This window comes from Stenotrophomonas sp. SY1, assembly GCF_021202945.1.
Taxonomy (GTDB): Bacteria; Pseudomonadota; Gammaproteobacteria; order Xanthomonadales; family Xanthomonadaceae; genus Stenotrophomonas.
Genome location: NZ_JAJOYR010000001.1, coordinates 57,672 through 114,280 on the forward strand (window position 1 = coordinate 57,672; position 56,609 = coordinate 114,280).

Consider the following 56,609-nt stretch of genomic DNA (forward strand, 5'->3'; position numbering starts at 1 on the left):
AGCTGCGCGAGGACTGGGACAAGCTCATCCGCAAGCTCAGCGAATAAGCCGTCCACAGCGTGAGCAGCAGGTACAGGCACACGTTGGGCAGATTCAGCATCGAGGTTCCGGAGGGGAAGTAGTGGGAAGTGGCCAGCATCATGCCCCCACGCCGCACAGGCGTCATCGCACAAAACGGTGCATGATTCGGGGGCAGACGTTGGAGAATCTGTGGATAAAAATGCCTTTGAAAAACAGGGCAAAATTATCCACAGGCTTCCCCACCCGTTCCGGGCCAGTAGTACAGAGGGTTTCGAGTCAATTAAACCCTTTTAGAACAAACACTTGGGTGTGTTTTAAACCAAATCTGGCTCTACCAGCACCACCAAGCTTTTGATTTAACCCACATCTTTTAAAAGCATAGGGGCACGAAACCAAATGCGTTTCACACTGCAGCGCGAAGCCTTTCTCAAGCCGTTGGCCCAGGTCGTCAACGTGGTTGAACGCCGCCAGACTCTGCCGGTTCTGGCCAATTTCCTGGTTCAGGTTCAGGGTGGTCAGCTTTCGCTGACCGGTACCGACCTGGAAGTGGAAATGGTCTCCCGCATCGCGGTCGAAGATGCCCAGGACGGCGAAACCACGATTCCGGCGCGTAAGTTGTTCGAAATCATCCGCGCCCTGCCCGACGGCAGCCGGATCACGGTTTCCCAGACCAGCGAAAAGATCACGGTGCAGGCCGGCCGCAGCCGCTTCACCCTGGCCACCTTGCCGGCAAACGATTTTCCTTCGGTCGACGAGGTCGAAGCGACCGAGCGTGTCGCGGTGCCGGAATCGGCATTGAAGGAATTGATCGAGCGCACCGCGTTCGCAATGGCACAGCAGGACGTGCGTTATTACCTCAACGGCCTGCTGTTCGACCTGCGTGACGCCACCCTGCGCTGCGTTGCCACCGACGGGCACCGCCTGGCGCTGTGCGAAACCACGCTGGAAAACGGCAGTGGCGCCAAGCGCCAGATCATCGTGCCGCGCAAGGGCGTGACCGAATTGCAGCGTCTGCTGGAAGGCGGCGAGCGCGAAGTCGAACTGGAAGTTGGCCGCAGCCACGTGCGCGTGAAGCGCGACGATGTCACCTTCACCTCGAAGCTGATTGACGGCCGTTTCCCGGATTACGAAGCCGTGGTGCCGATTGGCGCCGACCGCGAAGTGAAGGTTGAACGCGAAACCCTGCGCGCCGCCCTGCAGCGTGCAGCGATTCTGTCCAACGAGAAGTACCGCGGCGTTCGCGTCGAAGTGACTCCGGGCCAGCTGAAGATCAGCGCGCACAACCCGGAGCAGGAAGAGGCCCAGGAAGAGATCGAAGCCGAGACCGTGGTCAGTGATCTGGCTATCGGCTTCAACGTGAACTACCTGCTGGACGCGCTTTCCGCGCTGCGCGATGAGCACGTGGTGATCCAGTTGCGCGATTCCAACTCGTCGGCGCTGGTGCGCGAAGCCAGCAGCGAGAAGTCGCGTCACGTGGTGATGCCGCTGCGTCTCTGACCGGCGTTCCACGTGAAACACGAAAAGCCCGGCGAAAGCCGGGTTTTTTGTTTTCGGATTTCCATTGCGCGCAATGTTCCACGTGGAACTGGGCCTGGGAGGGACGTTCTCCGGCAATTCCCTGATCCTGAATCAGCAGGCAGTCCAGCTGATCCACAGACAAACCGCTTTCTTGCGATACCGCACTGCGACACCCGCCGGTCCCGATGAAGCCAGGACTCCAGGGTCCCTATTCTCCTGGCCAACCGCAGGTGATCGAGAAATTGTGTGATCTCCGCTTGCCGGTGCTTCGTTTGATGCCGGCGTTGTCTAAACCGAATCCGACTTGCCGCGTCAGGTGTAAAGAGAACCTGATTGAAATACGGGAGTCTGCTGGCTTGATTGCGTTGCAACGCGGTCGGGCAGATGGCGCAAACGGGTTGCCGGAAGGTTCCTGGCCAGGTCCGCAGAGATCTTCGTACGCGATGGGATGCAGATGGGATTCCAGAGATCCCGGGATTTCGTGAAATCTGAAACATCGCCCTGGATCTAACCAACCAGAATTCAAAGATTTCGAACCGGTCTGAAGCCCGATCTGGTTGCCCGCTTTTTGCCAGCTCTATGCTTTAAATCTGAGATTAAATCAAAAGCTTGGTGGTGATGGTAGGAGCAGATTTTATGTAGAACTACCCTAAGTTGTTGTTATAAAAGTAGTTATTGCCATCGAAACCCCCTGTAGAAGTGCCCTTCTAGCCTGTGGATATCTGTGCATAAGCCTGGAAGGGCGACAAGGTGCCCTTTTTATCCACAGATTGCCAAAGTTATACACAGGGCTTGCCCCCAGAGCTATCCCGGCCTGAAGAAAGGTCGTTATTTCGTGAAGTCTGCAAAGGGGATGGCGCCGTGGCCGCTCAGATTTCAAGAAATCAGGTGTTGTTCCACGTGGCCAAGTTGCTATCGGCCCTGGAAGCTGGTGATGTCCGGGATGCTTTAAGCTGCGCGTCCGCCTGCTGCGGATGTCGTAGCGGCTTTCATGCTTTCTTCGAGCTTCAATGCATATCGTCCGAGTCGCCCTGAACCACGTCCGTCGGTTTGATTCGGTGGAGTTCTCTCCGCTTCCGGGCATCAATCTGATCACCGGCGCCAACGGCGCTGGAAAAACCAGCCTGCTCGAGGCATTGCACCTGATGGCGTACGGCCGCAGCTTCCGAGGCCGGGTGCGTGACGGCCTGGTGCAGAAAGGCGCCGAGAACCTGGATGTTTTTGTGGAATGGCAGGAACAGCCGGGCGGGGACGGTAGCGGCGTCAATCGCAAGGCGGGCATGCGGCATAGCGGCCATGCCTGGAAAGGCCGGCTGGACGGTGAAGATGTTCCACAACTGGGCACACTCTGCGCGGCCTTGGCAGTGGTGACCTTCGAACCGGGCAGCCACGCCTTGGTGAGCGGGGGCAGTGAGCCCCGCCGGCGGTTCATCGACTGGGGACTGTTCCACGTGGAACCTGATTTCCTGCCGCTGTGGCGCCGCTACACGCGGGCTTTGAAGCAGCGCAACGCGCTGTTGAAGGCCGGAGCACCCGGTAAACAGCTTGATGCCTGGGACTGGGAGCTTGCCGAGGCGGGAACCCCGCTGACTTCGCGCCGGCAGCAGTACCTGGAGCGCCTGCAGGAACGTGCCGTGGCCATTGCTGCTGAGCTGGCGCCGGGCCTGGAACTGCAGACGCTTGAACTACAGCCGGGGTGGCGCCGGCACGAGATGCCGTTGGCCGATGCACTGTTGCTGGCCCGGGACCGGGATCGCACGGCCGGCTATACCTCGGTGGGACCGCACCGGGCGGACTGGAGCGTGGGTTTCGCCCAGATTCCTGGACGTGACGCTCTTTCGCGCGGACAGGCCAAACTCACCGCACTGGCCTGCCTGCTCGCACAGGCGGACGATTACGCGGCGCAACGCGGCGAATGGCCCGTGATCGCACTGGATGATCTTGGTTCGGAGCTGGACCGCAATCACCAGCAACGGGTGCTGCAGCACCTAGGCGCTACGCCGGCGCAGGTGTTCATTACTGCAACGGAGATTCCGGCAGCGTTGCAGGAACAACTGCGTCCGGCAGCCATGTTCCACGTGGAACACGGCGCAGTTCTTGTTGTGAACTGAAGCTTCAGGGCGGAAATCTGCCCGGCGGGTATAATCGGTACGCAATCCCCTATCTCTCATGCACCTGCCCTTCGGGACGGGTGCGTGACCTGCGGAGCCCACGGCAAGCGCAATGAGCGAACAACAGAACACCCCAGCCAGCAATGGCAACTACGACGCCAACAGCATCACCGCCTTGGAAGGCCTGGAAGCTGTCCGTAAGCGTCCCGGCATGTACATCGGTGACGTCCATGACGGCACCGGTCTGCACCACATGGTGTTCGAGGTTGTCGACAACTCCATTGACGAAGCCTTGGCCGGCCATGCCGACAGCGTCGTGGTCACCATCCACGCCGACAACTCGGTCTCGGTTTCGGACAACGGTCGTGGTATCCCGACCGGCAAGCACGAGCAGATGAGCAAGAAGCTCGACCGCGAGGTTTCCGCGGCCGAAGTGGTGATGACCGTCCTGCATGCCGGCGGCAAGTTCGACGACAACAGCTACAAGGTTTCCGGCGGCCTGCACGGCGTCGGCGTCAGCGTGGTCAACGCCTTGTCGGAAAAGCTGCTGCTGGACATCTACCAGGGCGGTTTCCATTACCAGCAGGAATACAGCCACGGCGCGGCAGTCACCCCGCTAAAGAAGCTGGAGGCCAGCACCAAGCGCGGCACCACCCTGCGCTTCTGGCCTTCGACGTCGGCGTTTCACGACAACGTGGAGTTCCACTACGAAATCCTGGCGCGCCGCCTGCGCGAACTTTCGTTTCTCAATTCCGGCGTCAAGATCGTCCTGATCGATGAGCGCGGCGAAGGCCGTCGTGATGATTTCCATTACGAAGGCGGCATCAAGAGCTTCGTGGAGCATCTGGCGCAGGTGAAGACGCCGCTGCATCCGAACGTGATCTCGGTGACCGGCGAGCACAACGGCATCGTTGTGGAAGTGGCGCTGCAGTGGACCGATTCCTATCAGGAAACGATGTACTGCTTCACCAACAACATCCCGCAGAAGGATGGCGGTACCCACCTGGCCGGCTTCCGTGGTGCGCTGACGCGTGTACTGAACAACTACATTGAGCAGAACGGCATCGCCAAGCAGGCCAAGATCAACCTGACCGGCGATGACATGCGCGAAGGCATGATCGCGGTGCTGTCGGTCAAGGTGCCGGATCCGAGCTTCTCCAGCCAGACCAAGGAAAAGCTGGTCAGCTCGGATGTGCGCCCGGCCGTGGAAAACGCCTTCGGCGCGAAGCTGGAAGAATTCCTGCAGGAAAACCCGAGCGAAGCCAAGGCCATCGCCGGCAAGATCGTCGATGCTGCGCGTGCCCGTGAAGCCGCCCGCAAGGCGCGCGATCTGACCCGCCGCAAGGGCGCGCTGGATATCGCCGGCCTGCCGGGCAAGCTGGCCGACTGCCAGGAAAAGGACCCGGCGCTGTCGGAATTGTTCATCGTCGAGGGTGACTCGGCAGGTGGCTCGGCCAAGCAGGGCCGCAACCGCAAGAACCAGGCGGTGCTGCCGCTGCGCGGCAAGATCCTCAACGTGGAACGTGCGCGCTTCGACCGCATGCTGGCCTCGGACCAGGTCGGCACGCTGATCACCGCGCTGGGTACCGGCATTGGCCGTGACGAATACAACCCGGACAAGCTGCGTTACCACAAGATCATCATCATGACCGACGCCGACGTCGACGGCGCGCACATCCGTACGCTGCTGTTGACGTTCTTCTACCGTCAGATGCCGGAGCTGATCGAGCGCGGTTACGTCTACATCGGCCTGCCGCCGCTGTACAAGATCAAGCAGGGCAAGACCGAGTTGTACCTGAAGGACGACCCGGCACTGGATGCCTACCTGGCCAACAACGCGGTGGAAAATGCCGCGCTGATTCCGGCCACCGGCGAGCCGCCGATCGAAGGCGTGGCGCTGGAAAAGCTGCTGCTCACCTACGCCAACGCGCAGGACGCAATCGATCGCAACGCGCATCGCTACGACCGCAGCCTGCTCGAGGCACTGGTCGATTTCACCCCGATGGACCTGCAGCACCTGCGCACCGCCGCTGCCGGCGAAGGCCTGGAAGCACTGGCCAGCAAGTTGAACCAGGGCAGCCTCGGCACCCCGCGTTTCACCTTGACCCTGCAGGAGCCGAACGAAAATCGTCCGGCCGCCGTGCTGGTCACGCGCCGCCACATGGGTGAGGAACACATCCAGGTGCTGCCGCTGGCTTCGTTCGAATCGGGTGAACTGCGTGCGCTGCACCAAGCCTCGCAGCTGCTGCACGGCCTGATCCGCGAAGGCGCCACGATCAACCGCGGCAACCGCAGCACCGAGATCACCGGCTTCGCCCAGGCCCAGGCCTGGTTGATGGAAGAAGCCAAGAAGGGCCGCCAGATCCAGCGCTTCAAGGGCCTGGGTGAAATGAACCCGGAACAGCTGTGGGATACCACCGTGAACCCGGATACGCGCCGTCTGTTGCAGGTGCGCATCGAAGATGCGGTGGAAGCGGACCAGATCTTCAGCACCCTGATGGGCGATGTGGTTGAACCGCGTCGTGACTTCATCGAGGACAACGCCTTGAAGGTCATGAATCTGGATATCTGACACAATCCAGACGCAACAGCGGGCGCCAGCATCTCGCGGCGCCCGTTTTTTTTGCCCGTCCGCTGCTCATCACAGGTCTGCGATGTCCGTTCCCCCAACGCTTCCGACTTCTCCCACGTCTGCCGCATCCCCCAACGCCGGCTCGCCGGTCGCCGGTTTCGGCCTGGATCTGCTGATCGGCGTGGCGACCCTGCTCGGCCTGAGCCTGTTCTGCAGCGTGGTCTGGGGGTTGTGGCGCGGCGTCGAAGTCGGGATGGAAGCTGCCCGCTCCGGCGCTGGCGCGCCGCAAGCCCAGGAAATGGTCGGCCTGCTCGGCCAACCCGGCGCGCTGGCACAGATGCTGATCGCCCTGTTCGCCACCGGCGGTGCAGCGCTGCTGCTGTATTTCTGGCGTCGTCGCGCCAGCCCGGCCGAACGCCAGCTCTCCCGCCAGGCCGCATTGCGGCCCTCGACCTGGGCATGGACGGTGATCGTTGCTGGTGCGGTGTTCGCCGGCAGCAGCCTGATCGGCGTGGTGGCCAAGCAGTTCGGCATCGAACCGGTGCCCACCAACCTGCCGTTGATGGAACAGGCCTTGGCCAACTACCCGGTTTTCCTGGTGGTGTTTGCGGTGTTTCTGGCGCCGGCATACGAGGAAGTCCTGTTCCGTCGCGTGTTGTTCGGGCGCTTGTGGGCCGCCGGCCGGCCTTGGCTGGGCCTGGTGCTGAGCAGTGCCGCATTCGCGCTGGTGCATGAAATCCCGGGCACCAGCCCCAACGGCCTGCCGGAAATGATCCAGCTGTGGCTGGTGTACGGCGGCATGGGTGCGGCGTTTGCCTGGTTGTACCGCCGCACCGGCACGCTCTGGGCCGCGGTGGGTGCGCACGCAATCAACAACGCCATCGCGCTGGCTGCGCTGGTGTTGTTCGGCGCGCAATAAGCGACCGCGGTTGACGAAAAATTAAGCAAGTTGCTCGCACACTGCGAGTCATGAATGTGGGGGATCGATCATGAAGGCTGCTGTCTTTGCCCTTGCCACGCTGCTCATGCTCAGTGCGTGTGCGACGACGACCTCGCCTACTGGCCGTCGCCAGGTAGTGGGCGGTGTTTCCCCGCAGCAGCTGGATCAGCTCGGTGCCCAGGCCTTCACCGAAACCAAGGCCAAGCAGACCCTCAATCGCGATGGCAGGCAGAACGGCTACGTGCAATGCGTGGTCAATGCGCTGGTTGCGCAGCTGCCGCCACAGTACCGGGGCGTACGTTGGGAAACGGCGGTTTTCGTCGACAAGGAACCCAATGCCTTTGCCCTGCCCGGCGGCAAGGTCGGCGTGAACACCGGCATCTTCACCGTGGCGCGCAACCAGGATCAGCTGGCGGCGGTCATCGGCCACGAAATCGGCCACGTCATCTCGCGCCACCACGAAGAGCGCATCACCCGCCAGATGGGCGCGCAGACCGGCTTGGGCATTCTTGGCGCGCTGGCAGGCGCGGCGTATGGCGACGGCGCGGCCAATACCGTCAGCCAGCTCGGCGGGATGGGCGCGCAGACCATGTTCCTGCTGCCCGGCTCACGGACCCAGGAAAGCGAGGCGGATGTGGTCGGCCAGCGGCTGATGGCACAGGCCGGGTTTGATCCGGCCCAGGCCGTGAACCTGTGGCAGAACATGATGGCCGCCAGTGGCGGGCGTTCCCCGCAGTGGCTGTCGACCCACCCGGATCCGGCCAACCGCATACGTGAATTGCAGCGGGATGCCCCCGCTCTGGAGCCGATCTACCGCCAAGCGCGGCAGTCGGGCATCGTCCCCAAATGCGGATGACAGGGCATTTTGTTGCAGTACACCAACAGAAGTGATTTCTCCGTCAAATATTTTCTGATACGTTTGCCTGCTCGGTTCATTACCGATTGTCCGAATTTTTGCCGCCACGGCGGTTTCATCGAGGTGAAACATGATCTTCCGCAGCCATAAACAAGCCGTGCTTTCCGTCCTGATCGCAACCGCGCTTGGTGGTGTTGTGGTGGCTGATGCCGTGGCCCAGTCGCGTTCGTCTGACCGCAGCGAGCGCCGTGGCAACAAGGAAAGCGCCAAGGCGGAAGTACTGTTCCCGGAAGCCACCCGTCAGGAGCCCAGCGTCAAGGCATCCTCGAAGATGGGCGGCAAGCTGCAGAAGCTGTTCGCCGCATACAACAAGGACGAGTACGCGGAAACCCGCACGCTGGCTGATGAAATCATCGCTGCCGAGGGGGCCAACGAATACGACAAGGCTGTTGCCAATCAGCTGGCTTCGCAGGCCGCGTACAACCTGGATGACATTCCGGCTGCCAAGAACTACCTGCAGCAGGCCATCAACCTCAATGCACTGGACAACAACGGCCACTACCAGGCACTGCTGATGCTGGCCCAGCTGCAGCTGCAGGACGACCAGTACGCCGAAGGCCTGGCCAACCTGGACAAGTATTTCGCAGAGTCCAAGTCCAACAAGCCCGAGGAACTGGTGATCAAGGGCCAGGCCCTGTACCAGACCGAAAAGTACGCCGAAGCGATCCCGGTGCTGAAGGCCGCCATCGCCGCCTCGCCCGAGCCGAAGGACACGTGGAACCAGCTGTTGATGGCGTCCTACGCTGAAGCTGGCCAGACCGGCGAAGCGGTCAAGGAAGCCGAAGCACTGGCGGCCAAGAACCCGGCCGACAAGAAGGCCCAGCTCAACCTGGCCAGCATGTACATGCAGGCCGACCAGATGGACAAGGCTGCCGCAGTGATGGACAAGCTGCGCGCGGCTGGACAGCTCACCGAAGAGCGCGAGTACAAGCAGCTGTACTCGATCTATGCCAACACCGAGAACAAGGAACGGGACGTCATTGCGGTGATCAACGAGGGCCTTGAAAAGGGCATCCTCAAGCCGGACCACCAGGCTTATCTGGCACTGGCGCAGTCGTACTACTACACCGAGCAGGTGCCGCAGGCGATTGATGCGTGGCAGAAGGCTGCCCCGCTCTCCAAGGATGGTGAGACGTACCTGAATCTGGCACGTGTCCTGCATGCCGAAGGTCGTATTCCCGAAGCCAAGCAGGCCGCGCGTGACGCGAAGGCCAAGGGCATCAGGAACCCGGCCGATGCTGACAAAATCATCAACCTGAAGTAAGCAGGAATAACGCCTGAACAGCTGTATTTGTGATGCGCAGCTGGTCAGGATTGGTATAAGCTTGGAGGTTCCTGCGGTGTCATGCACCGCTGAATCAGGGGCGTCAAAACAACGCCGCCCCGGCCCCACTAACGAGTTCTTGGCGCATGACGGAACAACTGGTCTTCCACCACAGGTATGACAGCGAAAAAGAAACGGGCCTGAGCTGGCCTCGAATCGCTGGCATTGCCTTTGTAATCGCACTTCATCTGGCTGCTTTGATGATGCTTCTGATCCCGGCTGTGGCTCCCAAGGCCGCTGCGGAGAAGGAACGCAACGTCATGGTGACGCTGGTCGACGCACCGCCGCCGCCACCGCCGCCGCCGCCGCCGCCGCCGCCGCAGGATATCCCGCCGCCGCCGGTCAAGAACCTGTCGCCGCCGAAGCCCTCGCCGCTGCCGCCGCCGCCGGAAGCTCCGGTGGTCGACGTGCCGGAACCGCGTCCGAACGACGTGGTGACGCCGCCGTCGCCGCCGTCGCCGCCTGCCCCGCCGGTTGATATCCAGGCCAGCGTGGACATCTCGTCCAAGAACATGAACCCGCCGCGTTACCCGCCGGCCGCTTTCCGCGCCGGTATCCAGGGCGAGGTCATCCTGATCATTGATGTCGACGCCAACGGCAATGTCACCAATGTGTCCGTCGAGAAGTCCAGCCGTAACCGCGACCTCGACCGAGCTGCAATGGAAGCGGCACGCAAGTGGAAGTTCAACCCCGCCTCGAGCGGTGGGACGAAGGCAGCTGGTCGCGTTCGCGTCCCGGTCAACTTTGCGCTGAGCTGATTCGCGTGGCGGCCGGTTCTGGCCGCCCACGGAGCTGCTCGACTTTAGCTACACCCTTTAACACCACACACAACAAAGGTAAGCGTCATGCTGCAGGAAATTTTCATCGCCGCTGCTGCCGGGGGCAACGCAAACAACGCTCTCTCGCAGATGGGCTTCGAGCACCTGATCCACGAAATGACCTCCAAGCCGGGTGACTTCGCCGTTTCCTGGGTCGTGCTGCTGACTCTGGTGGCGATGTCGGCCATGTCCTGGTACTGGACCGTCATCAACATCTTCCGCTCCACCCGTCTGAAGGCCGCAGCTGATCGCGTGCCGGGTCAGTTCTGGGATGCCCCGAACGCCCAGGACGCCATCCGCGCCATGGAAGAGCAGCCGGCTTCGGAGCCGTTCTCCAAGATCGCACTGGACGCTGCCCAGGCTGCCGCCCACCACCAGCAGGCTGGTGCCGGCGAAACCCTGAGCCGTTCGGAGTTCGTTGACCGCGCTCTGCGTCAGGCCGTGACCCGCGAATCCAACAAGCTGCAGGGCGGCATGATCCTGCTGGCCACCGTCGGTGCAACCGCTCCGTTCGTGGGTCTGCTGGGTACCGTGTGGGGCATCTACGGCGCGCTGATCAAGATCGGTGCAACCGGTTCGGCCTCCATCGACGCCGTTGCCGGCCCGGTGGGTGAAGCACTGATCATGACCGCCATCGGTCTGTTCGTGGCTATCCCGGCCGTGTTCGCCTTCAACTTCTTCAGCAAGATCAACAGCGCCACGATCAGCAAGTTCGATACGTTCGCTCACGATCTGCACGACTTCTTCGCCACTGGCTCGCGCGTTCGCTGAGCCAGTAAGCCGAGCAGTCATCGCAACGATATAGACGGAGCCCGTTATGGCTTTCAGTAGTGGCAACAGCAACGGCCCCATGGCCGACATCAACGTGACGCCCCTCGTGGACGTTATGTTGGTGTTGCTGATCATCTTCATCATCACGGCTCCCCTGATGTCCCACAAGGTCAAGGTGGAGCTGCCCGAGGCCAACTTGATCCAGGATCCGGAAGCTGCGCAGGATCGGAAGAACCCGATCACGGTGGCAGTCAAGGAAGACGGCAAGCTCTACTGGAACGACGAGGAAGTCTCCAAGGAGACTTTGGAATCGCGTTTCGCCACTGCTGCCCAGCAGACGCCGCAGCCGCCGCTGAATCTTCGTGGTGACAAGACCACGAAGATGAGCGTGATCAATGAAGTGACCAAGATCGCGCAGGGCCAGGGCATGCTGGATGTCGGTTTCGTTGCCACCAAAGAAAAGGGGCAATAAGACATGGCTTTCAGTAGTGGTGGTAACAAGGGCCCAATGGCCGACATCAACGTCACGCCCCTCGTGGACGTGATGCTGGTGCTGCTGATCATCTTCATCGTGACCGCGCCGATCATGACGTATCCGATCGCCGTGGATCTGCCGCAGCGGGTTATCAATCCGCCGCCGCAGCTGCGTGAGCCGCCGCCGCCGATCGATCTGCGTGTGGATGCGAGCAACCAGGTTTACTGGAACAACAGTCCGGTGAATGTGGCTGACCTGCAGCAGAAGATGGAAGAAGAAGTACAGAAGGATCCGACCAACCAGCCGGAACTTCGCATCGAAGCCAGCCCGGATTCGGAGTACGACGTCATGGCCAAGATCCTGGCCCAGGCGAAGAATGCTCAGATGAAGAAGATCGGTTTCGTGCAGTGACGTAATACCCAAGTCATGACGCGACTGGAAAACGCCCTCGGAAACGGGGGCGTTTTTTTGTGTCTGGAATATGCGTTCGCCGATGCCTTGGTGGGGATTTTCCGGCTGCGAAGTTGACGTACGTGTTGGTGTCGAGTCGTCGTGATCCACAACATCAGGCGATGTTGCGCTGTGGTTTCATCAGCGCGATGTCTTCAGCGTGGGATTACGGGTACCTGGGCGGATTCAAGTTGCTGATAGTCGCTGGAACTGTGCCGATTGAAGGGCGGCAGTCATCGATTGTGGCGCCAGGGCAATTGGCCGGATGTCGGCGGTAGTTGGTTGTGCCGGCTTTGCAGCTGAAGCCGCTCCCACGGAGGCTGGGTGTTGCTGAGTTGTGGATAAGCCTGCAATTGCAGGAATGTCGGCGGCGTTGGGCTTGCCGGCTTCGCGGTGGAAGCGCTTCCTGCAGAGGGACGCCATTTTCAGTGAAATTGTGGATATGTCTGTAGTTGCAGGCATGTTCGCGGGCTTTGGCCCCTGCCGGTTTCGCGGCTGAAGCCGCTCCTACGAAGGCTGCTTGTTGTGGCGTTGTGGATATGTCTGCCATTGCGGGCATGCTGGGCCGGCATGGGACTCTCTGGCTTCGTAGCTGAAACCGTTCCTTCAGAATGGCGACTTTTTTGCTGCCGGATCAAGAAAAAGCCCGCAATTGCGGACACGTTCGCTGACGTTCAAATTCTAGCTTCGAGGCTGAAGCCACCCCTAAAAAAGCGCCGATTGCAGTGGGGTGTGGATATGTCTGCAATTGCAGGCATGTTCCGCGGGCGTCGAGCTTGTGGGCTTCGCGGCTGAAGTCGCTCCTGCACGTGCGCTGCCTGTTGTGGCTTGTGGATATGTCCGCACCTGTTGGCCATGCCGGGGAGCGGCAGGTGCTGGTTTTGCGGTGATGCCGATCCTGTGACGGCTGCCCTGCCCCAAGGCCCCGCAGGTGTCTACAGCAGGGCGATGCGCTTGTGGGATGGAGTCAGCGTCCGGCTCAGGTGGCTGGGCTGCTGCCCTGGGCGATCAGCTTGAGATAGTTGTCGATGGTGATTTCGAGCCCGTCGTAGAGGGCCTCGCCAATCAGCGCGTGGCCGATCGAGACTTCCAGTACGTCCGGTACGTGCGCGAGGAAGTGGTACAGGTTGGCCTGCGACAGATCGTGGCCGGCATTTACGCCCAGACCGGCGGCCTGGGCGCGGCGGGCGGCGACGACGAAAGGCCCCACGGCCTGCTCGGTATCGCCGTTGGCGAAGGCTTCTGCATAGGGGCCGGTGTACAACTCGATGCGATCCGCACCCAGCGCCGCTGCCTGTTCGATGTCCGGATTGCCGGCATCGACAAACAGGCTGACGCGGCAACCGTATTCCTTCAATGTCGCGATCAGCGGACGCAGGCGCTCGCCGTCGCGGCTGAAATCGAAGCCGTGGTCGGAGGTCAGCTGGCCATCACTGTCAGGGACCAGGGTGACCTGCGCCGGGCGGGTCTGCTCGCACAGCGGCAGCAGACCGGGATAGCCCTCGCGTGGCGGTGCGAACGGATTGCCTTCGATGTTGAATTCCACGCCGTGCTGGCGGGTGAGTTCAGACAGTGCAAACACGTCGTCGGCGCGGATATGCCGCTGGTCCGGCCGCGGATGCACGGTGATGCCGTGGGCACCGGCGCGCAGGCAGGTCATGGCGGCGCGAACCACATCCGGATCAGTGCCGCCACGGGAGTTACGCAGCACCGCAATCTTGTTGACGTTGACGCTCAGGCAGGTCATGGCTGCGAGCTGTCGCGCGGTTGTGCGGGCACTTCGGTTTCAGACGCGGGCGCGGCGCTGGATGCTAGCGGGGCATTGGCCTGTCCACGCAGTTGTTCGCGCAGTGCCTGCAACTCGGCCGGGTGCAGCGCGCGCGGTGTGTCGGCAACCACCGAGCCCATGCGGGCGACGTAAAGACCTTTCACCCACAGCAGCGCAAACACCAATGAGGCCACCAGGGCGAGCACCAGCAACCACATCTGGGTGGTTGAAATGGCCAGGATGAAGGCACCAATCGCGAGTAGCAGGAACAGCCAATACATGACGATCTCCCCGTAGAGGCGTGCAGTGTAACGGTGGCAGGCGCCGCTGTTCCACGTGTTGTCCACAGGTTTGCGACGGCCGGCAAAAGTGGCGTCGGCAGTGGTCGACGGCGACGTCGTCGGTGTTGTGAGAGCGCTCATGTGGAGCGCTTGACCGGGATCGAAGGCACTGAAGCATCGGCAACCGTCAGTGTGGTTTTGTCGGGTGCGGCAGCTCGCCGCGTGCCGGCGACATGCCGCCGCAAGGCCGGCGAGTTCGATGGCAGGCTGTGGTGGATGGCGTATGTCCGGTGCGTGCTGCACCACGTGATGCCGAGCTGCTGCCGGGCTTGGGGAACGAAACCAAACGCGAGGCGGCCGAGCCGCGTGGAGTTGCTGATGCGGCTTCCGTGTTCTCACCGGAACAGCCCCAGCGGAGCATGGCTCCGCTCTACACGGAGTACGTCAGAGCAGCGGCGATGCCAGCCGTGCGAAGGCTTCGGGCAGGCGCTCGCGCCACAGCGAGCGCTGCCGGTCGGGCTGTACTTCGGTGGCGCTGTTGAATTCTTCCTGCAACAGCGCGGCCAGTTCGCCGGTCAGCGCGCGGTCGTTGTACATCATCGACAACTCGAAATTGAGCCGGAAACTGCGGTGATCGAAGTTGGCGGTGCCGACGATGCAGGTTTCGTCATCGGCGATGAAGGCCTTGCTGTGCAGCATGCGCGGCCCGTATTCGAAGATGCGTACGCCAGCTTCCAGCAGCTCGTCGTAGTAGGAACGCGCGGCGAGGGTGACGAACTTGGAATCGCTGAGCCTGGGCACCATCAGCCGCGTGTCCAGCCCGCCCAACGCGGCGGAGGTAAGTGCCATGCGCGCGGCTTCGCCGGGCACGAAGTACGGCGTGACCAGCCACACCCGACGCCTGGCTTCCTGGATGGCGGCCACGTGCAGGCGGTGGATCGGCTCCCAGGCCGAATCCGGACCAGATACCAGCACCTGTGCGCGGATGCTGCCCTGCGCGCGGGTCGGCACGTTGGCGGGGAACAGGTCGGCGCGCTGGAAGTGGTGCGCGCCCTGCCCCGTGGCGTAGATCCAGTCCTCCAGGAACACCAGCTGCAGGTTGTGGACGACATGGCCGCGAATACGCATGTGCAGATCGCGGTAGGCATTGGGATTGCGGCTGTCGTCTTCCTCGTCGGTGACGTTGATGCCACCGGTGAACGCGACCTCGCCATCGACCACCACCAGCTTGCGGTGGGTACGCAGGTTCAACCATGGCCGTTTGAATGGCTTGAGCAGCTGTCGTGGGTGGAACCACGCCACTTCGGCGCCAGCGTCGAGCAGTGGCTGCAGGAACCGGCGGCGGATGCGCGATGAGCCCACCGCGTCCAGCAGCAGGCGCACCTTCACGCCGTTGCGGGCGCGCTCGACCAGCGCATCGCGCATGGCGGTACCGGCGTGGTCGGGTTCGAAGATGTAGTACTCCAGGTTGACGTGGCGGCGCGCCTGGCCGATGGCCTGGATGATGGCCGCGTAGGTGGCGGCGCCATCCACCAGCCAATCCACGTCGGTGGCGCTGCTCAGTGCCAGCCCGGTGGTGGCCTGCCCTACCCGCGCCAGTTCCGAGCAGTCCTCATCCGGCCGGCATACCGCCTCGTAGGTGCTCATGCCCTGTCGTGATTGGCCACGGCGCAGGCGCTGGCGCACGATCTTCTGCGGTCCCAGCAGGTAGAACACGATCAGCCCCACGTAAGGCAACGCCGCCAGCGACAGGATCCAGCTCAGTGTCGCCACCGGTTCGCGCTTCTGCAGGACGATGTAACAGGCCAGCAGCAGCAGGTAGACCACATAGGTGATCGCCAGTATCTGGCCCAGATGGGGGATGTTGGTGGCAGTTGTCCACAGGACGTTCAGGGTTTCGCGCATGCGCCGATTCTAGCCATGCGCGGTGACAACATGGGCTGGGGATAGGGTTGTGGGTAACTTTTCCGCACTGGCGCCAAGCCGTGTGGGTGCCGTGCTGCCTGGACTTCCGGCTGGATCGTCAGCGATGCCCTCCACAGTCAGCCCCGCAGCGCGCCGTTGCTGCACCACAGCGGTGCGCGCTGCCTGGCGAAACCGGCCGGGATCCTGTCCGGTTCTGCCCCACCGCAGTGCGCCTGAACGGAAATGAGGCGTTCATATGGCTGTGGATAACCCGGTTGATTCCGGCGGTCCTTCCACTTTGATGCATTGCATCAATTACTACATAAACGTAATATACCGGGATGGATAAAAACCTCCCGGCCGCGAGTGGCTACGCCAGCATCGACCAGAAGCTGGCGATCAGCAGCCGGCGCCATCCCGGCTTCCCCCGCGACCAGGCCATGCTGGCGCGCCTGATCAAACTGGTGCACAAGCTGTTCTGCGACCACGGCAACCAGCTGCTGCGTGATTACGGCATCTCCCACCCCGAATACAACGTGCTGATGATGCTGGACGGTTCCGACCAGGGCCTCAGCCCGTCGGAAATCAGCGAAGCCGCCAGCGAGAAGTCGTCCAACGTGACGCGCCTGATCGACCAGTTGCTGGCCAAGGGGCTGGTCAGCCGCGAACCCAGTGATGAGGACCGGCGCAAGCTGGTGGTGCGCCTGAGCACCGAAGGCGAGCAGCTGATCGAACAGGTGATGCCGGCAGTGATCGTGCAGTTGCAGCGCTTCTTCAACGGCGTGGAACCGGAAGAACTGCGCCACACCGAGCAGGTGCTCACCCGCATCCTGGTGGGGCTGGAACAACAGCCATGAGTGCAGCGCCGGCAGCACCCGCAGCGGGTGCCCCGCAGGTTTCCCGTGGGCTGTTGCAGAGCTTCCGCCAGGCAATGGCGGGGGAAGCCTCGACCTGGGCCTACATCGGCAAGGTGCTGGTGGCGCTGTATCTGTCCGGCTGGATCGCGATGCGCCTGGGCATGAGCTCGCCGGGCACGGCGATGATCACGGTACTGGTGGTGATGAACCGCAATACCGGGCTGGTGCTGGCCAAGGCGTTCTACCGTGGCCTGGGCACGGTGGTGGGCTGCGCGATGGCGGTGCTGATCGTGTCGCTGTTCCCGCAGAGCCCGGTGCTGCTGGTGACGGCGATGGCGTTGTGGGCAGGCTTCTGCGCCGGCGGCTCGGTGTGGAGCCGTGGCATGGCCTCGTATGGCTTTGTGCTGTCCGGCTACACGGTGGCGATGATCGTGTTTCCGGTGATCAATCATCCACAGGACATCCTCAACAGCGCATTGGAGCGCACTGGCGAAGTGCTGCTGGGCATGGCGGTCACCAGCGTGGTGTTCGATGTGTTGTGGCCCAACCGCATGCGCGCGGGGCTGCGGGCCACCGACGACGGCAACCTCAAGGACTTCCTGGACTTTGTGGCCGGCGCGATCAGTGGCCGGTTGCAGGGTTTCGAGGTCATCGAACAGACGCAGACGCGCGTGGTGCAGGGGGCGATCAGCTTCGAGGACATGCGCGCCACCGCCTACTTCGACGACCCCATCCTGCGCAGCCGCAATGGCCAGCTGAAGTTGATCAACCAGCATTTCATGGCCGCGGCATCGCGTTTCCAGGCGCTGCACCACCACATCGATCGCTTGCAAAAGCGCAACCAGCACGAAGTGGTGCAGGCCATCCGCGTGGTGCTCAAGCCGCTGTCCACTGTGCTGGACGACATCACGTTGCGCGGCGACATGCCCGCACTGGCGGCGCAGCTGCGGCATTGGAACGCGCAGCTCGACAGCGCCTTCGCACAACAGCGCCGGCAACTGCCGCCGACAACACGGGAAGGTTTCGACGCCAGCGCGCTGATGGTGCGCCGCCTCGGTGAGGAACTGCATGCCTACGTGCAGGCCAAGGCGCGCATGGAAACCGGCAAGGGCCAGTTGCGCGCGCGTGCACCGCGCCTGTCGCGGGTGCGCTTCACCCGTGCCAACGACTGGTATGCGATCGCGCTGGCGATGGTGCGCTGCTTCACGGTGATGCTGGCGCTGTCCCTGCTGTGGCTGTGCAGCAACTGGAACCAGGGTGGGCTGGCAGTGTTCGGCATGGCCGCGCTGGTGGCGATGTCCTCGGCCGCGCCGGACCCGCTTTGGGTGGTGAGGCGGGCGACCATCGGCCACACCATCGCACCGTTCTTCGCCCTGCCCGGCTTCATCGCGATGGCGCTGGCGGTGGACTTTCCCACCCTGGTGCTGGTGACGCTGCCGTCGATGATCGCCTCGTTGTACATCTCCACCCGCCCGCGTTTCGTGGTGACCGGCATGGCCTTGAACGTCGGCATCCTGGTGTCATGGAACGTCGGCCCGCAGTTCCATCCCAGCGCACAGGCCTACCTGGACAACTCGCTGACGTTGATGGTCGGGGCGTTCGTGGCGATGGGTGTGTTCATGCTGGTGCCGGGCCTGCCCGGGAGCCGCCAGCGGCAACGGCGCCTGCTCGAACGCCTGCGCGCGCAGGTGCAGTTGGCGGTAAGTGCGCCACTGCCGGGTCTGCTGCCGAAGTTTGAAAGCGTCAGCCGCGAGCTGTTCCAGCAGGTGGCAAGCCGCACCGCGCCGGGCAGTCGCGCATCGCGGCAGTTGTTCGAATGGGCGTTGCTGGTGCACGAGGCCGGCCACAGCGCCATCGACTTGCGCCACGACCTGGCCGAGCAATCCTTGCCGTCCGCGCTGCACCGGCAGATCGAACAGGCGCTGCAACTGCTGGGCCAGCTGTACCGCACGCCGAGTGCGCAGACCCTGCGCGAGGCCAAGGACAGCGTGCGCCTGGCACTGGGTGAGCTGGCCGGGCCGCAACCGCAGGCACTGCGCCGCGTGCGTGAGCATCTGTTCCTGCTGCAGATGACCCTGGAAGACAGCGCCAGCGTGTTGGCCACCTATGTACGCCGTTCGCGTCGTCATCAACGGCTGAAGGAGTTGCGCCATGCCCTATGAAATCTCCATCGGCGATATCTACTTTCCCGGCGCGCTGGTGTTGGTGGTGATGCTGCTGCCGCTGTTCGGCCTGCTCGATTTCGCGCTGGGCCGGGTTGGCCTGTACCGGCGCGCGCTGCATCCGTCGCTGCTGCGCGTGGCGCTGTTCGCCTGCATCTACTGCGCGGCGCTGTTGCTGTTCCTGCCCCATTTTCCGTAATCGAGGATTCCCCATGAAAACCGCCAGCCTGATACGAGGCGGTGTCACCTGCGTGGTTGTGCTGCTGGCTGCAGTGATGGCCTACGTCGTCTGGCACCAGTACATGCTTTCGCCGTGGACGCGTGATGCGCGGCTGCGTGCCGAAGTGGTACGCATCGCGCCGGACGTGCCTGGCCTGGTCACCGAAGTCGCGGTGCAGGACAACCAAACGGTGCGGAAGGGCGAGCTGCTGTTCGTGGTTGACCCCGACCGCTACCAGCTGGCCGTTGCCCAGGCCGAAGCCGACCTCAGCGCGGCCGAGGCCGCCGCGCGTGCGGCCGGTGCCAGCGTCTCTGCCGCCTCGGCCGGTGCCAACGCGAGCCAGGCCGAGTACCTGATGCGGCAGGAGCAGGCCCAGCGTCGCGCCCAACTCAGCGGCGTGGTTTCGCGCGAGGCGCAGGCCGATGCCCGTGCCATGGCCCAGGCAGCGCAGGCCAACTGGAAGCAGGCCCAGGCCAGCACCCACGCCGCCAGTGCCAGCGGCCAGCAGGCCGGCGCCGCCCTGCAGCAGGCGCGGGTCGCATTGGAGCGAGCGCGGCTGGACCTGGCACGCACCCAGGTGCGCGCCAGCGCCGATGGCACCATCACCAACCTGGACGTGCGCGTGGGCGACTACGCCAGTGCCGGCACCCCGCGCATGGCGCTGGTCGCCCGTCAGGGAATGTGGGTCTACGGCTACTTCGAGGAAACCAAGCTGCCCAAGATCCGCCGCGGCGATCCTGTGGATATCCGCCTGATGGCCGGCGGCGTGCACCTGCGCGGCAAGGTTGAAGGCATCGCCACCGGCATTGCCGACGCGGCCGGGCCCACCGGCCAGAACCTGCTGGCCGAGGTCGAACCCACTTTCAACTGGGTGCGGTTGGCGCAACGTGTGCCGGTGCGGGTCAGCATCGACCCGGAATCCATTCCGGACGGGGCCGTGCTCAGTGCCGGCATGAGTGCCACGCTGGTGATCAAGCACGGCGAGGATGACAAGCAAAAGGCCGGCTGAAGCCCTGCATAGCTGAATATGCAGCGTCGCTGCATCTGAGACAGCCGCGCGCTAGCGTAGGCGCATGCCTACCCCGATCAAGGGCCGCGGTGCCACCAGTCACCTTGCCGGCCGCTTTGAAACCCAGATTGCCGAAGCCGTCGATGACGGCTGGTACGCCGATGAGAGCGAGGAATTCGCCGCTCCACGGCTGCGCACCGACGTGCGCCCGGAAACCGCGCGCAGCATCATCAGCCGCAACAACTCGCCGGACGTGGGCTTCAGCCAATCGGTCAATCCGTACCGGGGCTGTGAGCATGGTACGAACCTACCGTAATTGCTTACGGTAAAAACGTTTAAAAAACAATAGGATATGAAATTATTGTGAGCAAATAACGGCAGTGGTGCGGGCTTTAGGCTTATGCACCCTCCGCCCTGGGGGGCCCTCGACCTGCATGCAGAGGCATGGCATTTGTGATCCCTCTCCTGAACACAAGTCAGTTGCGTTGCCTGAAATTAGTAATAATACTAATTAAGTGAAAGCTACTCTGAGATCGGCATGGACGAGGATGCATACAAGGCCCAGGCACCGATAAAGGGGCGCGGCGCTGCCAGTCATATAGCGGGTAGGTTCGAAAGCACGACCAAGATTGGGATCGATGACGGCTGGCAATCGGCTTACGAGGCTTTGAACGAACGACCACGCTTGCGCACCGAGGTGACTGAAGAGCGTGCCCGAAAGGTGATTAGCCGGAATGATTCGCCGGATGTGGGATTCAGTGCTTCGGTCAATCCGTATCGAGGCTGCGAACACGGATGCGTTTACTGTTTTGCGCGGCCTTCGCATGCGTATCTTAATCTCTCACCAGGCTTGGACTTCGAAACAAGGCTATTCGCCAAGATCAATGCTGCCGAACGGTTACGCCATGAATTGAGCCGACCAAGTTACAAATGCACCCCAATCGCGCTGGGCATCAATACGGACAGCTATCAACCCATAGAGAGGAGTTATCACATTACGCGTCAATGCCTTGAACTTCTCGCAGAAGCCCAGCATCCAGTGAGTTTTGTGACAAAAGGTGCGCTCATTACTCGCGACATCGACCTTTTAGCTAGCATGGCTCAGAAGCGTTTGGTGTCGGTCTACTTCTCGGTCACTACATTGGACCCCAAGCTCTCTGCAAAACTTGAACCACGAGCAGCTGCACCGCATGCGCGATTAAGGGCGATGGAAGCCCTTCATAAGGCCGGTGTACCCGTTGGAGTGTTAGTGGCCCCGGTCATTCCATGCATCAACGACAATGAAATGGAAGCAATTCTTGAGACTGCCTATGCTCGGGGGGCAAGAGCAGCAGGCTACGTGTTATTGAGGCTTCCTAATGAGGTCAAAGAGATATGGAGAGAATGGCTCGAACTGCATTATCCGGATAGGGTTGACCATGTGATGAGTCTAATGCGACAACTGCATGGAGGTCAGGAGTATGACTCGTCCTTCGGCGCGAGAATGCGTGGTAAGGGGGCATTGGCGGAGCTAATTGCTCAACGTTTCGCGAAGAAGCACCGACAACTCGGATACGGAAGGCTACCACCCCTGACGACCGCACTCTTTCAGCCTCCAACGGAGCGGTCTCCGCAAGGTCAGCTTTTCTAACGTTTTGCGCCCTGCCCACTATTTTGGTGCGACTGCTATGTTCTTGTAATGGCGCTACTTAGTAAATTGAATAGTGGGTGGAGCCTAAGTTGCTCATACCGGAAAAGAAGAAGGAGGGTCATGATGGACGACATGGAAATCTTCCGTATCCGAAACTTGGTGCTTGATGATGTAGATCTTCAACTAACAAGAACAGATAACTATCAAGTCGCCAGATATAAAATGTTTTTGGGTATTAAGAACAACATCCCGAGTCCCATGATGGCGCCGTATCACAAATCCTTTGGATCGAGGGATAGTATTCCGGGAGTAGCGATGGCGTTTGATAACGCTCTTTCCAGGGCCCTGGTAGAAATACCAAACCAGATCAATGCTTTTGGGGGAGTGATACAAAAGCTTGAAGCTTGGAGTGTGACAATTCATGGTCTTGATGTTGAACAAGTCTTCATGCTTGCATCAGAGCACTTCGAGCCACTTGCCAATCTCGCAATTTCAGCAACGCAGGCAATTCGTGGTCAGATTATTTACGCGACTGTCGAATGCGCTGCCCTCATAAGAGGCGCGAATGGTGAAAACCCCGGTTGGAATGGTTTCGACCATGTCAGCATGAAGGTCGCGAAGTCTCTAGCTGGCGCGTGGAGAGGTTGGCCAGACTTGGCAGAGAAATTGAGAGTTCTAGAGGTTGAGGGACTCAATGAAGCAAGTGGGAATTTTCGTAATAATTTCCAGCATGGCGCGCCTCGGCAACTCGTTGTTGGGCTAACAAAGCACACCGAGTGGGTGAAGAAGGATGACGGAACGTTTGCATGGGGAATTGGAACTAAGCAGCCGATTACGCTTAGGGAAATTATTCCTCATTTGAAGAGTGCACACGACAATCTATTGCAGGCACTAGAATCATTTGTTCGGCTCGCTGGGGAGTGGGAGGCCTCATTTCCAAATCAGAAATGATGACTTACCAAGCGAGGATTTTGCCAGTTGGAGTCCTATGTCGCCTGTGCATGACGTTTGAATTGTATGAAGCAATGGCGTGCCTTCGGAAATGGCATTCCTAACATCTTGAGCGAGCCGGGTCAGTCGGCGAAGATTGTTTCAGTGGTCAGTATCCGGAGTGATGTAGTTGTTGGAAACGTTCATTTCGAATATAGACCTGGCTTCAAATCCTAATGGCTAAGTAGCCATTTAAGATGCTTCATAGAATGCTTGGAATTAATCCCAAAGACGTCCATCGGGAAAGCGCAGCTCAACATCGCGAACGGTCTGAATCGGGAGGTCACCTAGGGAAACTGCTTGGCCTTCCAGGGCCATCGTATGCAGGGCTCGGCTTTGCAACCAGGAAGATGCTAGCTGCATCCTCTTTTCATCGATAGTTTGTTCCAATGACCTGCGTGGGACTAGTGCGACTATGAGCTCACAGTCAAGCGCTTCGGCTGCACGCTTTAGAGACTCCATAGTCAGTTTCCCTTCCGCCTCTCCACGTTCAAGCTGGATCACTCGCTTTTCACTAACCCCTATCCGGCTCCCGAGTGCCCGGCGCGGCATGCCCAGAGCTTCTCGGATCGCTCGTATCCAGCCGCCACGAGGCGGAACATGGGATATGAAGGGCAATGCTCTCAGCGTAGCGAAACGTTGATCAAGTTGTTTTCGTGCCAGTTGTCTCAGCGAACGTGTCATGGTCATGAAATTTTCCCAGCGATGATCCGATCAATGCCTAGCAAAGAACCAGATTGGCGTGAATGCGTTTGAGCATGGGAATAAAAATATAGCAATTCAACGGACCCATGTGCCATAAAAACATGGCATAGGATCAAGTCTAGGCCATCTGTTGGATGTGTTGCTGGATAACCGGAAGGATTGCGGAAGCGTCATTGCCGACCCCACGAAGCGTTGCGGAAGCGAAGTTTCGTTGCAGCGGAATTCCTAGGTAGAAGAGACCAGCGACAGAAGAAGATGCGCCATGGTGTTGGTGAATATGTCCGTTGTCGTCGAGTGCCGGTGTACCCTCCAAAAATGGCGCGTTGAATCGATATCCTGTCGCATAGATGATGGAATCAACCCGTTGGCACTCGCCATCTGGCCAGATGACACTGTCCTTCGAGATCTCTTTGAACATCTGTCGCCTTCGTAGTGCACCAGTGCGAATCGCTGCTCTGTAGCGCCCGTCATCAAGTACAGGTGTGCTTTGATCACTCAACCAGCTGGAGCGTTCAAGTCGCGACCACTTGAGCCAGTCATGAAAGTCCAAGCCGAGAATCCGTTGGGGAGCGAACCTGATTCGCTCGCGCGTCGCGAGAGTAACGTCGGCAACTGCGGATAGTTCATATGCGATCTGTACCGCTGAGTTGGCCGCCCCAACGACGACGACTCGCTTGCCATGGAAGGGTTCGGTGTTGCGGTAGCTCGCACTGTGCAGAATCTCACCGCAAAACTTGGCTGTACCCGCGACGTCAGGCACGTAGGGGGCGTTGAACCCGCCGGACGCGACGACGATCGCCCCTGCCGATATGGGCGGTCCATTGCGGAGACACACAAGATGCCTATCCGTACCGAACTCAATGCGCTCGACTTCTGAACGAACTTGAATTGGCAGTCCGAACTTTCGTGCGTAGTCCCGCAGATACTGAACAACGTCGTCCCTTCGAGGGTAGCGCTTGCCGCCACCAGGGAACGGATAGCCCGGGAGGGATGAGTGTCGGGCCGGCGAGAAAAGGGTGAGGCTGTCGTAGTACGAAGGCCAACTGCCTCCTGGCGCCTCCTGCTTTTCCACGACGATATGCGGGATGCCGCTCCCCTTCAGGTGATAGGACATGGCCAGGCCGGCCTGCCCGGCTCCCACGACGACAACGTCAGTCTGAATTTGCATGCGTATGTGCGCCTATATGCATATATTCGAGCAACACCCAGTCGCTCCGCCAGTGGTTGGGTGTTAGGGGGTGTTAGTAGAACAGCAGTAGGGAGCGATGGCCTTTACCTGCTGCAGGATTTGCTCCAAGCGAGTAACTACTGCTGGCCCGTCAACTTGGTAGAAGACTTGGCGGCTGACGCGCTCCGCTCGGAGGATTCCGGCATCGTGCAGGGCTTGGAGATGGCGAGAAACCACGGACCGCTCCTGGGGCAGAGCCGATGCAATTTCGGCGATGTCGGCCCTTCCGATCTGAAGCACCCGTTGGAGCACAGCCAAGCGCGATGGCTCTGACAGGGCCCGGAAGATTGGGTCTGCCAGCACCGTCATGGCGTTCTCGATCGCGGATGTTCTGCTCTCTCCAGCATTCATGTCGAGAGCATATATGCACATTCATGCACATTCAATATGGGGCTCTGGATCGACTGCCACGGCACCGCGGCTGCCCACGGACCACGAGGGTCTATCAGGGCCTTTCACCCGCCCATTACAGCTCTCGGCTCACGATTTTTGCTGTCAGGCTCTTGAGTCCGGAGACGGCCATGAACGAGCAGACCGATACCTCGTTGAACGCGGAACTGAAGTCGGTTGAGCAACAGGTCGTCGCTCTTGGCCGATTGGTTGAGCAGCAGCTGGCGGATGTTCTCTGGATACTGAATCACCCAAATCGAGCATTGAAGCAGCAAATTTACGACCAGCTGGTTCGGCAGGAAAAGGCCGCCGAAGACTGTGAGTTGGAGCTGATCAGCATCGTCGCCCGTCATCCAGCGGACATCATGGATCTGCGCCACGTGCTTGCGGCATTTCGGATAGTTTCTGACCTGAAGCAGGCGGGAAGGCTGTCATCTTCTATCGCGCAGCATCTTCTCGAAATGTCTCCTGACCGGCAGGATGAAGATACTGCGGGATCACTTCATGAGATGGTTGATCTCGCTCAGATCCAGTTGCGCGACGCGTGTCGTGCCTTTGAAACTAGGGACCTACAGCATGCACGACGGGCGCTAGCACACGGTGATGCAATCTCATCGCTGCAATCGATTTTGTTCAAGGAAATATTGCAAGGTATCGCCGAAGACCACGATTCCCCAGTGGATCTCGTTAACTTGCTCTACGTGGTAAAGAACATAGAGAAGATCAGTGACCACGCGACTTCAATAGCGTCGAGCTTGATCTCGCTTTGCGATGCTGACGCCTGAAGGTCAGGTGGTCCTCCTAACTTTGGAGTGTTGGATTCACCGTAAGACTCTTGTGCATTACTGCACATGTGCTCGGACACAAGTGAGCGAACTGTTGCGTGGCGCGGACGGCCGCCGGAACGTTGGCTCTATGGATGTGGGAGAAGCCGCTGCGCTCGAAGAGCCCAGCGGCCGTAGTTGTTAGGAGATAGAGATCTTCAATGCCAGCCTTGCGTGCGAACTCTTCTGCATGCCAGATGAGCGCTCGGCCGTAACCACCTCCGCAAAATTCCGGGCGTACCGCGAGTGAGCGCAGTAGCCCCGTACTGCCGTGATTCTCGATAGCAATCACGCCCAGGAGCCCTCGTTCATCGAGTGCCCCATAGAAGCGAACAGCCAGCGCACCAGCAGTGAGATCTTGCGTGGGAAGGTCTGCTGCAGTCAGTAATGAAAGAACGTCAGAATCCAGCACTATTTCGCGAAACGAAGGGCTCATAGCAGTTACCAATCTGCCTATGTATTGAGGACTGGGTTAGCTTCGGCATCATGTTACATCCAGCTAGTGAGCTGGATACCGCCATCAAATGGGTCGGGCAGAAGCCGCAAGAAATTGGAACTTTTGTTAGTTCCAAGATCTTCAAACCGGTGGCCGCCTCCGGCAAGAAGCGGACATCAAGACGACTACGACTCTGTCGCTCTTAGTACAAAACGCCAATCAACTGGACGCCCTGCGCCAAATAAACTGGACACTAACGGCAAGCAATTCGGACAACAGCGCCATATAAACTGGCCATCGGCATCAGACTGGACATCTGTCACGGTCGCCACTCTCTTCCCACATCCAAGTACTTCGGCTGCCAGCGACCCCTTATTCAATGCAAACGCATATGGGCGAACACGGCAAGCGCCATGCCCATCAAATCATTGACGACATGCGTGATCGTGGAGGCCCAGATATTCCGAGTCAGGATATACACACCCGTCAGGACCAAGCGCGCCGCGCCGATCACTAGCAACGCCTGTCCGAAGTTCCAGCCATAGGTGGGCAGGTGCAAGGCGCCAAACGCGAGCGCGGTGGCTATCCACGATATGCCGAGCGCCAACCGCAGCTTCACACCAGTACGATGCAGGATCGTCAGCAACACCAGAAACGGCAGGATGGTCACCAGTTCCTCGCCGAGCAGTTGCACAGACGACACAGCCATCGCATTTGCCACCTGTGCTGGCGGCATCACACCGATGGCTTGGATGCTGGTGTTGGCTACAAGATTGGCTCCATCCATCAGGATGTAAGCGACCCCCCCTGGCACGATGACCATCAGCGGCACGCAGGCCAAGGCAATCCCTAGCTCACGTAGCCTGGGCCGCCGGAAGATGGCTTTCCATGCCGGCCCGACCGCCAGCGCAAGCCCGGCAAGTTGCAGCACGACGAACGAGATCGCCGCTACCCAGCCGCCGGCCACGCCGGGGACGAGGTGCGGCAATGTCAGCAGCGCCGCGAAACCCGCGGCGCACGCGGCCAGGACCAACAGGCAGCCGGCTTTGCTCAACGGCGCCGGATGGCCCTGATAATAAGGAAAATCCTGCGTCTCGTTTCGCATCGATTGCGGTTACTTTCCGCGAATACGGGTCAGCGATTGCACCAGGCCGTCGTTGCGCACCATGCACAAGAAGCGGCCGTCCGGATAGTCGATGATCAACTCGGTAACCTGGTCGTTGACCGGAACACGGGTGACCAGCGCGCCATCCGCGTTTGCCCGCACATTGCAGGCCCCCAGCAGCTCGCCAGCCACGCCCATGCCGACAGCAGCGGCCGGCCGGTACGACGAATGCCCCGAATGCCCCCTGTCGGCATTACTGAAGACCGCGCGGCAACCATCCTTGACCCAGACGGAGTGACGGGAAAGGCCCCAGTTTTCGTTCTGCACGCATTCGGTGTGGCTCAACTGGCGAACCAGCCGGACGTCGCCACGCGTGTCCATGTCGCATTCGGTTTGTCCATTGCCGACCGATTCACAAGTCACTTCGCGCGCATCGCCGCCGGCCGATGCTGTCCTGGCAGGACGTATTGCACCGACCGTGCAGACGCCGTTTGCGCCGTGCTTGTCGGCGTAGGACACCTGCGTTTCGTCATCGGGCGAGCGGGTAATCGACAGCGTTACACCGCTAATGGAATCGCTGGCTTCGTAGTAGTCATCGTTGAAGCGCTTGAGCCGGGTTTCCTGCCCGTTAACATAGACCAGACCGCCTTGGTCTGCGTGGATCTCGAGGTTGCCCGGGCACGTACCATTGAACATTGGGATGGCCGCGCTGGCTTGCGGCACCATGGACAGCCCCGCGAACAGCGCGACAGTGGTCGTAAAAAGGAACGGCATTTTTTCCATATATAGCCCCCGGCAGTGTGTGAGGCGAAAATCCTAACATCAGACTGTTGGGCCTGGAGAATGCATTGCGAGTGTCTACTCTATGCCTGCATTTAACCCACCATCGAGCGCTCTGGTGTAAGTCTGCTTTCGGCCGTCTTCGGCCTGTGGCCGGCTACTGATCAAGATGCTTATTTGCAGATCATGATCCGTCGATGTTACTGATCAACCCCATCGATGTTCACACCAATTGTGCTCCATCAGCTTGTCCGTTCCATTGCGTCTCAATCCCTACCCGAATTGGCTAGTCTTGCAGCGAGACCGAAGTCCATCAGCGATGCGTCCAATCTGGCGCTGCTGTCCAGTTCATTTGGCTGCCGTGTCCAGTTCATTTGGTGGCGCTGTCCATATGCTTGGCTGTATGTACTCTTAGCTCCCGCAGCGATGCTCGGAGAACTCGCGCAGACGAGCGCAGGAACATCAACAGCAGCGCGGCCGCGATCAGTAGGTCGGGCCAGCCGGCGCCGAACAGCCACACCAACGCTGCGGCAAGCAGCACGGCGCCACCTTCGAAGATGTCGTTGCGCGAGCATTCCCAAGCCGAAGCCATGTTCACGTCGCCAGTGCGATGGGGTGTCAAGAGCCAAAGGCACAGGCCGTTAGCGAGCAGGTTCAACGCTGCGGCAATGCCCATGGCTTCGAACACCGGCACCGCTGGGTTTACCAAACGCCAGCTGATCTGCACGCCCACCGTCACCGCTGCGCCCAGGATCAACAGGCCCTTAAAGAAGGCGACCTTCGCCTTCTTACGCGTCGACGCGCCGACTACGGCTAAGCTGATGGCGTAGGTCAATGCGTCCCCAAGGTTGTCGAGGCTGCCCGACAGCAAAGACGACGAATGCGAACGCCACGCCGCGAACATCATCATCACGAACGTTACGAGGTTGATACACAGTACGACGCGTAGCACGCGCCGCTGATCAGCCTGCATTGCCGCTACGTCCATGGTCTTCCCGCAACCGCAGCACTCGCTCATCGTCATTCACCGTTTAGAGGGGCAGCAGCGCGCTTTGCGCTGCCATAGGCCGCTGCTCCACGTCGTCAGAGTCGCGGGTTGATTTCAAGCCAAGAAGGCGTTATCAACCCTCTAGCCACTACAAGGTCAAGCAATGTCCGCCACCACCTTCACCATCGGCGAGCTTGCCCGTCAGACCGGGACCAAGGCAGAGACGATCCGCTACTACGAGAAGATCGGGCTGCTAACGCCTCCCTTGCGCTCTGCCGGCAACTACCGGTCCTACTCCGAGGCGGATGCCCAGCGCCTGCGCTTCGTCCGCCGTAGCCGGCAACTGGGGTTCGCCATCGATCAGATCCGTGAACTTATGGCATTCTCCAGCCATGGTGAAGCCGACTGCTCGACGGTAGATCAGGTGGTCAGGTCCCACGTTGAGGACATAGAGGGAAAGATCCGCGACCTGCAGGCTCTGAGCGGCGAGCTCTCAAGGATGATCAGTCGATGCCCCGGCGGCAACATCGCTGGATGCCGCATCCTAGAAGCCTTGGACGCCCCTGCGAGCGCGCCCTGAGGTTCTCCCGTTGGCACATCCAGGTTGACCTTGTAGTCGCTCCAACGTTTACAAGGGAGCTCCTATTCGGCCGATATCGGCGAAGCTACTGAGAGCCCTTGATGTCAGCACGTTTCCTGCTGCTCCGCCGCCCCCTCACGTTCGCGGCCACCCTGCTGCTGGTGACCGCCGCCCAGTCCACGTTGGCCGATGAGGCCCACTCAGACCAGCATGACGATCACGATGGGGATGCGGTCGAACTGGATGCTGTCATCGTCGAGTCGACGCGCTCCGGCCGCAGGGTGTCCGAGGAGCCGATCCGCGTCGATGTGATCAGCCGCGAGGAGATCGAAGAAAAGTTGTTGATGTCGCCCGGCAACATCTCGATGCTCGTCGCCGAGACGGCTGGTGTTCGTGTTCAGAGCACGTCGCCCGCCCTGGGAGCATCCAACATTCGCATCCAAGGCCTGCGCGGTCGGTATACACAACTTCTGTCCGACGGCCTGCCGCTGTATGGCGGGCAATCATCATCCATCGGCCTATTGCAGATCCCTCCCACGGATCTGGGGCGCGTCGAAATCATCAAGGGCAGCGCGTCGGCACTCTACGGACCGGCGGCACTGGGCGGGGTAATCAACCTCATCACGCGCCGTCCTCGCGATGAGCAGGAGGCGGAGGTCTTACTCAACGTGACAAGTCGTGGCGGTTACGACGCGACTGCCTACACGGCTGCGGCGCTTTCCGAGGCGTGGAGTTACTCGCTGGTGGGGGGATATCACGAGCAGGATCGCCAAGATCTCGACGATGACGGTTGGATTGACATGCCCGAGTACCAGCGGTGGACGGTGCGGCCGCGCCTGTTCTGGAGTTCCGACGGCGGCGCCAAGGCGCTGGTGACCTTTGGCGCAACGAAGGAGGACCGCGCTGGCGGCACGCTGCCGGGCGCGTTGATGCCGGACGGCAAACCCTTCCCATTGACGCAGGACACCACTAGGTACGACGCCGGCACCGTGATCGAGATCCCGGTGCGCGAGACGGATCGCCTGCACCTGCGTGCATCGGCCATGACGACAGATCACCTGCACCGATTCGGTGACGTGCTGGAGGATGATCGCCATCAGACCGGTTTCACCGAAGCCTCCTATGCTTCCGGGTTCGGGGGAACAACGTGGCTCGCAGGTGTGGCCGTGCAATCGGATCGGTTCACGTCGCGCGCGTTTCCCGGCTTTGACTACCGCTACACCGTACCGGGTGTGTTTGCGCAGGCCGAACTCACGTTGCGCGAGAGCCTGGTGCTTGCTGGCAGCGCACGTTGGGACAACCACAGTGAGTACGGTACGCATGTAAGTCCGCGCCTCTCCTTGCTGTATCGCCCCGGCAAGTGGACGCTACGCACTTCGCTGGGTCGCGGCTTTTATGCGCCTACGCCTTTCGTAGAGGAAATCGAGGCCGCCGGCCTGTCACGTCTTGAACCCTTGGTGGGCCTTGAAGCAGAGACCGCCAAGACGGCCTCCTTTGACATCGGATATGCAGACGACGCATGGGAGACCAACGTCGCTCTGTTCGCATCCGACATCGATCATGCCGTCAGGTTGGCTTCAGCGCCCCCGGCATCGGATGGAACCGAGCGCGTCCAGCTGGTGAACGTTGACGGCGTGACACGCACGCGAGGGGCGGAGTTCCTGCTGCGCTATCGGTGGCAGGACTTCATTGTGACCGGTAGCTATGTATTCACTGATGCGAAGGAGCCGGAGGCGGATGGTCCGGGGCGTCGCAACGTGCCGCTGACACCGCGCCATACTGCAGGCCTAGTCGCCATGTGGGAACAGCACGGCCGCGGACGTGTCGGGATTGAGGCTTACTACACGGGGACGCAGTCACTGGAAGACAACCCGTATCGACGTACTGGACGGCCCTACGTGGAACTGGGCGCGATGGGTGAGATCACGGTGGGCAAGATGAGCTTTTTCCTTAACTTGGAGAATATCCTCAACATCCGGCAGACCGGTTATCACCCAATGACGCTACCGGGGCGCGCGGCGGACGGACAGTGGACCGTGGATGCTTGGGCTCCGACAGATGGCTTCGTCGTCAATGGCGGCGTGCGCTTCAAGATCTAGAATCCGCGCGGGTGAAGAATGGCATGTTCGCTTCGGGTCGCATGGCACCCTACGATCTCATGTAGGTATGGTGACAGAACCATTTGGTTCTACTGCCCAGAATGCTTGGCGGTGGTGTCCGGCTTGTCTGGCGATCAGCGCCAAGTGGTTGGCGTTCTACATCATGTGATCGAATGCGGGAATTCCTCACTATGGATGGAGCCCGCATCCGATGATGCCGTGCGTTGTTTGATGCTGCTTAGATCACGCGCTTGCCGTTCTGGTCAATCACTGCTTCCCCATCTTCCTTGCTGAAGGGAGCATTGATCGACGGCAGGATGTCCAAGACAACCTCCGAGGGCCGACAAAGTCGAGTACCCAGATCAGTCTGCACTAACGGACGATTGATCAGTATGGGATGGCTCATCATGGCATCCAGGAGCTGATCATCCGTGAGTTCGGCACTCTCAAGGCCGAGCTCAGCGTATGGGGTCCCTTTCTGACGGATAGCTTCTCGCACGCTCAGGCCTGCAGCGCCGATCAGTTCAATCAGTCGGCTGCGGCTAGGCGGTGTTTCGAGGTAGAGGATCACTTCCGGTTCTATGCCAGCAAGACGAATCATCGCCAGCGTGTTGCGCGATGTTCCGCAATCGGGATTGTGATAGATGACGGCCTTCATGCACTTTCCTCTTCATTCAATGCCTCAACCGCGCCGGCAGCGGCGGCCAGTGCCGCGGCTTCCACCGCACCCTTGCGTTCGCTGTAGCGATCAACAAGGTAGTCGCTTCGTCCGCGAACGAGCAGCGTGAACTTGATCAGCTCTTCCATGACATCCACAACTCGATCGTAGTAAGGAGAGGGCTTCATGCGGCCGTTCTCATCGAACTCTTGCCATGCCTTGGGAACCGATGACTGGTTCGGAATGGCCACCATGCGCATCCAGCGGCCCAAGACGCGCAGGCTATTGACCACGTTGAATGACTGAGAGCCGCCGCACACCTGCATTACCGCCAAGGTTCTTCCTTGTGTCGGCCGCACGCTCCCCTCTTCCAGCGGCAGCCAGTCAATCTGATTCTTGAACACGGCGGTCAACGTACCGTGGCGCTCGGGGCTGACCCATACCTGGCCCTCGGACCACAACGATGCCTCACGGAGCTCCTGAACCTTCGGATGACTCGATGGCACGGAATCAAGCATCGGCAGCTCGTGGGGATCAAATAGGCGTGTTTCCGCGCCTAGGTGCTCCAGAAGGCGCTGGGCTTCCAGCGCCAACTTGCGGCTGAACGACTGCGGTCGGAGCGAGCCATACAAGATGAGGATTCGGGGGCGATGGCTAGCTACGCTTGAGTCGTTAAGGGATGCGGCGGTAGGGGCGGTCAATGCCCCCGGAGTCACATTGGGAAGATTGCTCATGGGGTTGTCCTGCGATGTTTATTCCATTATTCTAGAAGCATGGAACATAAAAACGCAACCCAGGCCTTGGCCGCACTTGGCCACTCGACCCGCCTATCCATCTTCCGTTTGCTGGTGCAAGCGGGCGGAGGGGGGAAGCTCGCTGGCGACATCGCGCAGGCGCTTTCATTGCCAGGCGCCACTCTTTCCTTCCATCTGAAGGAGTTGATGGCAGCTGGGCTGATCAACTCAGAACAACGGGGTAGGAGCGTTTGTTACCGAGCTGAGTTTCAGGCGATGAATTCTCTGATTGGCTATCTCACAGAAAACTGTTGCGCCGGCGAGCAATCGTGTGAGCGTCCCGACGGCTGCTAACTTCTCAATCGCATAGGTCGAACATATGACTCGTCGTGTCTTGTTTTTGTGCACTGGCAACTCCGCGCGTAGCGTGCTTGCCGAATCGACTTTGAGAAAGTGGGGCGAAGGTCGCTACGAATCCTTCAGTGCTGGGAGCCAGCCCGCAGGGCGAGTGAATCCCTTCGCGATTGCCCAACTGGAGCGCGAGGGATTCCCCACTGATGGTCTTCGAAGCAAGTCATGGGATGAGTTCGCACAGGACGACTCTTCGCTCATGGATCTCATTGTGACCGTGTGTGATAGCGCGGCTGCGGAATCGTGTCCTGTGGTCTTTGGGGATTTCGTGCGCGTGCATTGGGGGCTGTTCGACCCGGCAGGTGTTGAGGGTTCGGATGAGCAGAAGGCCGAGGCGTTCGATCGTGCGCATCAAATCATCAAGGCACGCTTGAAGGCTTTTCTTGAGATTCCCGACAGTGCTTGGGGCGATCGTCAATCGCTTAAAGCCGAGCTCGAACCGATCGCGCAGATCGATTGACTGAAATTTCGGAAGATATAGATGACCACTGAAAATTCTCGCCTGTCCTTTCTAGACAGGTATCTGACGCTGTGGATCTTCGCGGCGATGGCTCTCGGAGTTGGTATGGGCGCCATGTTCGATGGACTGCCAACAGCGCTCAACAGTCTGTCGATTGGATCAACGAACGTTCCGATCGCGATCGGCCTGATCCTCATGATGTATCCGCCACTGGCCAAGGTGAAGTATGAAGAGCTGCCGAAGGTCTTCTCGGATAAGCGTGTACTTCTCCTTTCGTTGCTACAGAACTGGGTTGTCGGACCATTCCTGATGTTTGGTCTGGCGGTGTTGTTCCTGCGCGACTACCCCGAGTACATGACCGGTCTGATACTGATTGGCTTGGCGCGTTGCATTGCGATGGTGCTCGTTTGGAATCAGTTGGCGCGCGGTGACGGCCAATACGTGGCGGGACTGGTGGCCTTCAACTCGATCTTCCAGATTGCATTGTTCAGCGTCTACGCCTGGTTCTTCCTCTCATGGCTGCCGCAGCTGTTTGGCCTACAGGGCAGCGTTATCGATGTCAGCTTCTGGACCATTGCCGAGGCGGTACTTATCTACCTGGGCATTCCATTCCTGGCTGGCTTTCTCACGAGTCGCTGGCTAAAGGCGCGAAAGGGTGTTCGCTGGTACGAAGAGAAGTTCTTGCCGGCAATCAGCCCGATCACGTTGGCTGCCCTGCTGTTCACCATCGTTGCCATGTTCAGCCTCAAGGGCGGCGACGTATTGCGAATCCCGATGGATGCACTGCGCATTGCGGTGCCTTTGACCCTCTATTTCATCATCCAGTTTGTCCTTAGCTTCTTCATGGGACGGTTGATTGCCAAGGATTACCCCCGCACCACGGCTATCGCATTCACTGCTGCAGGCAACAACTTCGAGCTGGCAATCGCCGTGGCTATTGCAGCGTTCGGCCTGGCGTCGCCAGTTGCGTTCGCGGCGGTGATCGGTCCGCTGGTCGAGGTGCCGGTTCTTGTACTCCTTGTCCATGTTGCGTTGCGCCTTGGGAAGCGTTACTTCCCCGCCGATTTCCGGAGTGCCTAAGTCATGAAGTCTCGTCATATCCCGGTTGTAATTCTTGGCTCTGGCCCGGCAGGCTGGACTGCCGCGGTCTATGCAGCTCGCGCCAACCTCAAGCCGGTGGTCATCACCGGCCTGCAGCAGGGTGGCCAGCTCATGACTACCACCGAGGTGGACAACTGGCCGGGCGATGCGCACGGCCTGATGGGCCCGGACCTGATGGCGCGCATGCAGGCCCATGCCGAGCGCTTCGATACCGAAGTGGTGTTCGACCACATCCACGCCGCCGACCTCTCCAAGCGCCCGTTCAAACTCAGGGGTGATAGCGCCGAGTACACCTGCGATGCCCTGATCATCGCCACTGGCGCGACCGCCAAGTACCTGGGTATTCCTTCCGAGGAGGCATTCAAGGGCCGCGGCGTCTCGGCCTGCGCCACCTGCGATGGCTTCTTCTACAAGGACCAGGACGTGGTCGTAGTCGGCGGCGGAAACACCGCCGTGGAAGAAGCGCTTTACCTGTCCAACATCGCCCGCAAGGTCTACTTGGTCCACCGCCGCGACACCTTGAAGGCGGAGAAGATCATGCAAGACAAGCTTTTCGCCAAGGTGGCCGCTGGCAAGATCGAGACCGTCTGGCACCACCAGGTCGACGAAGTGCTGGGCAATGAGATGGGCGTGACCGGCGTACGCGTGAAGTCCACCCAGGATGGCAGCACCCGCGACATCGACGCTCACGGCTTCTTCGTGGCCATCGGCCACCAGCCCAACACCGACCTGTTCAAGGGTCAGCTGGCGATGAACAACGGCTACCTGGAAATCCACTCGGGCCTGGGCGGTAACGCCACCCAGACGTCCGTGGATGGCGTGTTCGCCGCCGGCGACGTCGCCGACCAGCACTATCGTCAGGCCATCACCTCTGCCGGCTTCGGTTGCATGGCTGCATTGGATGCTGAAAGGTACATGGACGCATTGCGCATTGCCGAAGGCGACTTGAGCGCAGTGGCGGCAGCGTAACGCTGCGTCAAGGTTCTAGGAGGCACAGCATGCAGGATGTTGATGTGGTGGTAATCGGAGGGGGGCAGGCGGGACTATCCGCCGGATACTTCCTTCGCCGATCTGGAATGTCCTTCGAAATTCTGGATGCTGAGGCAGAGTCCGGAGGCGCCTGGCAGCATGCCTGGGAGTCGCTGCACCTGTTCTCGCCCGCAAGCTGGAGCTCCATTCCGGGCTGGCCGATGCCCGCGAGCAAGCAAACCTACCCGATGCGCTCAGAAGTGCTGAACTATCTGCGAGAGTATGAGCGCAGATATGAACTTCCTGTTGTCCGGCCAGTTCGTGTGACTCGTATAGCCCGATCAGGCGAGAAGCTCGCCGTTGAAGCGAGTGACGGACGTGTTTGGCTAGCCAAGGCTGTTATCAATGCAACCGGGACTTGGAGTCAGCCGTATCTCCCCTTCTATGAAGGAGTCGACAAGTTTGATGGGCTTCAGGTCCACTCAGCGAACTACGTCAACGCACAGCCATACGTTGGGAAGCGAGTCGCGATAGTAGGCGGCGGAAACTCCGGCGCACAGATTCTGGCCGAAGTTTCCACGGTTGCAGACACAACCTGGATTACGCAGCGAGAACCAGAGTTCTTGCCGGACGAAGTGGATGGTCGCGTTCTCTTTGAAAGAGCCACGGAAAAATGGCGGGCCCAGCAGGAAGGGCGGGAGCCAAATGTGCCGGAAGGCGGCTTCGGAGATATTGTCATGATCCCTTCGGTGAGAGATGCGAGAACACGCGGTGTACTGGGTTCGATACGGCCCCCGACACGCTTCACCGAAGCGGGCATGCAATGGGACGACGGTACCGTCCGCGAATTCGACGCTGTGATCTGGTGCACGGGGTTTCGAGCAGCTCTTGCTCATCTGAGCGAACTAGGAGTGGTCGACGATCAGGGACTCATTGATGTTGACGAGTCCAGAGTTAGATCACGCCTTGTTCCTTCTATCTGGCTGCTCGGCTATGGCGACTGGAACGGGGCTGCATCCGCAACCCTCGTAGGGGTGACACGGTATGCGCGAGAGGTAGTGAGCCAAGTTAGCTCGTACGTCGCTGAGGCCTCCCCCGCATAGAGGGAGGCTCACCAGCGTCGGTTTCAACGCCGCGGCTATACGGGATTGGCGAGCCTACGTGCCGCAGCGTGTAAGGCCATGCGATCGAGTGCCTCTGGCTTCAATGCCAACAGAAGCGCGATACGGTGCTGTAGTTCGCGCAGGGCATTCTGAAACGCCCGATGCATTTGCTCGTCATTGCCTTGGACCAGAGCAGGATCCTCCACTCCCCAATGTGCCGTGGCCGGATGACCAGGCCATGCCGGACATGCTTCGCCTGCTGCTCGATCACAGACCGTGACGATGAGGTCCATATGAGGCGCAGTTGGTGCTGAAAACGCTTCCCAAGGCTTGCTATTGGCCCCAGAGGCGTCGATTCCGACTTCGGAAAGCACCCGCAGGGCCATCGGATGCACCTCGCCTTTGGGATGGCTCCCAGCGCTGTAGCCGGACAGCCTCCTTCCACCCAGGTGGTTCACCAGCGCCTCGGCGAGGATGCTGCGAGCAGAGTTACCAGTGCAGAGGAACAGGACGTTCAACTGGGACATATGAATTAACTACGTTTCCGGAATAGTGGAAGTATTGTCCGGGGGTGTTGCAGTTTGATGACGGTAGAAGTGCAGGCTGTTGAGTAGAACTAGACATCTGCGCTCCCAATTGCTCTTCCGTTCGACAACGCGCTCGGATGCTTTGCCCTTTCCGCGAACCAATGCGGTGATTTCCCGATTATTGGTCTTCTGTGCCTGTCGTACTTTGCTCGGAGCAGCACGGGATGAGACCGTCCCTGAATGACGGCGCAGATCGCTGAAGACCTCCGACGACCAATCTGCGCCCGTGCCACGTGGCACTGAATCGGGAAGTGCCATGCAGAATTGGAGTGAGAGGTGCCCAGTCCTGCGGGTGCCCTCTACGCAGCTGCTTCATTCCAGTGCCACGTGGCACTGAGTTCCAAGAGCGCTTCTGACACTCGCGCGATTATCCGAGGGCCTGTCGGGGGGCAAGGCCAAGGGCAAGGCCAAGGCCCAGGCCTTGGACTCCAGTGCCACGTGGCACTGGAGTCCAAGAGCGTCCGACACCTGCACGATCATCCGAGGGTCTGTCCGGTCAGTAGGGCGCGGGCCTTGGACTTCAGTGCCACGTGGCACTGGGCCTGAGCGGCTCGTCAGCGGCTCGTCTCTTTCTGGCATGACCGCCGTCAAACAACCACCAGCAACCCATACCGGCCTGCGCCACTCGGAACAGGATCAATGTGACGAGTTCCAATCAGAAAGTTCGATAGCCATAGGGCGCCATGAACTAAATAGCTCTCAAGCCAAGTAACTATGCGCGGATCGCCCATCAATACGTAGCCACACTCGCGCGAAGCATCTTGTCTAGAACAACGGCAGATGAAGAATCCTGCGATAGATCGAGTCGCTTGAGTACAAGGTCGCGGCGGCATGAGAAAAGCGCACACGCCGGAGCCTCGAGTACTAGGCTTGAAAATAGTGCCGGCGTCAGTCTTGGGTAGCTAGTCAGAAACAACTCGCAACATGCATAACCCATGACTTGGCGCAGGCATATCTTCCAAACATAAGACTTCGAAATCTTGTTGAAGGGCAAGGCGTTCGTCCGTGCCAATGAGCTTCCGTATCGGAATTTCTGGAAGGTTCTCGGAGTATCAACGTCTTGATTGCTGTTGTCCTAGGGAGAACGGCCCTGACCTTTCAGCGTTGGTACTGGTCGATTCGGTGGTCGCAGTCCACCGCTGTTCATTCAGTGCGATCTTCTCTGCTTATCATCTCCAGCTAAACGGACGTCGAAGCGGAGACACATTCTTGGGCGAGCGAGCTCTGGATGTTGACGCCGTCGAGGACGCGCTTTCGCTGCTGCTTTAGCGCGGCCAGCGTTGACTGATCTGATGGCTATGTGCCGCTTCGAGTCCACGCATGCAGATGTGGTTGCAGATCCAGAGGAAGCGAAGCGGCGAACTCGTCGTCAATCGGAAAGTGGGGCATATACCGATCTACTAGCGAGAGTACCGACATGCCCAGCTCGCGATCCCATTCCCTCTTGTGCGCATCATGTTTGGGGTCATGGGAAAGCCAGAGCCTATGCATGGCGAACCAGCGAGGATCTGGTGCGACGATGCGTGCGGGGAGGCCATCCAGCCCGCAGGCGATGCGACTGATCCAGTTCCCCGGCAATAGCCAGCCGTGTTCCGGAAGAGGCAATGGCCTCAGCCTCTCCCGGGCAGTGATCGGTACTAGGGATTCGGCCACTAGCAGCTCAACTTGGTTGCCTACGGAGTTGGCCGCCTGGAAGTTCTTCTTCGAGTTGATGGCGAAAGTGCTGTCGATTTGTTTGAGAACCCCAAGCACTGACGAGGCTTCCAATGGAAGAGGATCGGTGGTGGCATCGCGAACCCAGCCCAGAACAACGCTCTTCTTCGCTGTCAGCCGGCTGTCCATCAAATGGCCGGCCTCCAGCGCGTAGGCACACAAGGCGTAACTGTCGACAACGATGACCGTGCTCCCCAGCAGTTGGGAGACATCCAGCTCGCGCAGTATTGCTGCGCCGTAGGAGGCTATACAAGGCAAGCGCAGAGCGCGGTAGACCCTCCCATCCTTCTTGAGCGTCCGCCAAGTACGTTCCACGGTGGAGCGGGCAATCTGATATTCCTCCATCAAGGTCTCAGTTGCTTCACTTCGGGGGCCGAGTGAGATGCCGCTCGTGTTGCGTCCCACTACGTGCTGCTGCGCCTGCCTTACGAAGTGGCACCGCTGTTCCGCGACTGGTTGCAGGCACATTATCCACAGCGCGCCGAGCACGTGATGAGCACCATCAACCAGCTGCGCGGCGGCAAGGATTACGACAGCCAGTTCGGCAAGCGCATGCGTGGCGAAGGTGCGTACGCGGACCTGCTGTCCAACCGTTTCAGGCTGGCCAGCAAGCGCTTGGAGTTCAACGCATCTCGCCAGCAATGGCCCTGGTTGGATTGCAGCAAGTTCGTCGCGCCATTGCCGCCAAAGAAACCTTCAGCGCAGGGTGAGTTGTTCTAGGGCTCAACCACACCGGAATGGATAACAGCCGAGTCACAACCGCACATGGCAACATTCCCCTTCATTGTCGCTACGCAAACCGAGAGAAGTCATGCTGCCCCGGTATCGCAAGCCCAGCCTGAAAACCCTGCTTGGGCTGACGGCTGCAAAGAAGCGGATCAAGGGTGACCTTGGCATCTACAAGGTCACCAGAATCTTCAACGCACCAAAGAATGCGAAGCGTCGTGCCAAGCGGGCGGTGGGCTGGGAGTCGGAAGGAGCCAGGTTGTTGCGCTTCATTCGTCGCCTGTTCAAATAGCGCGGAGAAGAAAGATGACGGCGGTTGAAGATTTTTTCGCACGCTACGAAGAAGGTGCCAACACCTTCGATCCGGACCTGATGTGCTCGCTCTACACCGACGCGTTCATGGCCGGTGATCCGAACGGTGTTTCATGCGGGCGCAACGACCAGGCGCTGCGGGAGGCCTTCGTGCAGCGCAAGGCATTCTTCGCGCAACTCGGATTCAGGCAGGCCAAGGTGCTGGGCATCGATGCGACGACGCTGGATGCCCACTACACGATGGCCAAGGTGCATTGGCTGATGGTGTTCGAGAAGCAGGCCGGCCATCGGCAGGAGTTCCGGTTCTTCATCACCTACGTGCTGTATGACGACGGCAGCGGGCCGAAGGCCGCGTTCTGGATATCGCACGAGGACGAACAGCGGGTGATGCGCGAGGCCGGGTTGATTCCGTAGGTTGGGATGTTGCGCGCGGTGCATGTAGGAGCGGCTTCAGCCGCGAAGCTGACAAGGGCTCCGTTCGCACAAGATCTGCAATTGCAGATGCGCCCTTGGCGGTTGCATCCGTGGCTTCGCGGCTGACGCCGCTCCTACGTGATTGCGCGGGCGCGATGATCTTCCGGCCGGGATTTCACCCCGGCCTACGTTTGCCCATACAAGCGCTGCGCCGACTGGAACAGAACCCAGCTTGTGGCAATGAACTTGTCTCCAGCCTGCGGGCGATTGCCGCGATGGGTGTGGGTGAACGCAGTCGGTGCGATCAGCAGGCTGCCGGTGCGTGGCGCCACCTTGCGCTGCTGGAACAGGAATTCGGTTTCGCCTTCGTCGAAGTCGTCGTTGAGGTACAGCGTCCACAGCAGATGGCGGTGCAGGGTTTCGCCACCGGGATCACGCGGGAACAGTTCGCAGTGCCAGTAGGGATAACCGCCCTCGCCTGCTGCATACCACTGCAGGTTGATCGCACCCGGGCGTAGGCAGGTACGCGCCAGTTCGACCAATGCGGCGTCGTCCATCGCGGGGAAATCGTCTGCGGCCAGTCGGCGCGGTTGGCCGTCGCTGCCTTCCACCTGCAGCATCAGCGGCGAAATCAGAACCTGTGGATAACGCCGTAGATAACGCAGCAGTCCGGAGAAAACCGCCTGTTGCAGACGTTGTTCGACCTCAAGCCATTGCGCATTGCCGCTGATGCGCAGATCGCGGCTGCGCTTGAGTTCCGGATGTATGCCGCCGCCGACCTGCCCTGGTTGCAGCTGGGTGCTCTGCTGCATGCGCTGCACGATGGCCGCGCAGTCTTCGCTGGACAGTGCCGCGTCGTAGACCTCGATGAAATCCACTGCACTCATTGGGCGACACGCGAGGAGTGCGAGGCCACCATCTGCCAGTGTCCGTCGCGTTGTACCCACACGCGGGTGAAGCGGAAGCGGCCTTCCCAGGGTTTGCCGTCGCTGACCGCCGCCTGCACGCTGGTGCCGGTGATCACTGCGGTGTCGCCATAACGGCGGATCTGTACGTCTTCGTTGTCGATGCGGGTGTTGCGGCGCTGGCGCGTGGCCAGCTCCTGCAGGTAGTCGGCCTTGTGTTGGATGCGGCCGTCGGAATGGGTGAGCAGCCAGTCGTCGGCGAGCAACGGTGCCAGTGCGCGGGCATCGCCGTGCAGGCGCAGGCGGTTCCAGTCGGTGTCGGCCTGTTCCAGCGCGGTCGGCGTTTGGGCGCAGGCCAGCAGGGGTGCAAGCAGGAGCAGCAGCGTTGTCAGGGCGCGCATCGGCGGGTTCTCCGGGGACCTGCCGCCGATGGTGGCGTGAACCGATGGGCTTGTGTAGTGCCGAGCGGTGCTCGGCGGGCGTTACCGGGAAAGCCTCAGCGCAGCGTGGCTGCGCTCTACCCGGTCAGGGGAAGTAGATTCCGGTAGTGCCGAGCCATGCTCGGCAGGGGGTGCTATCGGGAAAGCTCCAGCGCAGCATCGCTGCGCTCTACCGGGTCATCAGAAACCGCGTTCCGTGGATCAGGCCTTCGCGTCGAAGTCGGTGTGGTAACGGGTGGCTTCGGCCACTTCGTTCTTCGAACCGAGGAACACCGGCACGCGCTGATGCAGCTGGTCCGGTGCGATGTCGAGGATGCGTGTGCGGCCGTTGGTGGCCGCGCCGCCCGCCTGCTCGACCAGCATCGACATCGGGTTGGCTTCGTACATCAGGCGCAGCTTGCCGGCCTTGGACGGATCCTTCTTGTCCCACGGATAGATGAAGATGCCGCCGCGGGTCAGGATGCGATGCACGTCGGCCACCATCGAGGCGATCCAGCGCATGTTGAAATTCTTGCCACGCACGCCTTCCTTGCCAGCCAGCAGGTCGGTCACATAGCCCTGCATCGGCGCTTCCCAATGGCGCTGGTTGGACATGTTGATGGCGAACTCCTGGGTGTCGGCCGGCACCTGCATGCCGCGCTGGGTCAGCACGAACTCGCCGGTTTCACGGTCCAGGGTGAAGGCGTGGGTGCCGTGGCCCACGGTCAGCACCAGCATCGTGCTGGGCCCGTAGATGCAGTAACCGGCCGCAACCTGCTGGGTGCCTGCCTGCAGGAAGTGTTCGTCCCCAGGCTTATCCACACCCTTGGGTGCACGCAGCACCGAGAAGATGGTGCCCACCGAGACGTTGACGTCGATGTTGGAGCTGCCGTCCAGCGGATCGAACAGCAGCAGGAAATCACCCTGTGGATATTCCGACGGCACCAGCTGGCTGTGGTCCATTTCCTCCGAGGCGCAGGCGGCCAGGTGGCCACCCCAGGCGTTGGCTTCGAGCAGGATCTCGTTGGAGATCACGTCCAGCTTCTTCTGTGCCTCGCCCTGCACGTTGCCGGTGCCGGCATCGCCCAGTACGCCGCCCAGGGCGCCCTTGCTCACTGCGATCGAAATGCTGGTGCAGGCGCGTGCCACCACCGCCACCAACTGGCGCAGGTCGGCGTTGATGCGCTTGGCGTGCTGTTCTTCGATCAGGAACCGGGTCAGCGACGTACGGGACATGGACAAGGACTACCTTCAGACAAAAGGGCCGCTATTGTCGCGGGTTGGATGGGGATTTACGAGTTGGTGGTCATTTCCTGTCCTGTTGCGGACAGCGCGTGGCGTGTCCGGCCCATCGCCAACGGCATCTGATCCGGTCAGACTTGCCGGCCGATCGTGTTGGTCAAGGATGCTGGGAATGAAGGGAATTCTGTTGGGGTGCAAGGCGCGTCTGGCCGGTGCGCTGGCGGCGACGCTGCTGGGGTTGTGCCCGGCCGTGGCAATGGCCGCACCGTCCTTGTTCGAGGGGCTGGAATGGGGGGCCGATGAAGCGCGGATCCGCCAGGTACTGGGCGAGCGGGTCGGGAACCTGCCCTGCACCGACGAGCAGCGCCAGGCACAGGCCGCCAGTGGCAAGGGCCGGGCCTGCGACAGTCCCTACCTTGAGGACTACACCATCGACGGCATCACCTTCCTGGCGGTCTTCAACATGGGCGGCGATGCAGGCACGTTGAACGGCATCTACCTGGACCGCGCCGCCACCGTCACCAATGCGCAGATCCGCAAGGGCGAAGGTGCCGAGTTCCGCTACAACCGGGTCAAGCGCGTGCTCACCGACCGCCATGGCCCGCCGGCCGATCTGAACGAGACCACGCGCCGGCCCAAGGACACGCCGGTGGTGCTGCACGCGAAGTGGATCGTCCAGGACACCGTGGTCAGCATGACCAACACCATCATTCCCGATCCGCGCGGGCAGATGTACTACCTGGGCCTGGTCTACAAGCCGCTGGCCGAAGCGATGAAGCCTGTGGATATGCCATAAGCGAGGGTGGACACCCGTCTGGTTTTATCCACAGGCGGTTGTGGGTAAGTTCCGGTGTGCGTTTACGTGTGGATAAGTCCGCAGGCTGAAAGCGCTACCCCTCCCCAACCCTCCCCTTGGCTGCGCCAAAGGGAGGTGGCGGTTTGTACAGACCGGCAGGTTGGGCAGCGTTCGGCTTTTTTGTTCTTCCCGCTCTTTCGCATGGCAATGGGGCGAGCCGGGAGGGGCTTTTCGAGTGATCCAGGCGTTATCCACAGGACGGACATCGAAACCCGTTGATTCCCTGTGGATAACCTGTGCTCTGTGGATAACCGGATCGAACCTCCTCCCCGGCCAGCCACAAAAAAGCCCGGGTTTCCCCGGGCTTTTCCGTTCAAGGCGTCAAACGATCAGCCGCGGCTGACGTCGTAGACGGCCTTTGCCACGTAGTCCAGGTTCTTCTGGCTCAGCGCGGCCACGCAGATGCGGCCGGTGCCGACGGCGTAGATGCCGTAGTCGTCACGCAGCTTGTCCACCTGTGCCTTGCTCAGGCCCGAGTACGAGAACATGCCGGCCTGCTGCTGGATGAAGCCGAATTCCGGCGCGCCCAGGGCGGCCAGCTTCTGCACCATGCCAGCGCGCAGGGCGTGGATGCGCTCGCGCATCTCGGTCAGTTCGGCGTCCCACATGCCACGCAGCTCGGCGCTGCCCAGCACACCGGCCACCAGCGCGGCACCGTGGGTGGACGGGCTGGAGTAGATGGTGCGGATGATGCGCTTGACCTGCGACTGCACGGCCTTGGTAGAGGCCGCATCCGGGCCCACCACCGACAACGCACCGACGCGCTCGCCGTACAGCGAGAACGACTTGGAGTACGAATTGGCGACGATGAAGCTGTCGATGCCGGCCTCGGCGATGATGCGCACGGCCTGGCCGTCCGGCTCGATGCCCTTGTCGAAGCCCTGGTAGGCCATGTCGATGAAGGGGAACAGCTGGCGGTCCTTCAGCAGCGCGGCAACCTGCTTCCACTGCTCGGTGCTCAGATCGGCGCCGGTCGGGTTGTGGCAGCAGGCGTGCAGCAGCACCACGGTGCCCGGCTGCAGCTTCTGCAGGTCGGCGACCATGCCGGCGAAATCCAGGCCGTGGGTGGTGTTGTCGAAATAGGTGTAATCGACCACGTCAAAACCGGCGGCACCGAACACGGCGCGGTGGTTTTCCCAGCTCGGGTTGCTGATGGCCACGGTGGCGTGCGGCAGCAGCGTACGCAGCAGGTCCGCGCCGACGCGCAGCGCACCGCTGCCGCCGATGGTCTGCGAGGTGGCCACGCGGCCAGCGGCAAGCAGATCCGAGCCTTCGCCGAACACCAGCTTCTGCGTGGCCAGGTTGTAGGCCGGCAGGCCGTCGATGGGCAGGTAACCACGCGGTTTGCCTTCGGCGACCAGCTGCTGTTCGTACTGTTTGACGGCACGGAGCAGCGGAATGCGGCCGTTTTCGTCGTAGTAGATGCCGACGCCAAGGTTGACCTTGGTCGGGCGGCTGTCAGCGTTGTATGCCTCGGTCAGACCCAGAATCGGGTCGCCAGGAACCTGTTCCACGTTTGCAAAGAAGGACACGGCGGTACTCGTATCAGGTGGCGGGAGTGGGGGATGTCCGGCGTGGCCGCAAAGCGGCGGCCAGAACCGCGTCATCCTAACAGGGCTGGGCCTGCATGGCCGCAGGGGTTTCAGCTGGAACTTCGCTGTGTGAACGGATGCGGCGATCACCTTGCATCGGTGAAAATGCAGCGATGACCGCATGCAACCGATTACTGCCCGTCTGCGGGCTGCTGCTGGCACTGCCGGCCCTGGCACGCGATGAACTGCCGGCCACCCTGGATACCGTGCAGGTACAGGCCGTCAAGGTGCACGCAGTGGACGATTTCGACCTGCCTGCCTCGGTCACCACGGTCGGGACCGAGGGAAATGGCCGGGGCGCCCTGGTTTCCGAGGCACTGGGCGGGGTTCCGGGGCTGCTGGCGCGGGAGCGGCAGAATTTCGCGCAGGACACGCAGCTGTCGATACGCGGGTTTGGCGCGCGTTCCACCTTCGGCGTGCGTGGCGTGCGCCTGCTGGTGGACGGGGTTCCGGCGACGATGCCTGATGGGCAGGGCCAGCTGTCGCATTTCAACCTGCTCGGTGCCGAGCGCATCGAGGTGCTGCGCGGGCCATTCTCGGCGCTGCACGGCAATTCCTCCGGCGGTGTGCTGCAACTGTGGAGCGCCGATGGCCAGCCCGGCGATCCGTGGCGCCTGCGCAGCAGCTACGGCAGCAACGCCACCAGCAGCACCGGCGTGCAGCTCAAGGGCCAGGCCGCGGCGATGCACTACAACGTGGCCGCCAACCATTTCCGCACCGATGGCTGGCGCGAACACAGCGCGGCACGGCGTGAATCGCTCAATGCACGCCTGGGCTTCGAGCTGGCACCGGGACAACGCTTGGAACTGCTGCTCAATGCCTTCGACGCACCGCATGCGCAGGACCCGCTGGGCCTGAACCGCGCGCAGGTACGTGAAGACCCACGCCAGGCCACCGCCGTGGCGACCCAGTACAACACCCGCAAATCGGTGCGCCAGAACCAGGCTGGCATGGTCTACACGCACGAGCGCGAACAGCAGACCTGGCGTTTGATGGGTTACGCCGGGCAGCGCAGCGTGGAGCAGTTCCTGGCGATCCCACCGGGCCCGCAGAACAGTCCGCTGCATTCCGGTGGCGTGATCGACCTGGACAGCAACTACGGCGGCCTGGACGCGCGCTGGGCATGGCATGGCCGCCTGGCCGGCCAGCCGCTGGAACTGGTGATCGGCGCCAACGCCGACCGCCAGCGGCAGCACCGCACCGGCTACGAGAACTTCATCGGCGACACGCTTGGCATCAAGGGGCGGCTGCGGCGTGACCAGCGCGACCAGGTGCAGAACGTGGACCAGTTCGCGCAGGCATGGTGGCAGTTCAGCACGCGCTGGTCGGCGCTGGTGGGTGCGCGGCACAGTGAGGTGCGGTTCCGTTCGGAAGATCACTACGTGACGGCCGGCAACCCCGATGACAGTGGTCGTCGCGCGTACGCCGACACCACGCCGGTCGGCGGGCTGGTGTTCCGCGCCAACGACAACCTGCGCCTGTACGTCTCGGCCGGGCGCGGTTTTGAAACACCTACCTTCAACGAGCTGGGCTACCGCGCCGACGGCGGTGCCGGTCTGGCGCTGGACCTGGCACCGGCCATCAGCCGCAACTACGAACTGGGTGGCAAATGGCGCGCGCAGAATGGCGCGCGGCTGGAACTGGCGCTGTTCCGTGCCGACACCGACGACGAGCTGGCGGTGGCCACCAACAGCGGCGGCCGCAGCAGTTACCGCAACATTGGCGCCACCCGCCGCCAGGGCGTGGAACTGGGTTGGTGGCAGCCCATCGGGCAGAGCCAGCAGTTGCAGCTGGCCTGGACCTGGTTGCAGGCGACGGTGCGTGAGGGCTATCTGACTTGCACCGGCCTGCCCTCGCCCTGCACGCAGCCGCGCAATCCGGTGGCCGCTGGCACCGATCTGCCTGGCGTACCCCGCCAGCAGCTGTTCGCGCGCTGGCAGTGGCAGCCTGGCCCGTGGCAATGGGCCGCGGAAGTGGTGGCCGCCAGCGATATCGGCGTGAACGACCTGGGCAATGCGCGGGCGCCCGGCTACGGCCTGCTGAATCTGGAGGCGGCGCGCGAGTGGCCAACCGCACACGGACCGCTGCGGCTGTTCGCGCGGGTGGACAACGTGCTGGACCAGCGCTACATCGGCTCGGTGATCGTCAACGACGGCAACCAGCGCTACTACGAGCCGGGGCCGGACCGGGGCTACACGGTGGGCGTGCAGTGGCTTTGGGATCGGGGTGGGTGATCTGGGATTGCGGCGGCTAGCGACCCTGAGAAGCGACCCCTCCCCAACCCTCCCCTTGGCTTCGCCAAAGGGAGGGGGCAGAAGCGGCTTTCGCAGCGCTCTGACAGTCCACGCAGAACCGCCCCCTCCCTTTCGCATGGCGAAGGGGAGGGTTGGGGAGGGGTGCTTTCAGCGATGCAGCGCCAGCGCAATCAGCACCCACCGCCCTTCCCTTCTTCCTCACGCCGGCTCACTCACTTTTGTCTAACGGCCGTATCACAGGCCGCTGACAGAACCAGGCGTATCTGTGGCAACCCCGCAGGAGGGTCGCGCCATGTACCGCCCGGACCGTATCGAACACCGCCCCGCGCCGACGTTGTTCAGCGTCGATCCCAAGGTGATACGGCGTGGCCGGCTCGAACGCAGCCGGCATGCCGCCGATGAGGTGGCGCAGGATTTCGTGCAGTACAGCCTGGACGATTACGCCCGACGACGGCGCGGTACCCTGCGCTGGCGCGACCTGCAACCGGCCTATGCCTTCGCCCTGGCCAGCCATGCCGCCGACTGGCCACGCGGCAATGCCGATACCGAAGCCGAACTGGCCGAGCATTGGGAACAGACACGCGGCGAATCGCGGTTGCGTTGGGAACAGGTGCGCGGGGTGATCGAGGATGCGTGGCTGGCACTGGATCGCATGCCGGCGGCGGCAGTACATGTGCGGTAGCGCGCGGTGTGCTTGGGGGAAGTGAGGCGGGAAGACAGCAACTGCACCCCTCCCCAACCCTCCCCTTCGCGATGCGAAAGGGAGGGGGCGGTTCTGCGTGGACTGTCAGGTTGCTGCGAAAGCTGCTTCCGCTCCCTCTCTCTGCCATAGGCAAGGGGAGGGTTGGGGAGGGATAAGCAGTCCAGCCATTCGCCCGCACCAACAGGCCACACCTCACATCAGGCGTTGAAGTCCAACACCACGCGTCCTTCGATCGCACCAGCATGCATGCGCTTGAACACGTCGTTGATGTTCTCCAGCTTGTCGGTGCTGACCGTTGCGGCCACCTTGCCTTCGGCGGCGAACTGCAGCGATTCCTGCAGATCCAGGCGGGTGCCGACGATGGAGCCACGCACGGTGATGCCGTTGAGCACCATGCCGAAGATATCCAGCGGGAACTCACCCGGCGGCAGACCATTGAGCGACACCGTGCCGCCACGACGCACCATGCCCAGCGCCTGCTCGAAGGCCTTGGGCGAAACCGCCGTCACCAGCGCGCCATGCGCGCCGCCGATTTCCTTCTTCAGGAACGCCGCCGGGTCGGTGTTGCGGGCATTGACGGTGACGGTGGCACCCAGGCGCTCGGCCAGCTTCAGCTTGCTGTCGTCGATATCCACCGCCGCCACGTTCAGGCCCATCGCCTTGGCGTACTGCACGGCCATGTGGCCCAGGCCGCCGATGCCGGAAATCACCACCCAGTCACCCGGCTTGGTGTCGGTGACCTTCAGGCCCTTGTACACGGTGACGCCGGCGCACAGGATCGGCGCGATTTCGATAAAGCCCACTTCCTTGGGCAGAAGACCGACGTAGTTGGCATTGGCCAGCGCGTATTCGGCGAAACCACCGTTGACCGAATAACCGCTGTTCTGCTGCGCCTCGCACAGCGTTTCCCAGCCGCCCAGACAGTGTTCGCAGTAGCCGCAGGCCGAATACAGCCACGGAATGCCGACCCGGTCGCCTTCCTTGATGTGGGTGACACCCGCGCCTACCGCCACCACGTGGCCCACGCCTTCGTGGCCGGGAATGAACGGTGGGTTGGGTTTGACCGGCCAATCGCCGTCCACGGCGTGCAGGTCGGTGTGGCACACGCCACAGGCTTCGATCTTGACCAGGATGTCGCCGGCCAGCGGGCGCGGGACTTCCACTTCCTCGATCCGCAACGGTTTGCCGAACTCGCGAACGACTGCGGCCTTCATGGTTTTATTCATGCTTCCATCTCCATCGGTGATGCCTGACAGCACGGTGGCACCGGCACTTCGCCGGCGCCTTGATCGTCATCAATCCACTGCCCGTGGCGGGCAGCGGTTCAGAAGAAACCCAGTTTTTTCGGCGAGTAGCTGACCAGCAGGTTCTTGGTCTGCTGGTAGTGGTCGAGCATCATCTTGTGGTTCTCGCGGCCGATGCCCGACTGCTTGTAGCCGCCGAAGGCTGCATGCGCCGGATAGGCGTGATAGCAGTTGGTCCACACACGTCCGGCCTGTATCGCACGGCCCATGCGATACAGACGTGAAGCATCGCGGCTCCACAAGCCAGCGCCCAGCCCGTACAGCGTGTCGTTGGCGATCTGCAACGCTTCTTCCTCGGTCTTGAAGGTGGTCACCGACACCACCGGGCCGAAAATTTCTTCCTGGAACACGCGCATCTTGTTGTGGCCCTTGAATACGGTCGGCTTGACATAGAAGCCGCCTTCAAGATCACCGCCCAGATGGTTCTGCTCGCCGCCGATCAGCACCTGCGCACCTTCGGCCTTGCCGATATCGATGTAGGACAGGATCTTCTTCAGCTGTTCTTCCGATGCCTGCGCGCCGACCATGGTGTTGGGGTCCAGCGGGTTGCCCTGCTTGATCGCGGCGATGCGTGCCAGCACGCGCTCCATGAATTTTTCGTAGATTGATTCCTGCACCAGCGCACGCGACGGGCAGGTGCACACCTCGCCCTGGTTGAAGGCGAACATCACGAAACCTTCCACCGCCTTGTCGAGGAAATCATCGTCTTCGGCCATCACGTCGGCGAAGAAGATGTTGGGCGACTTGCCGCCCAGTTCCAGCGTCACCGGGATCAGGTTCTGGCTGGCGTACTGCATGATCAGCCGGCCGGTGCCGGTTTCACCGGTGAAGGCGATCTTGGCGATGCGCGGGCTGCTGGCCAGCGGCTTGCCCGCTTCCAGGCCGAAACCGTTGACGATGTTGAGCACGCCCGGCGGAAGCAGGTCGCCGATCACTTCCATCAGCACCAGGATCGACGCCGGGGTCTGTTCGGCCGGCTTGAGTACCACGCAGTTGCCGGCGGCCAGTGCCGGCGCCAGTTTCCATGCGGCCATCAGCAGCGGGAAGTTCCACGGGATGATCTGCCCGACCACGCCCAGCGGCTCGTGGAAGTGGTAGGCGACGGTGTCGTTGTCGATCTGCGACAGGCTGCCTTCCTGCGCACGCAGCGCACCGGCGAAGTAGCGGAAGTGGTCAACCATCAACGGCACGTCGGCGTTGAGCGTCTCGCGGATCGGCTTGCCGTTGTCCCAGGTTTCGGCGTGCGCGATCAGTACCAGGTTCTGCTCGATGCGCTCGGCGATGCGGTTGAGCAGGTTGGCGCGCTCGGTGGTGGAGGTCTTTCCCCAGGCATCCTTGGCGGCGTGTGCGGCATCGAGCGCCAGCTCGACGTCTTCGGCATTGGAGCGTGCCACCTGGGTGAACACCTTGCCGGTGACCGGGGTGACGTTGTCGAAGTATTGGCCACTACGCGGAGCCACCCACTGGCCGCCGATGTAGTTGCCGTAGCGCGGCTTGAACAGCGATTGCGGATCGGTGGCCTGCGGCTTGGTGGACAGGACTGCATTCATGAGGCATCTCCGGAAGCGTGGGTGGACCGCACGTGACGTGGCTACGCCGGGCGGTGGTCAGCACATGGCGCAAGGGCGATGCCAAGTTCGCGCTGCTGCGCTGCGCCATGCTGGAACGCCAGCGATGACGCGGTTGTTACCCACAACCTGCTGCAATGCGTCAGCCGGTCGCATTGCAGACACCGGACGGGTGTGCTGTTAATCGGGACAGTGGTTTGAACACTTGTCGCAATTTGCGACACAGGAGTTTTGTGATGACGCAGGCCTTGCAACATCGCGTGGGCAACGCCCGTCGTTCGTTCTTCGAGCGCGGCACCTCGTCCGTGGGCGGCGTGCCCGAAACCATCCTTCAGTCGTGGCGGCGCTGTCAGCGCAGCGGCCTGGCCGTGGACGCACAGCCCCAGCTCGAACCGCTGCCCGGGCAGAACCTGCGTGAGCTGCGTGAAAGCCATGAACGGCTGTGGCGGTTGGCCCGCGCCGAGACCGATGCACTGGCCGCGCATGCGGCCAGCACCGGCTCGATCGTGCTGCTCACCGACGAGGCCGGCTGGATCCTCAATGCCGAAGGCAGCACCGGCTTCCTCGACAAGGCCGGGCGCGTGGCGTTGATACCGGGCGTGTGCTGGAGCGAAGCGGCGGTTGGCACCAATGCCATCGGCACTGCCATCGTCGAAGGCCGGGCGATGGAAGTACGTGGCGGCGAACATTTCTTCGCCCCGCACGGCATCCTCAGCTGCTCGGCCACGCCCATCCACGATCCCTACGGGCTGGTGGCGGGCGTGCTCGACATCACCGGCCCGGCCAGCGTGCAGCAGATGCATGCGTTGGGGTTGGCACGCCTGGCCGCCAATCGCATCGAGCATCGCTTCTTCGAAGACGGCCTGCCCGAGTGCGAACTGTTGCGGCTGCACCACGACCCTGCCCTGCTCCACACCCCGGGCGAAGGCCTGCTCGGCTTCCGCAAGGGCCGGCTGGTCGCGGCCAACGGCGTCGGCCTGCGTCTGTTCGGGCTGGAGCACGGCGACATCGGCCGCGCCTCGTACGAAGCGCTGTTCGATGTGCCGCTGTCGCGGATGCGCGATGAAGGCATGTTGCAGGATCGCAGTGGACGCATCCTGCATGGACAGGTGGATGCGCCGCGCGCGCAGGCGCGTCTGCATCCGGTTGCCGTGCAGCTGTCCACGGCACCGGCTCGGGCAGCGCCGTTGCCTGCCACGGCCAGCGTGTTCGACGCGCACCAGCGCGAACAACTGGTGCGCGCCGGGCGCGTGCTTGAAGCAGGATTGCCGGTGCTGCTGCAGGGCGAGACCGGCACCGGCAAAGAGGTGGCCGCACGCGCGCTGCATGCACAAGGCAGCCGTGCGTCCCGGCCGTTCGTCGCGGTGAACTGCGCGGCGTTGCCGGAAGGGCTGATCGAAGCGGAGCTGTTCGGTTACGAAGAAGGCGCCTTCACCGGTGCCCGTCGCCAAGGCAGCCAGGGGCTGCTGCGCCAGGCACAGGGCGGCGTGCTGTTCCTGGATGAGATCGGCGACATGCCGCTGGCATTGCAGCCACGTCTGCTGCGCGTATTGCAGGACCGGGAGTTGTCACCGCTGGGCGGTGGCAAACCGGTGAAGCTGGATTTCAGCCTGATCTGCGCCACGCATTGCGACCTGCAACAGGCCATGGCCGAAGGCCGCTTCCGTTCCGACCTGTACTACCGCATCGCCGATCATGTGCTGCGGCTTGCACCGTTGCGCGAAGCGGCCGATCGCGGTGAATGGATAGCGGCGCTGTGGCAGCCGCTGGCACAGCAGCGCGTGCTTGCACCAGAGACGATGCAACTGCTGGCGAACTACGACTGGCCCGGGAACCTGCGCCAGCTCGCCGCCTGCCTGCGCACGCTGGTGGCGTTGACCGGGCCGGGTGAACAGATCGGCGTGGAGTTGTTGCCGGAGTACCTGCGCCAGCCGCAGAACCGGTCCCCTGCCCCTTCCGTCGATGGCAGCCTGGATGCGTTGACGCTGGAAGCGATGCGACATGCGCTGGCTGCGTGCGAAGGCAATGTCAGCAAGGCGGCCAAGCAGCTCGGGGTGAATCGCAGCACCTTGTATCGGCGTTTGAAGCTCTAGCAGCACCCCCTCCCCGGCCCGTCCGGCCCTGCGGCACAGCCTCGGGCGTTCATCGGGTCGCACGCCCGAGGCGTACAAACGCCCCTCTTCACCCCCTTGGCTGCGCCAAAGGGAGGGAGCGGTCATGCGAGGTCTTCCAGATAGCGGCGATTGCCGCTTCTGTTCCCTCCCTTTGGCGCAGCCAAGGGGAGGGTTGGGGAGGGGTAAACGCCCTGCCCCGTCTTCCAATCAACCCGGCAATACCGACGCCTGACGGGCCAACTGCTCGATCCCCGCCCAGTCGCGCGCCTGCAACAGCTCGCGCGTGGTCAACCAGGAACCGCCCACGCACAGCACGTTGGGCAGGTGCAGGAATTGCGATGCGTTCTGCGCGCTGATGCCGCCGGTCGGACAGAAGCGCACGTCGCCGAACGGCCCATTCCATGCCGACAGCATCGCCGCGCCGCCGGCCTGTACCGCCGGGAAGAACTTGAACGTATCCAGCCCGTGTTCCAGCCCGCGCATCAGCTCCGATGAGGTCGCAACGCCCGGCAGGAATGGCAGGTCCACATCGCGCGCGGCGGCGTAAAGCCGATCGGTGGCGCCAGGCGAAACGGCAAAGCGTCCACCCGCTGCCTTGAGCTGCTCCAGCTGCCTGGCGTCGAGCACGGTGCCGGCGCCCACCACGGCATCGGGCACCGCTTCGACCATTGCCTTGATCGCCTCCATCGCACGCGGCGTACGCAGCGTTACCTCGATCACCGGCAGGCCGCCGCGCAGCAGCGCATGGGCCACCTGCACCGCGTCATCGATGTCGTCGGGCGTGAACACCGGGATCACCGGGGCCAGTTTGAGAATTGCGCGTACGCGCGGATCAGCGCCGAACATCGAACTTTCCTTCGCCCACCAGGGCCATGACGTCGGCCACGCCGACCGGGTTGAAATCACCGGGAATGGAATGCTTCAGGCAGCCAGCGGCCAGGCCGAAGCGGATCGTGGCGTCGGCATCGAAGCCTTCGATCAGGCCATGCAGCACACCGGCGGCAAACGCATCGCCGCCGCCGATGCGGTCAACGATGTCGGTCAACTCTTCCTGCGGCGCAAGCGCACGGATGCCGTCGCGACCGAGCAGCATGGCACCGAGAGAATGATGGCCGACGCTGTGCGCGGCGCGCTGCGTGCAGGCCATGTACTGCAGGCGCGGGAACGCGGCGAACGCCATCGCTGCGGCGGCATCCACACGCGCCTGCGGCTCGGCCTGGCTGAACTCGCCGCCCAGCACCACGCCGATGTCGCGGTAGTCGGCGAACACGATGTGCGCGCAATCAAACAGGTCGCGCAGGATCGCCTTGGCATCCCCGCCCCAGCGCTCCCACAGCTTGGGTCGGAAGTTGCCATCGAAGGACACCTTGATGCCCAGCGCGCACGCGGCACGTGCGGCATCCAGCGTGGCCTGTGCCGCGTCCGGCCCGAGTGCCGGGCTCACCCCGGACAGGTGCAGCCACTGCGCACCGTGCAGCAGCACCGGCCAGTCATGGCTGTCGGCGCGGGCACTGGCAAAGGCCGAGTCGGCGCGGTCGTAGACCACTTCACTGGGGCGGTGGCCGGCACCGGTGGTCAGGAAGTACAGGCCCATGCGGCCGTCGCTGCGACGCACGCCGGCGGTGTCCACGCCGTGCCGGCGCAGTTCACCGGTGACCGCGGCACCGAGCGGGTTGTCGGCAACCACGCTGACCATGGCCACGTCGTGGCCGAAATGGGCCAGCGACACGCCGACATTGGCCTCGGCGCCACCGCAGTGCACCTCAAGGGAAGGGCTCTGCAGCAGCAGCTGGTTGCCGGGGGCACCCAGGCGCAGCAGCAGCTCGCCAAAGCAGACAACACGGGTGGAACGCATCAGGACTCCTGCTCGCCGTCGAATCGGTGGGAATGATGGCATGAGCCGATGACTATCGGTGTCATAACGTCGATTCTGTCTCCCTGTCTCCTGTTCATCGGTCCCCGGAATGTCCTTGGGACAACGGTTTCCAGCGGTTTGGCGGCCTGTTGCACTGCAAGATGCTCCATTTTTACGCAGCTGCTACTTTCCGTTTTGACTAGCGGTGTCATCCGCAATCAGCAGCGCATACGCATCAAACGAATCGCATGTAAACCTTTGGAGAGGGGAAGCACATGGATCCACGTAACGCACAGAAAAAGACACCGGTTACCTTGCTCGCGCTGGCCATCGGCCTGGCCCTGCAGGCCGGCGTCGCCAGCGCCCAGAACGCCGCCACCGCACAGGATGCGGCCGTCGACCTGGACGCGGTCACCGTCACCGGCTACCGCGCCAGCGTCGAGAAGGCCCTGGACATCAAGCGCGGCGAAACCGGCATGGTCGACGCCATCGTCGCCGAGGACATCGGCAAGTTCCCGGACAGCAACCTGGCCGAGTCGCTGCAGCGCATTCCTGGCGTGGTGATCACCCGTGATGGCGGCGAGGGCCGCAACATCTCGGTGCGTGGCCTGGGCCCGGACTTCACCCGCGTGCGCATCAACGGCCTGGAAGCGCTGAGCACCGTTGGCAGCAGCGACGGCCAGGGCGGCACCAACCGTGGCCGTGGCTTCGACTTCAATGTGTTCGCCTCGGACC

52 protein-coding genes and 2 pseudogenes (2 of these 54 cut by a window edge) are annotated in these 56,609 nt (G+C 61.7%); 34 read left to right on the forward strand and 20 right to left on the reverse strand.

Annotated elements, in window-relative coordinates; all coding sequences use genetic code 11:
• The 11 genes from dnaA to LR961_RS00250 all read left to right on the forward strand — a co-directional run.
• Positions 1–47: the end of a chromosomal replication initiator protein DnaA gene (gene dnaA, locus LR961_RS00200; protein WP_232146369.1), read on the forward strand. It extends 1,282 nt beyond the left edge of the window; only the last 47 of its 1,329 coding nucleotides appear in the window; the start codon falls outside the window, past its left edge; it ends in the stop codon at positions 45–47.
• Positions 48–417: 370 nt separating this feature from the next.
• The gene (gene dnaN, locus LR961_RS00205) at positions 418–1,518 is read left to right on the forward strand and encodes a DNA polymerase III subunit beta (RefSeq protein WP_232146372.1); all 1,101 of its coding nucleotides are present in this window, start codon (positions 418–420) and stop codon (positions 1,516–1,518) included.
• 1,031 nt (positions 1,519–2,549) lie between these two features.
• On the forward strand, positions 2,550–3,650 hold the full coding sequence (recF, locus tag LR961_RS00210; RefSeq protein WP_232146374.1) for a DNA replication/repair protein RecF: 1,101 nt from the start codon (positions 2,550–2,552) through the stop codon (positions 3,648–3,650).
• A 112-nt stretch (positions 3,651–3,762) separates the two neighbouring features.
• Positions 3,763–6,222 carry a DNA topoisomerase (ATP-hydrolyzing) subunit B gene (gene gyrB, locus LR961_RS00215; RefSeq protein ID WP_232146376.1) on the forward strand — a complete coding sequence of 820 codons (2,460 nt, stop codon included), beginning with the start codon at positions 3,763–3,765 and terminating at the stop codon, positions 6,220–6,222.
• An 82-nt stretch (positions 6,223–6,304) separates the two neighbouring features.
• Complete coding sequence (locus LR961_RS00220; protein ID WP_232146378.1) at positions 6,305–7,141, forward strand: type II CAAX endopeptidase family protein; 837 nt, start codon at positions 6,305–6,307, stop codon at positions 7,139–7,141.
• 70 nt (positions 7,142–7,211) lie between these two features.
• Entirely contained in the window at positions 7,212–8,018 is an 807-nt protein-coding gene (locus tag LR961_RS00225) for a M48 family metallopeptidase (protein ID WP_232146380.1), read from the forward strand.
• A gap of 130 nt (positions 8,019–8,148) precedes the next feature.
• Positions 8,149–9,342, forward strand: coding sequence for a DUF4032 domain-containing protein (locus LR961_RS00230; RefSeq protein WP_232146382.1), 1,194 nt, complete (start codon positions 8,149–8,151; stop codon positions 9,340–9,342).
• 260 nt (positions 9,343–9,602) lie between these two features.
• Entirely contained in the window at positions 9,603–10,160 is a 558-nt protein-coding gene (locus LR961_RS00235; protein WP_232149125.1) for an energy transducer TonB, read from the forward strand.
• 87 nt (positions 10,161–10,247) lie between these two features.
• The gene (gene exbB, locus LR961_RS00240) at positions 10,248–10,991 is read left to right on the forward strand and encodes a TonB-system energizer ExbB (protein ID WP_232146383.1); all 744 of its coding nucleotides are present in this window, start codon (positions 10,248–10,250) and stop codon (positions 10,989–10,991) included.
• 46 nt (positions 10,992–11,037) lie between these two features.
• Complete coding sequence (locus LR961_RS00245) at positions 11,038–11,463, forward strand: biopolymer transporter ExbD (protein ID WP_232146386.1); 426 nt, start codon at positions 11,038–11,040, stop codon at positions 11,461–11,463.
• A gap of 3 nt (positions 11,464–11,466) precedes the next feature.
• Positions 11,467–11,877, forward strand: a complete 411-nt coding sequence (locus LR961_RS00250) for a biopolymer transporter ExbD (RefSeq protein ID WP_232146389.1) — start codon at positions 11,467–11,469, stop codon at positions 11,875–11,877.
• A gap of 1,018 nt (positions 11,878–12,895) precedes the next feature.
• On the opposite strand, the gene LR961_RS00255 is transcribed toward LR961_RS00250, so the two are convergent.
• The 3 genes from LR961_RS00255 to cls form a co-directional block, all read right to left on the reverse strand.
• Positions 12,896–13,663, reverse strand: a complete 768-nt coding sequence (locus tag LR961_RS00255; protein ID WP_232146390.1) for a pyridoxine 5'-phosphate synthase — start codon at positions 13,661–13,663, stop codon at positions 12,896–12,898.
• Positions 13,660–14,106 (reverse strand): hypothetical protein, encoded by a 447-nt coding sequence (locus LR961_RS00260; protein ID WP_232146392.1) that lies wholly within the window; start codon positions 14,104–14,106, stop codon positions 13,660–13,662. The genes LR961_RS00255 and LR961_RS00260 overlap by 4 nt, the downstream gene beginning before the upstream one ends.
• A 303-nt stretch (positions 14,107–14,409) precedes the next feature.
• Complete coding sequence (gene cls / locus LR961_RS00265) at positions 14,410–15,870, reverse strand: cardiolipin synthase (protein WP_232146394.1); 1,461 nt, start codon at positions 15,868–15,870, stop codon at positions 14,410–14,412.
• Positions 15,871–16,211: 341 nt separating this feature from the next.
• Between cls and LR961_RS00270 the strand changes: the two genes are divergently transcribed.
• The 7 genes and pseudogenes from LR961_RS00270 to LR961_RS00300 all read left to right on the forward strand — a co-directional run bounded on the left by LR961_RS00270 (position 16,212) and on the right by LR961_RS00300 (position 22,699).
• Entirely contained in the window at positions 16,212–16,727 is a 516-nt protein-coding gene (locus tag LR961_RS00270) for a MarR family transcriptional regulator (protein ID WP_232146396.1), read from the forward strand.
• Entirely contained in the window at positions 16,724–18,889 is a 2,166-nt protein-coding gene (locus LR961_RS00275) for an FUSC family protein (protein WP_232146398.1), read from the forward strand. The genes LR961_RS00270 and LR961_RS00275 overlap by 4 nt, the downstream gene beginning before the upstream one ends.
• On the forward strand, positions 18,879–19,088 hold the full coding sequence (locus LR961_RS00280) for a DUF1656 domain-containing protein (RefSeq protein ID WP_232146400.1): 210 nt from the start codon (positions 18,879–18,881) through the stop codon (positions 19,086–19,088). The genes LR961_RS00275 and LR961_RS00280 overlap by 11 nt, the downstream gene beginning before the upstream one ends.
• Before the next feature lie 13 nt (positions 19,089–19,101).
• On the forward strand, positions 19,102–20,118 hold the full coding sequence (locus LR961_RS00285; protein WP_232146401.1) for an HlyD family secretion protein: 1,017 nt from the start codon (positions 19,102–19,104) through the stop codon (positions 20,116–20,118).
• Positions 20,119–20,182: 64 nt separating this feature from the next.
• Positions 20,183–20,419: pseudogene (locus tag LR961_RS00290) on the forward strand (radical SAM protein); the annotation flags it as partial.
• A 237-nt stretch (positions 20,420–20,656) separates the two neighbouring features.
• On the forward strand, positions 20,657–21,748 hold the full coding sequence (locus LR961_RS00295) for a PA0069 family radical SAM protein (protein ID WP_232146403.1): 1,092 nt from the start codon (positions 20,657–20,659) through the stop codon (positions 21,746–21,748).
• Between the two features lie 123 nt (positions 21,749–21,871).
• Complete coding sequence (locus LR961_RS00300; protein WP_232146405.1) at positions 21,872–22,699, forward strand: hypothetical protein; 828 nt, start codon at positions 21,872–21,874, stop codon at positions 22,697–22,699.
• Positions 22,700–23,561: 862 nt separating this feature from the next.
• Here LR961_RS00300 and LR961_RS00305 read toward each other — a convergent pair.
• Together LR961_RS00305 and LR961_RS00310 are read right to left on the reverse strand one after the other, a co-directional pair.
• Positions 23,562–24,611, reverse strand: a complete 1,050-nt coding sequence (locus tag LR961_RS00305) for an NAD(P)/FAD-dependent oxidoreductase (RefSeq protein WP_232146407.1) — start codon at positions 24,609–24,611, stop codon at positions 23,562–23,564.
• A gap of 63 nt (positions 24,612–24,674) precedes the next feature.
• A complete protein-coding gene (locus LR961_RS00310; RefSeq protein WP_332311000.1) occupies positions 24,675–25,043 on the reverse strand; it encodes a metalloregulator ArsR/SmtB family transcription factor in 369 nt (122 codons plus the stop codon).
• Positions 25,044–25,192: 149 nt separating this feature from the next.
• Between LR961_RS00310 and LR961_RS00315 the strand changes: the two genes are divergently transcribed.
• On the forward strand, positions 25,193–25,846 hold the full coding sequence (locus LR961_RS00315) for a phosphate uptake regulator PhoU (protein WP_232146411.1): 654 nt from the start codon (positions 25,193–25,195) through the stop codon (positions 25,844–25,846).
• A gap of 851 nt (positions 25,847–26,697) precedes the next feature.
• Here the strand turns inward: LR961_RS00315 and LR961_RS00320 are convergent.
• The 3 genes from LR961_RS00320 to LR961_RS00330 form a co-directional block, all read right to left on the reverse strand.
• Positions 26,698–27,426 (reverse strand): CPBP family intramembrane glutamic endopeptidase, encoded by a 729-nt coding sequence (locus LR961_RS00320; RefSeq protein WP_232146413.1) that lies wholly within the window; start codon positions 27,424–27,426, stop codon positions 26,698–26,700.
• A gap of 9 nt (positions 27,427–27,435) precedes the next feature.
• A complete protein-coding gene (locus tag LR961_RS00325; protein WP_232146415.1) occupies positions 27,436–28,209 on the reverse strand; it encodes a DUF3011 domain-containing protein in 774 nt (257 codons plus the stop codon).
• Between the two features lie 367 nt (positions 28,210–28,576).
• Positions 28,577–29,224 carry a cation transporter gene (locus LR961_RS00330; protein ID WP_232146417.1) on the reverse strand — a complete coding sequence of 216 codons (648 nt, stop codon included), beginning with the start codon at positions 29,222–29,224 and terminating at the stop codon, positions 28,577–28,579.
• 133 nt (positions 29,225–29,357) lie between these two features.
• Here LR961_RS00330 and LR961_RS00335 point away from each other — a divergent pair, with 133 nt between their 5' ends.
• Positions 29,358–29,774, forward strand: coding sequence for a helix-turn-helix domain-containing protein (locus tag LR961_RS00335; protein ID WP_232146419.1), 417 nt, complete (start codon positions 29,358–29,360; stop codon positions 29,772–29,774).
• Positions 29,775–29,875: 101 nt separating this feature from the next.
• A complete protein-coding gene (locus tag LR961_RS00340; RefSeq protein ID WP_232146420.1) occupies positions 29,876–31,873 on the forward strand; it encodes a TonB-dependent receptor in 1,998 nt (665 codons plus the stop codon).
• Between the two features lie 238 nt (positions 31,874–32,111).
• Here LR961_RS00340 and arsC read toward each other — a convergent pair whose 3' ends face one another.
• Positions 32,112–32,531, reverse strand: coding sequence for an arsenate reductase (glutaredoxin) (gene arsC / locus LR961_RS00345; protein ID WP_232146422.1), 420 nt, complete (start codon positions 32,529–32,531; stop codon positions 32,112–32,114).
• Positions 32,528–33,265, reverse strand: coding sequence for an arsenical resistance protein ArsH (arsH, locus tag LR961_RS00350; protein ID WP_232146424.1), 738 nt, complete (start codon positions 33,263–33,265; stop codon positions 32,528–32,530). Before arsH ends, arsC begins: the two co-directional genes overlap by 4 nt.
• A 39-nt stretch (positions 33,266–33,304) precedes the next feature.
• On the opposite strand from arsH, the gene LR961_RS00355 reads away from it, so the two are divergent.
• The 5 genes from LR961_RS00355 to LR961_RS00375 are packed head-to-tail and all read left to right on the forward strand — an operon-like array spanning position 33,305 to position 37,309.
• A complete protein-coding gene (locus LR961_RS00355) occupies positions 33,305–33,619 on the forward strand; it encodes a metalloregulator ArsR/SmtB family transcription factor (RefSeq protein WP_232146426.1) in 315 nt (104 codons plus the stop codon).
• 25 nt (positions 33,620–33,644) lie between these two features.
• On the forward strand, positions 33,645–34,136 hold the full coding sequence (locus LR961_RS00360; protein WP_232146435.1) for an arsenate reductase ArsC: 492 nt from the start codon (positions 33,645–33,647) through the stop codon (positions 34,134–34,136).
• A 21-nt stretch (positions 34,137–34,157) separates the two neighbouring features.
• Positions 34,158–35,216, forward strand: coding sequence for an ACR3 family arsenite efflux transporter (gene arsB / locus LR961_RS00365; RefSeq protein ID WP_232146437.1), 1,059 nt, complete (start codon positions 34,158–34,160; stop codon positions 35,214–35,216).
• Positions 35,217–35,219: 3 nt separating this feature from the next.
• Positions 35,220–36,206, forward strand: a complete 987-nt coding sequence (gene trxB / locus LR961_RS00370) for a thioredoxin-disulfide reductase (protein WP_232146439.1) — start codon at positions 35,220–35,222, stop codon at positions 36,204–36,206.
• A 29-nt stretch (positions 36,207–36,235) separates the two neighbouring features.
• Positions 36,236–37,309: an ArsO family NAD(P)H-dependent flavin-containing monooxygenase gene (locus LR961_RS00375; RefSeq protein ID WP_232146448.1), complete on the forward strand. Its 1,074-nt coding sequence runs from the start codon at positions 36,236–36,238 to the stop codon at positions 37,307–37,309.
• A gap of 35 nt (positions 37,310–37,344) precedes the next feature.
• Here the strand turns inward: LR961_RS00375 and LR961_RS00380 are convergent, their stop codons facing one another.
• Positions 37,345–37,836 (reverse strand): arsenate reductase ArsC, encoded by a 492-nt coding sequence (locus LR961_RS00380; protein WP_232146450.1) that lies wholly within the window; start codon positions 37,834–37,836, stop codon positions 37,345–37,347.
• Between the two features lie 1,356 nt (positions 37,837–39,192).
• Positions 39,193–39,954: a GSU2403 family nucleotidyltransferase fold protein gene (locus LR961_RS00385; RefSeq protein WP_232146452.1), complete on the reverse strand. Its 762-nt coding sequence runs from the start codon at positions 39,952–39,954 to the stop codon at positions 39,193–39,195.
• Between the two features lie 51 nt (positions 39,955–40,005).
• Here LR961_RS00385 and LR961_RS00390 point away from each other — a divergent pair.
• The 3 genes and pseudogenes from LR961_RS00390 to LR961_RS00400 form a co-directional block, all read left to right on the forward strand.
• A pseudogene (locus LR961_RS00390) lies at positions 40,006–40,329 on the forward strand (radical SAM protein); the annotation flags it as partial.
• A gap of 91 nt (positions 40,330–40,420) precedes the next feature.
• The gene (locus tag LR961_RS00395) at positions 40,421–40,627 is read left to right on the forward strand and encodes a hypothetical protein (RefSeq protein WP_232146454.1); all 207 of its coding nucleotides are present in this window, start codon (positions 40,421–40,423) and stop codon (positions 40,625–40,627) included.
• A gap of 14 nt (positions 40,628–40,641) precedes the next feature.
• Positions 40,642–41,061, forward strand: a complete 420-nt coding sequence (locus LR961_RS00400) for a hypothetical protein (protein WP_232146456.1) — start codon at positions 40,642–40,644, stop codon at positions 41,059–41,061.
• Between the two features lie 185 nt (positions 41,062–41,246).
• On the opposite strand, the gene LR961_RS00405 is transcribed toward LR961_RS00400, so the two are convergent.
• The 3 genes from LR961_RS00405 to LR961_RS00415 form a co-directional block, all read right to left on the reverse strand.
• The gene (locus LR961_RS00405; RefSeq protein ID WP_232146458.1) at positions 41,247–41,948 is read right to left on the reverse strand and encodes a 2OG-Fe(II) oxygenase; all 702 of its coding nucleotides are present in this window, start codon (positions 41,946–41,948) and stop codon (positions 41,247–41,249) included.
• Positions 41,945–42,367 (reverse strand): nuclear transport factor 2 family protein, encoded by a 423-nt coding sequence (locus tag LR961_RS00410; protein ID WP_232146459.1) that lies wholly within the window; start codon positions 42,365–42,367, stop codon positions 41,945–41,947. The genes LR961_RS00405 and LR961_RS00410 overlap by 4 nt, the downstream gene beginning before the upstream one ends.
• 240 nt (positions 42,368–42,607) lie before the next feature.
• On the reverse strand, positions 42,608–43,621 hold the full coding sequence (locus tag LR961_RS00415; RefSeq protein WP_232146460.1) for a class 1 fructose-bisphosphatase: 1,014 nt from the start codon (positions 43,619–43,621) through the stop codon (positions 42,608–42,610).
• 178 nt (positions 43,622–43,799) lie between these two features.
• Between LR961_RS00415 and LR961_RS00420 the strand changes: the two genes are divergently transcribed.
• The gene (locus tag LR961_RS00420; protein WP_232146461.1) at positions 43,800–44,423 is read left to right on the forward strand and encodes a hypothetical protein; all 624 of its coding nucleotides are present in this window, start codon (positions 43,800–43,802) and stop codon (positions 44,421–44,423) included.
• A 389-nt stretch (positions 44,424–44,812) separates the two neighbouring features.
• Here LR961_RS00420 and LR961_RS00425 read toward each other — a convergent pair whose 3' ends face one another.
• Positions 44,813–46,015 carry an amino acid aminotransferase gene (locus tag LR961_RS00425; RefSeq protein WP_232146462.1) on the reverse strand — a complete coding sequence of 401 codons (1,203 nt, stop codon included), beginning with the start codon at positions 46,013–46,015 and terminating at the stop codon, positions 44,813–44,815.
• A 173-nt stretch (positions 46,016–46,188) separates the two neighbouring features.
• Here LR961_RS00425 and LR961_RS00430 point away from each other — a divergent pair, with 173 nt between their 5' ends.
• Positions 46,189–48,309: a TonB-dependent receptor gene (locus LR961_RS00430; protein ID WP_232146463.1), complete on the forward strand. Its 2,121-nt coding sequence runs from the start codon at positions 46,189–46,191 to the stop codon at positions 48,307–48,309.
• 313 nt (positions 48,310–48,622) lie between these two features.
• Positions 48,623–49,012 carry a hypothetical protein gene (locus LR961_RS00435; RefSeq protein WP_232146464.1) on the forward strand — a complete coding sequence of 130 codons (390 nt, stop codon included), beginning with the start codon at positions 48,623–48,625 and terminating at the stop codon, positions 49,010–49,012.
• A gap of 218 nt (positions 49,013–49,230) precedes the next feature.
• On the opposite strand, the gene adhP is transcribed toward LR961_RS00435, so the two are convergent.
• Together adhP and adh are read right to left on the reverse strand one after the other, a co-directional pair.
• Positions 49,231–50,259, reverse strand: coding sequence for an alcohol dehydrogenase AdhP (gene adhP, locus LR961_RS00440; RefSeq protein WP_232146465.1), 1,029 nt, complete (start codon positions 50,257–50,259; stop codon positions 49,231–49,233).
• Between the two features lie 98 nt (positions 50,260–50,357).
• Positions 50,358–51,887, reverse strand: coding sequence for an aldehyde dehydrogenase (gene adh, locus LR961_RS00445; protein WP_232146466.1), 1,530 nt, complete (start codon positions 51,885–51,887; stop codon positions 50,358–50,360).
• A gap of 254 nt (positions 51,888–52,141) precedes the next feature.
• Here adh and LR961_RS00450 point away from each other — a divergent pair, with 254 nt between their 5' ends.
• Complete coding sequence (locus LR961_RS00450; protein WP_232146467.1) at positions 52,142–53,998, forward strand: sigma-54-dependent Fis family transcriptional regulator; 1,857 nt, start codon at positions 52,142–52,144, stop codon at positions 53,996–53,998.
• Between the two features lie 228 nt (positions 53,999–54,226).
• On the opposite strand, the gene eda is transcribed toward LR961_RS00450, so the two are convergent.
• Both eda and LR961_RS00460 read right to left on the reverse strand, forming a co-directional pair.
• Entirely contained in the window at positions 54,227–54,865 is a 639-nt protein-coding gene (gene eda, locus LR961_RS00455) for a bifunctional 4-hydroxy-2-oxoglutarate aldolase/2-dehydro-3-deoxy-phosphogluconate aldolase (RefSeq protein ID WP_232146468.1), read from the reverse strand.
• Positions 54,852–55,874, reverse strand: coding sequence for a sugar kinase (locus LR961_RS00460; RefSeq protein WP_232146469.1), 1,023 nt, complete (start codon positions 55,872–55,874; stop codon positions 54,852–54,854). Before LR961_RS00460 ends, eda begins: the two co-directional genes overlap by 14 nt.
• A gap of 275 nt (positions 55,875–56,149) precedes the next feature.
• On the opposite strand from LR961_RS00460, the gene LR961_RS00465 reads away from it, so the two are divergent.
• Positions 56,150–56,609, forward strand: the 5' end (the start) of a protein-coding gene (locus tag LR961_RS00465) for a TonB-dependent receptor (protein ID WP_232146470.1). The gene runs 2,297 nt beyond the window's last position; 460 of the gene's 2,757 nt are visible here — the first part of the coding sequence; its start codon is at positions 56,150–56,152; its stop codon lies off the right edge, out of view.

Bases quoted from the DNA above. Each gene is read 5' to 3' on its own strand.
- trxB (WP_232146439.1), top strand. From the start codon at position 35,220: ATGAAGTCTCGTCATATCCCGGTTGTAATTCTTGGCTCTGGCCCGGCA.
- LR961_RS00285 (WP_232146401.1), top strand. From the start codon at position 19,102: ATGAAAACCGCCAGCCTGATACGAGGCGGTGTCACCTGCGTGGTTGTG.
- LR961_RS00355 (WP_232146426.1), top strand. From the start codon at position 33,305: ATGGAACATAAAAACGCAACCCAGGCCTTGGCCGCACTTGGCCACTCG.
- LR961_RS00250 (WP_232146389.1), top strand. From the start codon at position 11,467: ATGGCTTTCAGTAGTGGTGGTAACAAGGGCCCAATGGCCGACATCAAC.
- adhP (WP_232146465.1), bottom strand. From the start codon at position 50,259: ATGAATAAAACCATGAAGGCCGCAGTCGTTCGCGAGTTCGGCAAACCG.
- arsH (WP_232146424.1), bottom strand. From the start codon at position 33,265: ATGAGCAATCTTCCCAATGTGACTCCGGGGGCATTGACCGCCCCTACC.
- LR961_RS00270 (WP_232146396.1), top strand. From the start codon at position 16,212: ATGGATAAAAACCTCCCGGCCGCGAGTGGCTACGCCAGCATCGACCAG.
- adh (WP_232146466.1), bottom strand. From the start codon at position 51,887: ATGAATGCAGTCCTGTCCACCAAGCCGCAGGCCACCGATCCGCAATCG.
- LR961_RS00225 (WP_232146380.1), top strand. From the start codon at position 7,212: ATGAAGGCTGCTGTCTTTGCCCTTGCCACGCTGCTCATGCTCAGTGCG.
- LR961_RS00300 (WP_232146405.1), top strand. From the start codon at position 21,872: ATGGACGACATGGAAATCTTCCGTATCCGAAACTTGGTGCTTGATGAT.
- LR961_RS00405 (WP_232146458.1), bottom strand. From the start codon at position 41,948: ATGAGTGCAGTGGATTTCATCGAGGTCTACGACGCGGCACTGTCCAGC.
- LR961_RS00295 (WP_232146403.1), top strand. From the start codon at position 20,657: ATGGACGAGGATGCATACAAGGCCCAGGCACCGATAAAGGGGCGCGGC.
- LR961_RS00330 (WP_232146417.1), bottom strand. From the start codon at position 29,224: ATGAGCGAGTGCTGCGGTTGCGGGAAGACCATGGACGTAGCGGCAATG.
- LR961_RS00260 (WP_232146392.1), bottom strand. From the start codon at position 14,106: ATGAGCGCTCTCACAACACCGACGACGTCGCCGTCGACCACTGCCGAC.
- LR961_RS00220 (WP_232146378.1), top strand. From the start codon at position 6,305: ATGTCCGTTCCCCCAACGCTTCCGACTTCTCCCACGTCTGCCGCATCC.
- LR961_RS00360 (WP_232146435.1), top strand. From the start codon at position 33,645: ATGACTCGTCGTGTCTTGTTTTTGTGCACTGGCAACTCCGCGCGTAGC.
- recF (WP_232146374.1), top strand. From the start codon at position 2,550: ATGCATATCGTCCGAGTCGCCCTGAACCACGTCCGTCGGTTTGATTCG.
- gyrB (WP_232146376.1), top strand. From the start codon at position 3,763: ATGAGCGAACAACAGAACACCCCAGCCAGCAATGGCAACTACGACGCC.
- eda (WP_232146468.1), bottom strand. From the start codon at position 54,865: ATGTTCGGCGCTGATCCGCGCGTACGCGCAATTCTCAAACTGGCCCCG.
- cls (WP_232146394.1), bottom strand. From the start codon at position 15,870: ATGCGCGAAACCCTGAACGTCCTGTGGACAACTGCCACCAACATCCCC.
- LR961_RS00255 (WP_232146390.1), bottom strand. From the start codon at position 13,663: ATGACCTGCCTGAGCGTCAACGTCAACAAGATTGCGGTGCTGCGTAAC.
- LR961_RS00385 (WP_232146452.1), bottom strand. From the start codon at position 39,954: ATGGAGGAATATCAGATTGCCCGCTCCACCGTGGAACGTACTTGGCGG.
- LR961_RS00410 (WP_232146459.1), bottom strand. From the start codon at position 42,367: ATGCGCGCCCTGACAACGCTGCTGCTCCTGCTTGCACCCCTGCTGGCC.
- exbB (WP_232146383.1), top strand. From the start codon at position 10,248: ATGCTGCAGGAAATTTTCATCGCCGCTGCTGCCGGGGGCAACGCAAAC.
- LR961_RS00380 (WP_232146450.1), bottom strand. From the start codon at position 37,836: ATGTCCCAGTTGAACGTCCTGTTCCTCTGCACTGGTAACTCTGCTCGC.
- LR961_RS00275 (WP_232146398.1), top strand. From the start codon at position 16,724: ATGAGTGCAGCGCCGGCAGCACCCGCAGCGGGTGCCCCGCAGGTTTCC.
- LR961_RS00435 (WP_232146464.1), top strand. From the start codon at position 48,623: ATGTACCGCCCGGACCGTATCGAACACCGCCCCGCGCCGACGTTGTTC.
- arsB (WP_232146437.1), top strand. From the start codon at position 34,158: ATGACCACTGAAAATTCTCGCCTGTCCTTTCTAGACAGGTATCTGACG.
- LR961_RS00415 (WP_232146460.1), bottom strand. From the start codon at position 43,621: ATGTCCCGTACGTCGCTGACCCGGTTCCTGATCGAAGAACAGCACGCC.
- LR961_RS00335 (WP_232146419.1), top strand. From the start codon at position 29,358: ATGTCCGCCACCACCTTCACCATCGGCGAGCTTGCCCGTCAGACCGGG.
- LR961_RS00305 (WP_232146407.1), bottom strand. From the start codon at position 24,611: ATGCAAATTCAGACTGACGTTGTCGTCGTGGGAGCCGGGCAGGCCGGC.
- LR961_RS00395 (WP_232146454.1), top strand. From the start codon at position 40,421: ATGCTGCCCCGGTATCGCAAGCCCAGCCTGAAAACCCTGCTTGGGCTG.
- LR961_RS00450 (WP_232146467.1), top strand. From the start codon at position 52,142: ATGACGCAGGCCTTGCAACATCGCGTGGGCAACGCCCGTCGTTCGTTC.
- LR961_RS00340 (WP_232146420.1), top strand. From the start codon at position 29,876: ATGTCAGCACGTTTCCTGCTGCTCCGCCGCCCCCTCACGTTCGCGGCC.
- LR961_RS00460 (WP_232146469.1), bottom strand. From the start codon at position 55,874: ATGCGTTCCACCCGTGTTGTCTGCTTTGGCGAGCTGCTGCTGCGCCTG.
- LR961_RS00430 (WP_232146463.1), top strand. From the start codon at position 46,189: ATGACCGCATGCAACCGATTACTGCCCGTCTGCGGGCTGCTGCTGGCA.
- dnaN (WP_232146372.1), top strand. From the start codon at position 418: ATGCGTTTCACACTGCAGCGCGAAGCCTTTCTCAAGCCGTTGGCCCAG.
- arsC (WP_232146422.1), bottom strand. From the start codon at position 32,531: ATGAAGGCCGTCATCTATCACAATCCCGATTGCGGAACATCGCGCAAC.
- LR961_RS00235 (WP_232149125.1), top strand. From the start codon at position 9,603: ATGATGCTTCTGATCCCGGCTGTGGCTCCCAAGGCCGCTGCGGAGAAG.
- LR961_RS00315 (WP_232146411.1), top strand. From the start codon at position 25,193: ATGAACGAGCAGACCGATACCTCGTTGAACGCGGAACTGAAGTCGGTT.
- LR961_RS00420 (WP_232146461.1), top strand. From the start codon at position 43,800: ATGAAGGGAATTCTGTTGGGGTGCAAGGCGCGTCTGGCCGGTGCGCTG.
- LR961_RS00325 (WP_232146415.1), bottom strand. From the start codon at position 28,209: ATGGAAAAAATGCCGTTCCTTTTTACGACCACTGTCGCGCTGTTCGCG.
- LR961_RS00230 (WP_232146382.1), top strand. From the start codon at position 8,149: ATGATCTTCCGCAGCCATAAACAAGCCGTGCTTTCCGTCCTGATCGCA.
- LR961_RS00400 (WP_232146456.1), top strand. From the start codon at position 40,642: ATGACGGCGGTTGAAGATTTTTTCGCACGCTACGAAGAAGGTGCCAAC.
- LR961_RS00320 (WP_232146413.1), bottom strand. From the start codon at position 27,426: ATGCGAAACGAGACGCAGGATTTTCCTTATTATCAGGGCCATCCGGCG.
- LR961_RS00245 (WP_232146386.1), top strand. From the start codon at position 11,038: ATGGCTTTCAGTAGTGGCAACAGCAACGGCCCCATGGCCGACATCAAC.
- LR961_RS00375 (WP_232146448.1), top strand. From the start codon at position 36,236: ATGCAGGATGTTGATGTGGTGGTAATCGGAGGGGGGCAGGCGGGACTA.
- LR961_RS00280 (WP_232146400.1), top strand. From the start codon at position 18,879: ATGCCCTATGAAATCTCCATCGGCGATATCTACTTTCCCGGCGCGCTG.
- LR961_RS00310 (WP_332311000.1), bottom strand. From the start codon at position 25,043: ATGTGCATATATGCTCTCGACATGAATGCTGGAGAGAGCAGAACATCC.